Consider the following 55,801-nt stretch of genomic DNA (forward strand, 5'->3'; position numbering starts at 1 on the left):
GAAGTTGCCTCCACGGTCGCCGCCACCGGAGTAACCGCCGCGGTCGCCGCCACGGTTGCCCTGATAGCCGCCACGCTCGCCCCCGCCGGACGGCTTGCGGCCGTTGTCCAGCTCGAGGTGGATCAGCTCGCCGCCGATCCGGGTGCGGGACAGGGCGCGAAGCTGCTCGGGGCTGAGGTCGGCCGGGAGCTCCACGAGGGAGTGGTCAGAGCGGATGTCAATGCCGCCGATCTGGGCCGAGGAGATGCCGCCCTCGTTGGCAATGGCGCCCACGATGGAGCCCGGCATGACGCGCTGGCGGCGTCCGACGGCGATCCGGTAGGTGGCGTTGCCCTCGGTGAGCGTGCGGGTCGGGCCACGGGAGCCGAAGCCGTCCTTGGCGCGTTCGCGCTTCTGGAACTCGGGAGCTGCAGGCAGTTCCTTGACCAGCAGCGGCTGCCCGCCCTGTGCCATGACGGCCAGTGCAGCAGCGATCTCCGACGCCGGAACGTTGTGCTCTTCCTCGTAGGAGGAGATGAGGTCGCGGAACGGGGCCACGTCCTCGGACGCGAGGGTCTCGGTGATGCGCTCGGCGAACTTGCCAAGGCGAAGGGTGTTCACGGTCTCCGCGGTGGGCAAGTGCATCTGCTCCACCGGCTGGCGCGTGGCCTTCTCGATGGAACGCAGCAGGTACTTCTCACGCGGCGTCATGAACAGGATGGCATCGCCGGAACGGCCTGCACGGCCGGTGCGGCCGATGCGGTGGACGTAGGACTCGGTGTCGTGCGGGATGTCGTAGTTGACCACGTGGCTGATGCGCTCCACGTCAAGGCCACGGGCTGCGACGTCCGTGGCCACGAGGATATCGATGCGGCCTTCCTTCAGGGCGTCGACGGTGCGTTCGCGCTGCTGCTGCGGGATGTCGCCGTTGATGGCGGCAGCCTGGAAGCCGCGGGACTTCAGCTTGTCAGCCAGGTCCTCGGTAGCCATCTTGGTGCGCACGAAGGCGATGACGCCGTCGAACTCTTCAACCTCAAGGATGCGGGTCAGGGCGTCCAGCTTGTGCGGGCCCATGACCTGCAGGTACCGCTGGCGGGTGTTGGCGCCGGTGGTGGTCTTGGACTTCACCGAGATCTCGGCCGGGTTGTTCAGGTACTGCTTGGACATCCGGCGGATCTGGCTCGGCATGGTGGCGGAGAACAGTGCAACCTGGCGGTCCGAAGGGGTCTGCTGGAAGATCTGCTCCACGTCTTCGGCGAAGCCCATGCGCAGCATTTCGTCGGCCTCGTCCAGCACCAGGTACTGGAGTTCGGACAGGTCCAGGGAACCCTTGGAGATGTGGTCGATCACGCGGCCGGGAGTACCGACAACCACCTGGGCACCGCGGCGCAGGCCGGCGAGCTGGGGGCCGTAGGCGGAGCCGCCGTAGACGGGGAGGACGGTGAAGTCGTCGATGTGCTTGGCGTACGAGGTGAAGGCCTCGGCAACCTGGAGCGCCAGCTCGCGGGTGGGGGCCAGGACCAGGGCCTGGGTCTTGCGGGAGGGGCCATTGAGGTCGTGGAGTTCGGCCAGGCGGGACAGTGCCGGTACTGCGAATGCTGCAGTCTTACCGGTGCCCGTCTGGGCCAGGCCCACGACGTCGCGGCCTTCAAGCAGCAGCGGGATGGTGGCTGCCTGAATGGGGGAAGGCTTTTCGTAGCCGACATCCTGCAGGGCGGCCAGGACGCGGCCGTCGATGCCGAGATCGGCGAACTTGATGCCCTCTTCTTCCTCGTCCTCAGCTTTGGCGGGCGCGGCGGGCGCTTCCTCGACCTGGGCTGCGGCGGGTGCCTCGACAGTCGCTTCGGCGGCGGGCGCCTCTGCGGCAGGCTCAGCGGCGGTTTCGACGGCGGGCTCGGCTGCGGGAACAGCGGGCTCGGTGAATTCGATGGTGGCGGTTTCGGCGGTCACGGCTTCTGCAGTGACGTCGTTCTGATTTTCGGGCATAGGGAAATTTCCTCATCCATAGGGGGCCAGGCGGCACTACCCGAGGTGAGCGGAGCCGCAGTACATGTGCCGTGGATGCCGGGCAATCGTTGACCGGCCGGTCACGTAGAAGTCCGGCGCTTTCGCAATCCCGTGGCAGGACTTCCCGCTGCATCTCTTGGCTGCTATCCCAGCAGTCTGTACAGCGTTTTCTTTAGCCGGCTCTCCCTATGAAAATGCCCGCTTCACATTCGCGGGCCCCAACACTTGCCAGTCCTGCCTCAAAAATTGGGCAGGAATAAGGGATTTCCGGAGTGGGGGATGTTTCAAGTGTAAGGCACAGATCCGCCCAGGACTAAATTAACGCCCGACGGCGGCGGTGAGCTTGCGCACATTGCCGCCGGTTTGGGCTGGGCTACCGGCCCAGCCGCCGCAGCAGCAGCTCGAATTTGTCGTGGTATTCGGGCTGGAGGCGGATCTCGCCGTCGGCGTCTGCATCCCGCAGGGCCTCCATAACCTCAAGGTCCGGATCGCTGAACCAACGACCGATAGTGACGCCATGCTTCGGGACGTACAGACGGTGGATGTGGTCACCGGCCCGAATGGTGCCGGTCCGGATGACCCGCAAGTACGTGCCCACGCGGCCGGCGTCGGTGAAGCGCTTCACCCATTGCGGCTCCCCCATCCTGCGCTGGAACGCAGCGCAGGGGACCCTGGGCGAGGTGACTTCCAGCTCGACGTCCAGCCCAATTTTCCAACGTTCCCCAATGATTGCCCCGGTGGTTTCGATGCCGGAAACCCGGAGGTTCTCTCCGAACACCCCCGGCGGAAGGTCCCTCTGGAGCTCGTTCGCCCAGTAGTCGGCGTCCGACTGGGAGTAGGCGTAGACGGCCTGGTCTTCGCCGCCGTGGTGGATCCGGCTTGCCTGAACGTCACCGTGAATGCCCAGCTTGTGGACCTTGACAGGACCTTCCACCGGCCGCTTGTCTATGGCCGTGACTCCCACGCTGCCTTCATCGGGAAGGAGCTGGTGGACACGGCAGACTGCGAGCACTGATGCGGTTTCCATGGCTCCAGTGTAGGGTTCCTGGCACGCTGGCGCGGTTGGAACCGGCGATGGGCAGTTCTGTCCCGTTTCCTGCTCGCAGCCGGAGCGGGCAGAGACTACGCTGAATTCAGGTTTGAGATTCCGGCGCACAGGTGCGCCCACATTCAACATGGACTACCGAGGGGGGACGCCGTGGACCCGAATAAGGATCCGGAGCACGATCCACAGCAGGACCTGCCCGGCAACGGTTCGCAGGGCGGCACTGACAGGGGCGGTACTGACAAGGGCAGCACTGACACGGGCGGCACCAACGCGGGCGGCAGCCACGCAGTCGGCGGTTCAACGCCGGCAGGCGCGCCAAAACCCCCGCCATGGCAGGTCCCCAAGCCCGAACTGCGTCCTGATCTCCTGAATGAGCCCACCGCGATGGTAGATCCCTTCGCCAGGGACCGCGAGCGCCAGGAGCACGAGGCCGCGGCGCGCAAAAAGCGTTCCCAGCGGCGCACCGTGGTGGTGGGCCTGGGGGTCACTGCCCTCCTCGCCGGGACCATCACCGCCGTCGTAGCCAGCAACCAGGACGAACCGGAGTACGCGCAGGTCTGTTTCAACGACGAAACCGGCGAGCGCGTGGAGGACACCCAGTGCAACAGCTCTGCCGGACGCGGTGGCGGGCTCTATGCGTGGTACTTCTACTCCCGCGGCGCGAGCGTACCGGGTGTAGGGCAGAACCGTTCCTCGTACCCGAGCTACACCAGCACCATCCCCAGCGGTGCGAAAGCGTCCACGGGGTACAGCACCAAGGGTGGCACCGTCAGCAGGGGCGGCTTCGGCAGCAGCTCCAAGGGCGGAAGCACGGGGGGCTAGGCGTGAAGCGGTTGTTATCGGAGCCCAGGCCCGACTGGAAGCGGAAGATCGAAGAGCAGGGCCTGGTCTTCTCCACCACCACCATGCCCGATGGCCGGAAAATCGAATATTGGCATGAAGCCGCCTACTACGAATTCACCATGGACGAGGTGGAGGCCCTGGAGGTCACGGCCGAGGACATGCACAAGATGTGCCTGGAGGCTGCAAAGTTCCTGGCGACGGGCGCTATGGGCAACATCGGCATCGGTCCGCAGGCCTTGGAGCTCGCGGCTGAGTCGCTGCAGGCCGGGGACATGGACGTCTACGGCCGCTTCGACTTCATCTACGACGGCCAGGGCGGACCGGCCAAGATGCTGGAGTACAACGCCGACACCCCCACGGGCCTGATCGAGGCTGCCGTGGCGCAGTGGTTCTGGCTGCAGGATGTGTTCCCCGAGAAGGACCAGTGGAACGGGATTCACGAGGCACTGATCCGGCAGTGGAAGAAACTGCAGTACCGCACCGGGATGAGCACGCTCCACATCGCGCATTCAGAGGCCGAGGAATCCGGCGAGGACTGGATGACGGCCGCCTACATGCGGGACGTGGCCAGCCAGGCAGGCTGGACCACCATCGGAATCAACATGTCCGACATCGGCTGGGATCCCAACCTGAACCGTTTTGTGGACCTGGACAACTTCATGATCAGCACCATGTTCAAGCTCTACCCGTGGGAATTGATGATGAAGGAGCCGTTTGGGCACCGCCTGCTGCAGCGTGCGCACAACCCGCGCTGGGTTGAGCCGGCATGGAAGATGCTGCTCTCCAACAAGGCGCTGCTCGCCGCGCTCTGGCATCTGTACCCGGACCACCCCAACCTCCTGCCCGCCTACCTCAACGAGCCGGGGCCGTTGAAGGAATGGGTGGCCAAGCCGCTTCACGGACGCGAAGGCGACAACATCAGGATCCATGCCCAGGGCATCAACCTGGAGCAGCCGGGCGGATATGGCCGCGAGGGCTGGTGCTACCAGCAGTTCCATCCACTGCCGGACTTCGACGGCAACCACCCCGTCCTGGGCCTCTGGGTGGTGGACGGCGAGTCCGTAGGGTGCGGGATCCGGGAATCGGATGGCCCCATCACCGATTACTTCTGCCGTTTTGTACCCAACACCATTGATGCCCCGGCTCCGCTTTCCGCGGCAGCCCAATCCAACAAGGCAGGTATCGCCCTATGAGCCCCCTGGCATTTCAGAGCCCGGTGACACCATGAGTACAGAAATAACGACGGCGGGCGGCGGCTCCGGCGGACCGTCCGGCGGTGCCGTTCCCGCCAAAGGCCTTCGGGCGGGCATTCTGGACCTTGGCGACTCGGTCATGCTTGGCCTCGCCTCCACGGCACCGGTGTATTCGCTGGCCGCAACGCTGGGCCTGATCGTGGCCGTCAACGGAAACTACACCCCACTGATCCTGCTCCTTGGCTTCATCCCCGTCCTGTTCATCGCCTATGCCTTCCGCGAATTGAACAGCGCCATGCCGGACTGCGGCACCACGTTCACCTGGTCCCGCCGGGCCTTTGGTCCTTGGGCGGGGTGGCTGGGTGGCTGGGGCGTTGCGCTGGCGGGCGTCGTGGTCCTGGCTAACCTGGCCCAGGTGGCCGGCCAGTACGTGTGGCTGCTCATCGGGGACGGCTCGCTGGCGGAAAACGATCTCGTGGTCACGGCTTCGGGCGTGCTGTTCATTCTTTTCATGACCCTTGTGAACTACCGGGGCATCCGGCTGGGCGAGCACGTCCAGCGTGTCCTGACCTACGTGCAATATGTCTCGCTGGGCATCTTTGCGCTGGCGATCATCATCAGGATCGCGGGCGGCGCCCCCGAAGGCCAGGCGTTCGACATCGAGTGGTTCAATCCGGCCGGGGCTTTCGACGATCCTGGCGCGGTGGTGCATGGCGCCCTCCTCGCCTTGTTCATCTACTGGGGCTGGGACACCTGCCTCGCCGTGAATGAGGAAACCGAAAACCCGTCCACCACGCCCGGACGCGGCGCCGTCATTTCGGCCTTTGTCCTGGTGGCCATCTATGTCTCGATGGCGCTGCTGGTGATGATGTACGCCACGGTGGGCACCGAGGGCATCGGGCTCGGCAACGAAGCGAACCAGGACGACGTCTTCCTCGCCATGAAAGACGTGGTCCTTGGTCCCTGGGGCTGGCTGATTGTGGTGGCCGTCCTGGCTTCCGTGCTGTCCTCCACCCAGACCACCATCCTGCCAACGGCCCGCGGCACCCTGTCCATGGGCGTGCATGGTGCACTGCCGCCGAAGTTTGGCGAAGTCCACCCGCGCAACCAGACCCCGGGGTTCTCCACTCAGGTGATGGGCGCCGCGGCCGTGGTGTACTACGTGGCCATGAGCTTCCTCAGCGAGAACCTGCTCTCCGATTCCATCAGTTCCATCAGCCTGTTCATCGCGTTCTACTATGCGCTCACCGGCTACGCGTGCTTCTGGTACTTCCGCGGAACGCTCCGCGGATCCGCCCGCAACCTCTGGTTCCGGGGCATCCTTCCCCTCATTGGGGCATTGATGCTCACGGCCGCCTTCTTCGTTTCCGCCGTCCAGATGTGGGACCCGGCTTACGGCGACACCGAGATCCTGGGTGTGGGAGGGGCTTTCGTCAGCGGCGTTGTGCTCCTCGCCCTCGGCGTTGTGCTGGCCGTCGTCTGCCGGTTCCTGCCGTCAACGCGCGGATACTTCATGGGCAAGCCCGCCCCCGCAGCCACCACTTCGAATCCGGCCTAGGGACCTGCGATGACCGAAGCCCCAGGTGTCCCCGACGAATTCCCAGAAGTTCCCGCCCCAACCGATCCCTCGGACGTCCTCGCTCTTGACTCGCTCCTGAGCGCGGAGGAACTGCAGGTCCGCCAGAAAATCCGCGACTTCACCGACCAGCGGATTAAACCCGACATCGCCCGCTGGTATGACAGCGCCGTTTTTCCGCTGGAGCTCGCTCCCGAACTCGGCGAGCTGGGCGTCCTGGGCATGCATCTGGAGGGCTATGGCTGCCCTGGACGGTCCGCCGTCGAATACGGCCTGGCCGCGATGGAGTTGGAGGCCGGTGACTCCGGGATCCGCACGTTTGTGTCGGTCCAGGGGTCCCTGGCGATGACGGCCATCCACAGGTGGGGTTCCGAGGACCAGAAACAGGAATGGCTCCCCCGGATGGCTGCCGGGGAGATAATCGGCTGCTTCGCCTTGACCGAACCCACCGCCGGCTCGGACCCTTCCTCGATGACCACGTTTGCCCGGCGCGACGGTTCCGGGGACGGCGCGGGCTGGGTGCTGGACGGCGCGAAGCGGTGGATTGGCCTGGCGTCGGTGGCCGGAGTGATGGTGGTGTGGGCCATGACGGACGACGGCGTCCACGGTTTCCTGGTGCCGACGGGAACGCCGGGGGTCAGCGCCATCCCGATCACGCAGAAGCTGTCCATGCGCGCCTCCATCCAGTGCGATGTGGTGTTCGACGACGTCAGGCTGGGTCCGGAGGCACTGCTCCCCGCTGCCCGGGGCCTGCGCGGACCGTTCAGCTGCCTGAACGAGGCCCGGTACGGCATCGCCTGGGGCGCCATGGGCGCCGCCCGTGATTCCTATCAGGCTGCCTTGGCGTATTCGCAGGAGCGGCTCCAGTTCGGCAAGCCGCTGGCCGCGTACCAGCTAACGCAGGAGAAGCTGGTGAACATGCTGGTGGAGATCCAGAAGGGCACCCTGTTGGCCCTGCATCTTGGCCGGCTGAAGGACTCCGGGACCCTGAAACCGGAGCAGATTTCGCTGGGCAAGCTGAACAACGTCCGGGAAGCTCTGGCGATCGCCCGCCAGGCCCGGTCCATCCTGGGTGGCAACGGCATCACGCTGGACTATTCGCCGCTGCGCCATGCCGCCAATCTGGAGTCGGTCCGCACGTACGAGGGCACCGACGAGGTCCACACGCTCATCGTGGGCCAGCACATCACCGGCTTCGGCGCGTTCCGTTAAGCCCCTCCCCGGCCCAACTAAGTAGCAGCAGATGCTGTTTTGAGCCCTCAAAACGACATCTGCTGCTACCTAGTTGGGAAGGGCCGGGCACCAAACCGCGGCAGGGCACCTACGCGGAGAAGCCGCCATCGGACTTGATCAACTGGCCCGAGACCCAGCGGCCTGCCGGGGACAGCAGGAAGGCCACGGTGCCTGCGACGTCGGCCGGAGTGCCGAGGCGTCCGCCGGGCTGCTGGCGCGTCCCCATTTCCCTGATCTCGTCATTCATCCACCCGGTATCAATGGGCCCGGGATTCAGGACGTTCGCCGAAATGCCCAGCGGCCCGAGCTCCCGGGCCGCGGCGATCACGATCCGGTCCAGGGCGCCCTTCGAAGCGCCATAGGGCAGGTTGAAGGCGGTGTGGTCGCTGGTCAGCGCCACAATCGCGCCGCCGTCTTCTGTAACCTGCCGGGCGAACGCGGCGATGAGCTGCCAATTGGCCCGGGTATTCACCGCGAAGTGGCGCTCGAATGCCTCCAGCGTGGTGTCCAGGATGCCGGAATCGACGGACTCGGCATGGCTCAGGACCATGGCCTGCAGCGGTCCGGCGAGCTGGTTGGCTTCGGCCATGAGCCGGTCCGGGGCGGCGGAATCCTGCAGGTCGGCCGGCACTGTGTGGACGCGGGCGCCGATGGCTTCCAGCTCGGCGGTGAGGCGCACGACGTCGTCGGGCTGGCTTCCCCACGGCATCCGGGCATCGTAGTCGTGCCAGTAGCTCAGGACCAGGTCCCAGCCATCGGCTGCCAGTTGCCGGGCGATGCCGGCGCCGATGCTGGCAAGCCTGCCTGCCCCGGTGACCAGTGCTGCTTTCCGGGGAGTGGATTCACGGGGCATGGACTCAAAGGGAGTGGATTCCATCTGGCCAGCCTAGTAGCGGACGGCTGCCGGGGGCGCCGCGGGCGCTGCGGGGGCAGGTTCGGCCACAGGCTCAGCGAGCGCTTCCAGCAAAGCCACGGCCGGAACTTCAGCCAGCGGCTCGGCAGGGGCCAGGGCGCCGCGGCGGAGGACCGCCAGCCAGCACAGCAGGACCGCTCCGGCACAGAACACTCCGGCGCTGGAGGCCATGATCCACGGCCCCGGTGTCTGGATGTCAAGGTTCTCGGCGCCGAACGCCATCCCGATGGATTTCGGCGAGAAGAAGAACACCAGGATCGAGAGCAGCAACACCGATGTCATGCCCGCGCGCAGGCGACGGTAGCGCTCCGGGGTTTCCCGCCGCGTCCAGGCAAAGGCGGGGAGGACGGCAGCGACCCAAACCCAGTGGTGGGACCAGGAGACGGGACTGATCAGGAGCATGGCCAAAGCGGTGGCGGACATGGCCACTACGCGGGCGCCCTGATCGGACGCGAGTTTGATGACTGCGGCGGCCAAAGCCACCACCAGCAGGCTCAGGACCATCCAGGGAACCGTGACCGCGGACGCCGGGACATCGAAGTGCAGCAGCGCCCCCTTGATGGAGAGGTTGTCCACGTAGCCGGCCCCGCCGATCCGGGACGTGTCCGGCAGGATCTCCAGCCAGAACTGCAGGGTCTCGGCGGGGCGGAGGATCCAGCCAAGGAGCACGGTGGCCGCGAAGCCGGCGCCCATGTTGGCCAGGCCGCGCCAGTCCTTGCGCACCAGGTAGTAGAGCCCGAACACCAGGGGCGTCAGCTTGATGCCGGCTGCCACTCCTACCAGGAACCCGCTGCCCGGCATGCTCCGGTTCCAGCGGTGGTTCCGGGACAGCAGGTCCGCGGCCATAAGGCCCATCAGCAAGATGTTGACTTGGCCGAATGCCAGCGTCTCCCGCCAGGGGCCGAGGGTCAGCATCGCCAGGAGGACGGCTGCAGCGATCCAGCGGCTGCGTGGGGTTTCGAAGGTCCGGCGCCAGTCCGCCTTGGCGTTCCAATAACGCACGGCGAGCAGCGACAGCCACGCGGCCACAGCCACACCGGCAGTGTTGAAGAGTTGGAGGGCGACAGGCTCAGGGAGCCGCGCAAGGAGGCTGAAGACGAGTGCCGCGAACGGTGGGTAAGTGAAGGGCAGCCCGGGGCCGCCGGCCCATTCAACATTCGGACCGTACAGGTCTGAGGCAGCCCAGCCGGCGTCGTTCAGGATCTTGCCACCATGCCAGTACACGCTGAAATCGAGGCCTTGTTCGTTCCACCCGGCCAGCAGGAACCAGGCCAGCACCGCGATGACGACGGCGGGCAGCCACAGGGTGGCTGCCCGCCACAACGCCGGTCCCCCACGTCGCGGGCCGGGGGCCTCTGACGGTCTTGCCGTGTTGACTGCCGATAAATGAAGGTCGCGCTGTGCCATCCGTTGTCCCCCAAGGTCGCTCTAGCTGCGGGCGGCCGCGTTCCACCGTCAATTGCATCGTTGGAACGGCGGCTGGCCGTAGCTACATACTACATATGCATCGCGATGATTCCCGGCATGTGTCGGGATGGTGTTCAGGCAGCAGCTACAGGTTCGGGCTCCCGCGCAGCTGCGTCCTTGCGGATCGTGGCGCTGATGACAGCAGCGATGGTGCACATGGCGGCGGCCCCGAACCAGGCGTACGTGTACTGGCCGGTGGCATCGCGGATGGCTCCGGCGCCCAGCGCGGCAGCTGCGGCGCCCAATTGGTGGGCGGCGAAAACCCAGCCGAACACCACGCTGCCGTCCGAGCCGAAGGTCTTGCGGCAAATGGCTGCCGTGGGCGGCACAGTGGCCACCCAGTCCAGGCCATAGATCACCACAAACACGATCATGCTGGGCTGGACTGTGGCACTGAGGAGCAGCGGCAGAACCAGCAGGCCGATGCCGCGGAACTGGTAGTAGACGGCCAGCAGGATCCGGGGATTGAACCGGTCGGTCAGCCAACCCGAGGCGATGGTGCCCACGATGTCGAAGATCCCGACGACGGCAAGCAGCCCGGCGGCCGTGGTTTCAGCCATGCCGTGGTCGTGGGCGGATGGGATGAAGTGGGTGCCGATCAGGCCGTTCGTGGTGGCGCCGCAGATCGCAAAGCCCGCCACGAGCGCCCAGAATGTCCGGACCCGGCTGGCCCGCTTCAGGACCTGGAGTGCCCGGACTGCGGCGTTGCTGCTCCCGCTCTCCGGCCCGGCCGGGGACAGCGATCCGGCCGGGGACAGGGCTGCCGATCCCTCCTCAGGCACCGTTTCGCCGTAGGGCAGCACGCCGACGTCGGCCGGTGAGTTCTTGAGGAACTTCAGCACCAGGGGAACCACCGCCAGCGCACCGGCCGCTATCAGCAGTGAGGCCTGCCGCCAGCCCGGATCCTGGGCCAGCATGGCTATGAAGGGGAGGAAGACCAGCTGGCCCGCTGCGCTTCCGGCGGTGAGGATGCCGATCACCAGGCCGCGGCTTTTGGCGAACCAGGTGTTGGCAATGGTGGCGGCAAAGACCAGCGCCATCGACCCCGTGCCGAGGCCGATGAGCAACCCCCAGGTGAGCAGGATCTGCCAAGACTGGTTGACCAGCACCGTGAGCGCACTGCCGGCGCCGATCAGCACCAGGGCCGTGGCCGTGACGGCACGGATTCCGAACCGCTCCATGAGGGCGGCGGCAAAGGGAGCAGTGAGGCCGAACAGCACCAGGTTGATGCTGACCGCCGCCGAGAGGACCGTCGTGGACCAGCCGAACTCCTGCTGCAGGGGCACCATCAGGACCCCCGGCGCAGCCCGGAATCCGGCGGCGCCGACGAGGGCCAGGAAGGCGACGGCGGCCACGATCCATGCCGGATGCAGCCGGCGACGGCTGGCCGTTTCGGTGGGGATCATGCGGCTGCCCCGTTCTGTGTGGTGGCCTGCCCGGCCGCCGTGGCCAGCCGCACGGGAGCCCCGGACCGGGTAAGGCTGTGCCAGCTGGTGTTGGCGGCGGTGAGCCGCTCGCCGCACGCGGTACACGTGTCCGCCGAACTGGTCCGCTGCCCGCAGCCGGCGTGGATCACGAACATATGGGCTTGCTCGGAGGGGGCGGGCAGGTGCTTTTCCGCCCACAACACCACCGCATTCAGGACGGGGAGCGCGTCTTCACCTTTGGCTGTCAGGACGTACTCCTGGCGCGTGCGCCCGCCGCCGTCGTACGCCCTTTTACTGAGCAGGCCGGCCTCCACCAGGCCCGACAGGCGCTTGGTGAGCACGGAATCGGCCACCGCCAGGCGGGACTTCATGGAATCGAAGCGCCCGTTGCCGAAGAAGACTTCGCGGAGCACCAAAATGGACCAGGGGTCGCCCAGGATGTCCAGGCCCCGGGCCATGCTGCAGTTGCGCGCGGACCAGTCAGATCGGAGTGCCATAGAGGCACCCTAGCTAACTTTCTTGAAGAAAGCCAGGCTTCCGCCGTGGCGGGCTATACGCCACCGCCCAGTACGCCAACAGCGCCACGCCGCAGAGAACGCCGAGGCTAGTGACGGCCAACTGCAACTGGGTCTGCGGATCCTTGCCCCATTCGTTGGCACCGGCCATCATGGCAAGGTACTTGGGCGTGAGGTAGAACGCGACAGCCGAAAAACCCACCACGATCCAGCCGTACAGCCGCATTTTCCCGCTGCGGGATGGCACGCGGTGCATCGCGAAAGCCATGGACGGCAGCGCCACGGCCATCCAGACCCAGTGGTGGGACCAGGAGACGGGGCTGATCAGGAGCATCAGCACGGCGGTGGCGGAGACGGCCACAAAGTTCTCGTCGGCAGCCACGGCCCATTTGATCACCAGGGCCGCCAACGCGGCGAGACCCAGCGAGAGCACCAGCCAGAGCATGCTGGTGGAGCCGGAGTCGGGCAGGCCAACGTGGAGCAGGAGCCCTTTGACGGAGAGGTTGTCCAGGTATGCCGGCCCGCCGATCCGGCCGGTGTCCGGCAAGATCTTGGTCCAGAACGTCAATGAGGCGTTGGGCAGCACCGCCCAAGCAAAGGCGATGGAGCCGAAGAACCCGGCCGCCATCCAGCCGAGGGCCTTGAAGTCGCGCCGCACCAGGAAGTACAGGCCGAACGCCAACGGCGTGAGTTTGATGCCGGCCGCGATGCCAATCAACAGCCCGGCGGGCCACCTCAGCTCCCCCGCCCGGTCTTTCCCGTACAGCGCGAAATCGGCGAGGATCAGGCCCATCAGGATGATGTTGATCTGGCCGAAATCGAAAGTGTCCCGCCATGGTCCCAGCAGGAGGATGGCCGCGGTACCCGCCAAAGCAACCGAACGGAACCGCCAGTCGGCGAAGGACGTGCGCCAACTGCGGAGCCCGAAGTAGTGCCGCGCCAGCCAGGCGGCCACGACCCCGGCCCCCACCAGCGCCGTCGTGCTGAACACCAGGCTGCTGGTGCCCATGGGCAGGAGCGCGAGCCCGGCGAACAGCAGCGCCGCGAACGGCGGGTAGGTGAACGGGAGGCCGTCACGGGGTGCGTAGAGCTCGTGGGCGCCGGACTCACCGGTCTGCAGCACGCGGCTGCCGCCGTAGTAGTACACCTCGAAGTCGTTCATCAGCGGAATGTACGCGGAATACAGCACCACCAAGGCCAGGACGACGGCGGCAGCACCGCCCGCCGTCGCGATCCAGCCGCGGGTGGTGCGGGATGCCAGTGCCGGGGAAGTTGCGGTCACCGGATGAACGTGAAGGCGTGCTCGAGGTCCGCGATGAGGTCCTCAAGGTCCTCGATGCCGCAGGACAGCCGGATCAGGTTGACGGGAACGGCCAGTTCGGTGCCCTTGACCGAGGCGTGCGTCATTTCTGCGGGGTAGTTCATCAGCGATTCGATGCCGCCCAGGGACTCGGCGAGGGTGAACACGGACGTGTTTTCCGCGACGGTGCGGGCCGCCGCCTCACCGCCCTTGAACTGCACGGACACCATGCCGCCGAACTTCTTCATCTGCTTCCTGGCCAGTTCGTGGCCGGGGTGCGAGGGCAGGCCCGGGTAGAGGACGGCTTCCACCTCAGGGCGCTCCAGCAGCCATTCGGCCACGGCCTGGCCGTTGTCGCTGTGCCGGTCCATGCGCACGCCAAGCGTCTTCAGGCCACGGGTGGTGAGGAACGCATCCATCGGGCCGGACACCGCTCCTACGGCGAACTGGACAAAGCCGATCTTCTCCGCGAGTTCGGCGTCGTTGACCACAATGGCGCCGCCAACAACGTCCGAATGGCCGCCGATGTACTTGGTGGTGGAGTGGACCACCACGTCCGCTCCCAGGGCGAGCGGGGTCTGCAGGTAGGGGGACGCGAAGGTGTTGTCCACTACCAGGAGGGCACCGGCGTCGTGCGCCACCTTGGCGAGTGCCTCGATGTCCGTGATCTTCATCAGCGGATTGGAGGGGGTTTCGACCCAGACGAAGCGGGTCTTGTTGGCCGCCACTGCTTTGCTGACCGAGTCCAGGTCTGCCATGTCCACGGGCGTGTTGCCAATGCCCCAGTCGCCGAGCACGCCGCTGATGAGCCGGTACGTCCCGCCGTAGGCGTCGTTGCCCAGCACAATGTGGTCCCCGGGCCGGGTCAGGGCGCGGATCAGGGAGTCCTCCGCCGCCAGGCCGGAACTGAAGGAGAACGCGTGGCTGCCGCCCTCGAGCGCGGCAAGCTGTTCCTGCAGGGCGTCGCGGGTGGGGTTCCCGCCGCGGCCGTACTCGTAGCCGTCGCGCAGTCCGCCGATGCCATCCTGCGCATAGGTGGAGCTGAAGTGCAGCGGAGGGACGACGGCGCCGGTGCGGGGTTCGAAGGCCTGGCCGGCGTGCACGGCGCGGGTGTTGAAGCCCTGGTTTTCAGAAACAGGCATGATGCTCCTTTGGAGTTAGTTGCTGAGGTACGCGAGGAGGTCGTGCCGGGTCAGGATGCCCACGGGCGCCCCGACGAACGTCACCATCACCGTGTCCACATCGGACAGCAGCGCGCGGGCCGCAGAGATGGTTTCCAGCGAGCCGATGATGGGAAGTTTCGGGCCCATGTGTTCGGAGATCTTATCCGTCAGCTTTGCCTCGCCGCGGAACAGCTTGGAGGTCAGGGTCCGTTCGTCCACGGCGCCCAGGACTTCGCCCATCACCACGGGAGGCTCCTGGGAGAGGACCGGGATGTGGCTGACGCCGAACTCGTTCATGATGGTGATGACGTCGCGGACGGTCTCGTTCGGGTGGATGTGCACCAGGTCCGGAAGTTCACCGGTCTTGGACTTGATCACCTCGCCCACCGACGCTTCCTCGCCGCCCGAGAGGAAGCCGTAGGACCGCATCCACTGGTCGTTGAAGATCTTGGCGAGGTAGCCGCGGCCGGAGTCGGGCAGGATGACCACCACAACGGCACTTTCCGGAAGGTCCCTGGCGGTCTTCAGCGCAGCCACCACGGCCATCCCTGACGAGCCGCCCACCAGCAGGCCTTCCTCACGGGCCAGCCTGCGCGTCATGGCGAAGGAGTCGGCGTCGCTCACGGCGATGACCTCATCCGGCACGGACTTGTCATAGTTCGCCGGCCACATGTCCTCGCCCACGCCCTCAACGAAGTACGGCCGACCGGTCCCGCCGGAGTAGACCGAACCTTCGGGGTCCGCCCCGATGATCCTGACCCGGCCGCCGTCGGACTCCGCGCGCTCCGCAGAGACCTCCTTGAGGTACCGTCCGGTGCCGGTGATGGTGCCGCCGGTGCCGGCGCCGATCACGCAGTGCGTGACCTTTCCGTCGGTGTCCTGCCAGATCTCCGGGCCGGTGGTCTCATAGTGGCTGCCGGGGGCCGCCGGGTTGGAGAACTGGTCCGGCTTGTAGGCGCCAGGGGTCTCCGAGACGATCCTGTCCGAGACGCTGTAATAGCTCTGCGGGCTGTCAGGGGCGACGGCGGTGGGGGTCACTACCACCTCGGCGCCGTAGGCCTGAAGGACGGCCCGTTTGTCCTCGCCCACCTTGTCCGGCACCACAAAAATGCACTTGTAGCCCTTTTGCTGGGCAACCAGGGCCAGGCCCACCCCTGTGTTGCCGGACGTCGGTTCTACAATCGTCCCTCCCGGGAGCAGTTTGCCTTCCCGCTCGGCCTCCTCGATCATCTTGGCCGCGATGCGGTCCTTGATGGATCCGCCGGGGTTCAGGTACTCCAGCTTGACCAGGACTGTGGCTTGGATGCCGTCAGTGACGTGGTTGAGCTTGATGAGGGGGGTCTTGCCGATGAGGTCCAGGATGGACTGGGCGTACTTCATAGGTACAAAGTTACCGTCTCCCGTGACGGGCCTTGCTCCGCGGTCAGCTCCCTGCCGAGGAATCTGTCTGCCAAAGGCCCATGATGTTGCCTTCGGTGTCCTTGAAGTAGGCGTAATAACCCATTCCGGGAACGGCGTCCTTGGCCTGGGTCACCGAACCACCGGCGGATTCGACCTGTGCCAGTGCGGCGTCAACGTCTTCCACATCGATGGTAAGGACGGGCGTCCTGAGGTTGTCCGTGCGGGGGAACAGGGCTCCGTTGATGGCCCCGGGCGCGCTTGGCATGCCTGTCTGTTCGTCCGACGGCGTGGTGATGGCGATGGTGTAATCCATCTCCTGCATGGGGGTCAGGTTCCAACCGAACGCGCTTTGGTAGAAGGTGTTGGCGCGTTCCTTGTCATCGGTCGGGATCTCGAAATGCACAACTCCAGCCATTGCATGCTCCTTTGGATGCCAGGGGAAGGCGCGGACGCTCCGCGCCACACGATGGAGTCTAGTCCCGGCATCCGTGGCCCGTAAGGGGGCTCCGGAACCGGCATTGTCAGCCAGCCGTGGGACGATGAAACCATGACCATCGCAGATGCCCCCGCCCGGCTGGCCGCCGCCGCGGACTCTTCCCTGCGGTGGCATCCGGACAGGCCATACAGCCTGCTGCAGACGCTCGGCATCCTCCTGCGCGGCACCGGGGATCCGTCGTTTTCCTCCCGGCCGGACGGGTTCTGGACGGCGTTTACGACGCCGGACGGCCCAGTCACGCTGCGTCTCAGCACTGCGGCGGACGGCGCTGTCGATGCCTTGGCATGGGGGCCGGGTTCTGCGGCCGGACTCGCCGGGGTGCCCCGCCTCCTGGGCTCCGGGGATGACTGGTCGGCCTTTGACGAGCCTGCCTTCCACGCATCGCTCCCTCGGATGGTCCGCGAGGCCCGCCGTCGGAACCTTGCTGTCCGGCTGCCCTCCACCGGCCGGATGATGGATGCCCTGGTGCCCACGATCCTTGAACAGAAGGTCACCGTCATAGAGGCCCGCCGCGGCTACCGGTACCTGATGTACCGCTTCGGGTCGGCGGCACCGGCTGCCGGAATGGCCGCCCCGGAAGGGCTTCGTGTCCAGCCCACCGCGGAACAGTGGCTGCGCATCCCGTCCTGGGAGTGGCACAATGCCGGCGTTGGACCACAGCGTTCCGCAACCGTGATGCGTGCGCTGCGCTCCGCCGTCGCACTTGAACGGCTTGCAGCGCTGCCGGCCACGGAAGCGGCGGCAAAGATGCAGGTCATACCCGGCATCGGGGTCTGGACCGCGGCCGAGGTGGTGCAGCGGACCCACGGCTGCCCGGACTCGATCGCCGTGGGCGACTACCACCTCGCGGCCTACGTGGGCGCCGCGCTCACCGGCCGCCGGACCGATGATGCGGGCATGCTGGCGCTGCTTGAGCCGTGGAAGGGGCACCGCCAGCGGGTGGTGAGGATGATCGGGCTGAGCGGCTTCCGCAAACCCACGTTCGGGCCGCGGATGACCATCCAGGACCACCGCGGGCACTGAGCCTTTTTCCGTGGACGCTCGCGGGCCCTTGGGTATAGCGTGGCGCCATGGAGCCCGCACCAGAGCCCTGGAATCCCGCATTCTCTGGAGTCACCCATGATCCACACTGACAAACTGACAAAGACTTTCACCGTCAAAAAGGAGACCGTGGAAGCAGTCAAGGGCGTCGACATCGACGTTGCGCCCGGCGAACTCGTCGCGTTCCTCGGCCCGAACGGCGCCGGCAAGTCCACTACCCTGCGGATGCTGACCACACTGCTGCGGCCCACGTCCGGGACGGCAACCGTGGCAGGGGTGGACGTCGCCGAGGACCCTGCCGGAGTGCGGTCCAGGATTGGTTACATCGGCCAGGGCAACGGCGGTGGCCACAGCTTCCGGGTGATCGACGAAATGGTGATGCAGGGCCGCTTCTACGGCATGAACACCACAGACGCCAACGCCCGGGCGCAGGAACTGCTGAAGTCCCTGGACCTCACCGATCTCGCCAAGCGTACGGTCATCAAGCTGTCCGGCGGCCAGCGGCGGCGGATGGACGTGGCGCTGGGCCTGATGCATTCGCCGAGGCTGCTCTTCCTGGACGAACCGTCCACCGGTATGGATCCGCAGAACCGGGCCAACCTGTGGGAGCACATCATGCGGATGCGCGCCGAACACGGCACCACCATCGTGCTGACCACCCACTACATGGACGAAGCCGATTTGATGTCCGAGCGCGTAATCGTGATCGACCACGGCCGGATCATCGCCGATGACACGGCGGCCCGGCTAAAGGCCAATCTCGCCGGTGACCTGCTGGCTGTGGAAGTGGCGGCGGAAGCGGCTCCCGGAGTGCGCGGGCTGCTGGGCCGGGCCGCTGCGGGCGGGGAGGTCAATGAAAACACGTACGACGGCGTTGTCCGCTTCCGCCTCCGGCTCACCGAAGGCGCGCGGCTGGCGCCCGCGTTGCTGAAGGAGATGAACGACGCCGGCGCTCCCGCCCAGTCGCTGGAGCTGAAGCCGCCGACGCTGGATGACGTGTTCCTGGAACTGACCGGGCGCAACCTGCGGGAAGGAGCCAACCGCTGATGAGTGCGCAAACCACTCCGGAAGTCCTGAGGAAGCCCAGCCTCAGCCAGGTTCTGAGGGATACGAAGTACGTTTTCTGGCGCGAGATGCTGCTGCCGCTGCGGGACCCGTTCTCGCTGATCTTTTCGCTGATCCAGCCGCTCGTGTTCCTGGGCCTTTTCGGCCCGCTGCTCGGCGCTGCCGTGGGCGCGCCGGCGTTCGGCGGGCAGTCCACGCTTCAGTGGTTCCTGCCCGGGGTGGTGGTGATGATTGCCCTGTTCGGCACATCCATGACCGGTTCGAACCTGCAGTACGAGCTCATGACCGGTTCGTACGAGCGGATCCTGGCAACGCCGCTGTCCCGTTCCTCGCTGATGATCGGGCGTGCCCTGAAAGAGTGGGCGCCGCTGGTGGTGCAGGGGCTGCTCATCGCCCTGGTCTGCATCCCGTTCGGCTTCGTCTTCTACCCGGTGCATGTGCTGGCAGGACTGGTCATCCTGGGGATCTTCGGCATCGGGCTCGGCGCGCTCTCCTACGCCTTGGCGCTCGTGTCCCAGAACAAGGAGTGGATCTTCTGGGGCGTGCAGCAGACGTTGCTGTTCCCGCTGATGATCCTCTCCGGCATCATGCTGCCCATTGAGGCCGGACCGGGGTGGATGCAGACTGCGAGCCTGTTCAACCCGCTGACCTACCTGGTCAACGCTGAGCGGGAGCTGTTCGCCGGCAACGTCGGGACCAACACGCTCCTGGGCTTGCTCGCCGCATCGGTGACGGCCGCCGTCGGGCTGGTGGTTGGTGTCCGGGCCATCAACCGCAACATCAGCTGAGCGGGTGGTTCTGTCCGTCTTCTTCGGCCGATGCCTCGTTGCCGTTGCGCTGGAGGAAGGCGAGCACTGCTGCCACGCGACGGTGCACGCCAGTTGCAGGAAGGCGCAGCTTGGTAAAGATCGAATTGACATGCTTCTCGACCGTGGAGGAGGACAGGTACAGCGACTGTTCGATACCCGCGTTTGTCCTGCCTTGTGCCATCTCCCGCAGGACGTCCAGTTCCCGGGGCGACAGGTCCGAAAGCGGGTTGGCTGCACCGGCGCTGCGGCGGCGCACCAGCGTATCGACGATCTGCGGATCGATGACCGAACCACCCGCCCGCACTTCGCGGAGCGCGTGCACGAGGTCCTCCAGGTCGCCGATGCGGTCCTTGAGCAAGTAGCCGAGGCCTGCCGAACCGTCAGCGAACAGCGCCAGCGCGTAGCTCTGGTCGGCGTGCTGTGACAGCACCACCACGCCCGTCTCCGGGTGCGCGGCGCGTATGGCGCGGGCAGCCTCAATGCCCTCCATGTGATGGCCGGGCGGCATCCGGATGTCGGTGAGCACCGCATCGGGCGAGAACCGGCGCACAGCGTCGATCAACTCCGTTGCGTTGCCCGTACAGGCCACAACGTCTATTTCGCCGGAGTCCTCGAGCAAACGGCGCAGCCCCTCGCGGACGAGGTAGTTGTCCTCGGCGATGACCACCCGCAGCACCCCGGGGTCATCCAATGTTCTCCCCTTTGCGCTCCACAGGGAGGTCAACCAGCACGGTGGTGCCCGACGGGTCGCGGCCCGAGACGTCCACCGTTCCCCGCAGCGCCGCCACGCGGTCACGGATATTGGCCAGGCCGCCGCGGGACCCGGGCACGAGGGCGCCTATGCCGCAGCCGTTGTCGGTGATCGCAATCCGCAGGTGCCCGTCCTTCCGGGCGAGGCCCACGGAGGCATGGCTCGCCTGCGCGTGCTTTGCGGTGTTGGCCAGCGCCTCCCGGACCACGTAGTACGCCGTCGTTTCCACTTCCTCAGGGAACCGCTCGGCACGGATGCCCTCGTCAGCGTCGACCGTCAGCGGGATGGGGAACCTGGCCGCGCTGGACTCGATGGCCGCTACGAGGCCGTTATCGCTCAAGACGGGCGGGTGGATCCCATGGGCGAGTTCGCGCAGGTCGGTGAGCGTCTCCCGGGCCTGGTCCTGGAGGTCAGCGAGTTCGACGGCGGTAAGCTCACCGCGCTGCAACCGGTTCCGGGCGAGGCGAAGCCCGGCGATCTGTGCGACCACGTTCTGCTGGATCCCGTCGTGCAGGTCCCGTTCGAGGCGCTTGCGTTCGTCATCCTGCGCGGCGACGAGCCGCTCCCTCGACGCACTCAGCTCCTGAAGCTGCTCAGCGAGCTGGGCGCTCAGGCGCACGTTCGCCACTGACTCCGCAGCCTGGCCGGCGACCGTACGGAGCAAGGCCCGTTCGGCGTCGCTGTAGTCACCGCGCCGGCGCGGCCCCAGCTCGATCCGGCCCAGTGCCTCATTCGCCCGCTCAAGGTCGCAGGAGGCAACAGCTTCCCCCTTCACATCACCGGCCACACCCGTGGGCGATGCCACGAACCTGCCGTCAGGACCTGCGAGGAAAATGCGGACCCAGGATGCATCGAGGCCATCACGCACGGCCACCGCCAGGCGGGCCATCAGCTCACCGGGCTCCACGGACTGCTCCAAGCGGGAACCGAGCTCGCTGAGCAGCATCAGCTGCCTGTCCCGGTCCCCAAAGACAGAGCGGTGGATCCACCGCTGCAGCCATCCCCGGACCGGCAAGAGGCACACGGCGTGAACCGTTGTCAGGAGAGCGGCGCCGATAATCGTGAGGCGGTCGGCCAGCAGTACGGCCGGTGTTGCGACGCCGATCGCGTACAGGACCGTGATGAGCAGGCCGGAGGACCGGGCCGCGAGGCGCCCGCGGTCACCGGGGGCAATATCGAAGGCGCCATGGCGGAGGATGCCGTGGATGGCCGCCAGCGGGACCGCGGTGAGCGAAGCGAACACGGCGGCCGTAACGATGGCGTTGGGCGGCCCGTGCAGCCACAGCCCGTAGCTGATGACCGTGGCGATCACCACCCAGGTCATCACCCGGGTGCGTGCCCGGACTTCCTTGTCCCCGAACACTGCCCGGCTCAGGAGCACGCCCACGCCCAGTGGCATCCACGGCCACTGGTAGATGGCCCAGTAGACCGCCGGCGCCGCCCAACCCAGCCAAGGCACCGCGAACGCGTTCGGTATGCCATCGCTGAGGTCCAGAAACTGCGGCACCAGTACCTGCGGGCTGGTGAACAAAGAGAGCGGGGCGGCCACCACGGGAACCCACAGGAGGCCGACGGCGATGCGTTGCCACCGATGCTCGGGCACCCCGGTCGGGAAGCTCGCGAACATGCTGACGAAGCCTGCCGCCGCCACCGCATCGGCGGTCAGGCCGACCAGGTTCACGAGCGGGAACCACGGCTGGCCAGTCAGCCCCGGATCCTGGACCGCGAACGTCTCGTACGCCGAGCCGACAGCCATGGCCGTGGCGGCGGCCGCGATGAACACGGCGGCCCGGGATGACGAAACGGTGAGCAGCCACATGCCGAAGACGAACGTCGGCAGCACGCCAAGCAACGGCCAGCTGAGTCCGTGGTTCTCCGGTGCGACGAACCCGCGAATGATCACGACGTAGATGAGCGACGCCACTCCGAACGGAGCCAACGCTGCGAGCAATCCCCATCTTCGGAGCACAGTCCTATGATCCGCCTGTGTGGCCATTCCCGGGAGGGGGTACCCACCCAACTCCCATGGTGGCTGGCCTCCATCTACCCTGCGGCCACCCACGTTCCGGGCACGTCAGCTGCGCGCCTACGGTGGGCTCGAGTGGATGCCGCGGAATGGCACCCGCACGAACAGGAGGACATCATGCGCAGGATTTACGCAGCCATCGCCTGGATCATCGCCGGCGGCGTTGTTGTGCAGGCAGCGTCGATCGCCTTCGCCCTCGGAGGCATCGGCCGGTACGTCCAGGATGGTGGTGTCATCGACAAGGCCCTCGTCGAGAGCCGGCAGGCCACGTTCATCGGCGATCTCGGCTTCCCCATCCACGGCATCGTTGGCGGGATGGTCATACCGCTGGCCGCCGTCGCGCTGCTCATCGTGGCGTTCTTCGTGAAGGCCGACGGCGCACGGCTGCGTGGCGCACGCCTGTGGGCAGCCGTTGTGCTCGCCCTGGTGGCGCTGCAGATCACGCTCGGCTACTCCATCGTTGACATGCCTTACCTCGGCCTGGTCCACGGTGCGAACGCGCTGGCCGTGCTGCTCACCGCCGTCTACGCGGGGATGCGGGCCAGGCGCTCGGCGGCAGCCGGTGCTGAGGAACGCGCCTCCCATGCCATCGCGACCTGACCTCGTCCGGCGCGTTTCCGCCGGCGTTGCGGTGGCCGGTGCGCTTGGCCTCGGTGCGCTCGGGTGGAGCTCCACCCTGCTGGGCGAATACTCGGTGATCGATATGGGTGGCGGGCACGCCTCCCACATCCATGGCTCTGGTTCCGTCGCTGCCGGCCCGGCCGGTGAGGTCAGTGTGTCGGAGCTGATCGCGGACCCGCTCCGGCCACCTGACGTCCGCGTCGAGCTCGTCGCCCGCCGCCAGACAGTGGACATCCCCGGCGGACGTCCGGTGGAGGGATATACCGTGAACGGCACATCCCCGGGGCCTACGATCCGCGCCACGAAGGGTGATCTCGTCGAAGTGATGTTGGTCAACGAGTCGGTCCGGGCAGGGGCCACCCTGCACTGGCACGGCGTGGACGTGCCGAACGCGGCTGACGGCGTTGCCGGGATCACGCAGGACGCTGTTCCTGTCGGCGGCCGCCATGTCTACCGTTTCACCGCGGACGACGCCGGCACGTATTGGTACCACTCGCACCAGGTCTCACATGAGCAGGTCGAGGGCGGGCTCCTGGGCGCGGTCGTCATCGAACCGGCCTTGCCAGCGGCCGACCCGCCGGCCAAGCAGTTCCGGGCCGACGCCGTCGCGCTGCTGCACGTCTACGGCGGCCAGCACACCCTCAACGGGCGCGTGCAGGACGAGCACGTGCCGGCCGAGCCCGGCAGTACCGTTAGGATCCGGGTCATCAACACCGACCAGGGAACTGCCGCTGTCTGGTCAGCCGCACCCTTCCGGGTCATCGCGACTGATGGGCACGAGGTCAACGGCGCCGCCGCCGTCGACGGCCGAAAGGTACTGATTCCGGCAGGCGGCCGGGTGGACGTCGCCGTGCAGGCCCCAGCTAACGGCACTGCCCGCCTGCACGTCGGCGGGGCCCGGAGCATCTCCATCGGCGATCCCGCCTCCGGAGATGCAGGCGCCGCGCCACCTGCCCGGCAACCCTCCGAAACCCTGGACCTGCTGGCGTACGGCGACCCTGCCCCGCCCGACTTCGATCCGCGCTCGCCGGACCGCACGTTCGACTACACGATCGGACGCCGCCTCGGCCTGATCGACGGCCGGCCCGGAAACTTCTGGACAATCAACGGGCAGCTCTTTCCGGACGTGCCGATGTTCCACGTGCGCGAGGATGACGTCGTCGTCATGCGGATCGCCAATGAGTCGGGCGAGGTGCATCCGATGCACCTGCACGGCCACCATGTCCTGGTGCTCTCACGTGACGGCAAGCCGGCGTCGGGAAGCCCCTGGTGGGTCGATTCGCTCGATGTCCACCCCGGCGAGGCGTATGAGATTGCCTTCGTTGCCGACAACCCTGGTATTTGGAGCGACCACTGCCATACGCTTCCCCACGCCGTCGACGGCCTCGTTGCCCACGTGATGTACGACGGGGTCACGACGCCGTTCACCATCAACGGCGGCGCCGGCAACCAGCCCGAGTAGCGGGCCCAGCACAAACCGGTGAAGGCGGGGCAATCAAGGCCCGGTCAGGCGGAGTCCAGGCGGGCGGCGTAGGCTGCGGCTTCAGCACGGTTGCGTAGGCCCAGCTTCTCCAGCACGTTGCTCACGTGGTGTGCCACGGTCTTGCTGCTGATGAACAGCTGCCCGGCAATTTCGGGATTCGAATAGCCCTCGACCAGCAGGCGCAGGATCTCCTGCTCCCGGCGGGTGAGGATGCCTGCCTCGCGGGGAACGGACCGGCCCCCGGCACCCCAGGACCGCAGGAGGGCCGCGGCCACGTCTGCATCATGGGATGCTCCCAGCTTGTCCAGCGCTGACAGGGCTGCGCGGGCTTCCGAGACTGCGAGCGCGGGCTGGCCTTGGGCCAATGCCCGCGCAAGCTCCAGCCTGGTGCGTGCCGCCTCCAGCGGAAGCTCGAGCCGCCCGAACCAGGTGAGGGCGTCCTCAAAGTAGACCGTTGCGGCCTCCTGCCGGCCTTCGGCGGCGGCCACCCGCCCCTTCGCCAGCGCGGCATGGGCGGATAGCAACCGCACTTCCCCTGCCCCGCCGTCGAGCTCGGCAAGGTACTCAGCCGCCGCAGCGGCAGCAGGGGCATTTCCGGCTGCCAGGTGTGCTTCCACCAGGAGGCTGCGTGCGCCCGCCGTCTCCAGTGACGTCCGCTGCCCGCCCGCGTGCAGCGGCGGAGCCACGGCGTCGCTGTTGATGCTTTCCGACCGAAGCCACCGTTCTGCCAGGGCAACGGCCACCGCCGGTTCGTTGTTTCGGAGGGCCAGGCCCGCTGCCACCAGGCTGGCCTCGACCGGGGTACCGATGCCCTCTATCAATGCCCGGGCCTCGTCGAAGCGTCCCTGGCGCAGGCGAAGCTCGGCAAGGCTCGCGATGGCCTGGTGGAACATGCCGGGGAAAACGCCCCTTGTGCCTGCGGCGGCACGCCGCAGTTCCTCGTCTGCTTCGGCCCAGTGGCCCGTCAGCAGGAGCACGCGCCCGTGGACCAGCCGGCACTGGGCATAAAGGTAGGGGCATCCGTACGCCCTCATGTAGTCATCTGCAGCCTGCGACCATTGGGTTGCCCGCCCGAGGTCGCTCAGGAGATCGCAGACCGTCAGCATCGAACAGCTCGCCATGACCACGGTGTAGAACGTGGTCCCATCGCCGCCCAAAGCGCTGGCCATTGCCTCATCCACGCACCGCAACCCAGCTTGGACTTCACCGTCCTTGACCAGGAGGACTCCGCGCTCGGCAAGGGCGCAGACTGCGAGGTCCGGGTCGCCCAGCTCCTGCGAGGTGGCCAGCGCGCGCTCGATCAGGTCCCGGCATGAGTGCGCATCCGTGGCCAGGAGGGCGGCACAATAATCGACCCAGGCCTGGGTCAGTCCGTCGTCCGGGTCGGCCATGCTTTCGGCGCGGGCGAGCCAGCCCCGCGCCGCTGCCTCATTGCCCAGGGACATCCCGTAGACGAGGCACAGCCACACTGCGGAGTCGACCGCCTCAGGAACGTTGCCGGCGCGGCGGCTGGCAGCATAGGCGCGCTCACGGCAGCGGACGCTTTCACCAACTTCGCCGAGGAAAAACAGGGCGTCACCCAGGCCCGCCAGCGCGTCAGCCGAACCGGTGCCCACAAGCGCTTCCTCAAACGCGGCCCGGGCCTGCGCCCACTGCCCCGCTTCCAGTGCCTCGTGGCCTCTCGCTGTTACTTCCTCCAGCGTCACGCTTCAATTACAACACTTCGGCATGGGCCACAAAATGGGTCAGCTGACCGATCCCCGCTGCCCCCAATCGGGGGAGCCTGAAGGTGTCCCGGAAAGCGGACTACAGGAACCACAACGAGGAGCAAACCATGAACGCAAGCCCATTGACCAGTGCATTTACCGCGGCTGTCGAGGCCGTTAACGCCCACGATGCGAAGACCTTCGCCGCAACCTACGCCGCGGACGCGGTGGTTCACGACCCGCTCTATCCGCAGCCGTTGAAGGGCCGGGACGCCATCGAGCAGGACATGGTGGAACTCTTGCGGGCCTTCCCGGACGCACGATTCACGGTGGGTCCCCTTCTTCAGGACGGCGAGACGGTAGCGGGCGAGTACACCTTGCGCGGGACGCATCTGGGCCCGCTGGCTTCCCCCGAGGGCGAGATTGCCGCCACAGGAAATTCCATCGACAACAGTGGGGCCGTCTTCTCGAAGTTCAACGCTGACGGAGAAGTGATCGAGGAACGCCGCTACTACGATGCTGCCGGTCTGCTCGCGCAGATCGGGCCAGTCGCGGCAACCTGAGCCTGGGGCCCGCCTGTCAGAGCCCCAGCCTGGCCACAGCCTCCTCGCGCATTTCCACTTTGCGGACTTTCCCGGAGACGGTCATGGGGAAGCTTTCGCGGACGTCCACGTAGCGCGGGACCTTGTAGTGGGCCAGCTTCCCCCGGCAGAAATCGGCCACGGCGGCCGCGTCCAGCGCCTCCGCACCGGGCTTCAGGATGATGCAGGCCATCAGTTCCTCGCCGTATTTGGCGTCCGGCACCCCGATGACCTGCACGTCCTGGATGGAGGGGTGGCTGTAGAGGAACTCCTCGATCTCGCGCGGGTAGATGTTTTCGCCGCCGCGGATCACCATGTCCTTGATCCGGCCCTCGATCACCACGTAGCCGTCGTCGTCCATCCGGGCGAGGTCGCCGGTGTGCATCCAGCCGTCGGCGTCGATGGCTTCCGCTGTCTTGTCCGGCTGGTTCCAATATCCCTGCATCACCGCATAGCCGCGGGTGCACAGTTCGCCGATCCTTCCCCGTTCCAGCACGTCGCCGGAGCCGGGGTCGATGATCTGGCTTTCCAGCCTGGGCATAGTGCGGCCCACGGTCTCGGTGCGCTGCTGCAGGGTGTCACCGTTCCGGGTCATGGTGGACACCGGCGAGGTCTCGGTCATGCCGTAGCAGATGGCCACGTCCACCATGTGCATCTCGGAGATCACCCGGTTCATCACGTCGATGGGGCACACTGATCCCGCCATGACGCCCGTGCGAAGGGTGGCGAGGTCGTAGGAAGCGAAGTCCGGAAGCGCCAGTTCGGCGATGAACATGGTGGGCACGCCGTAGAGCGATGTCCCGCCGAAGTCCTGTACCGCCTCCAGCGCCGCCGCGGGGCTGAACCCGCGGCCGGGAATGATGGTGGCCGCGCCATGGCTGAGCGCCGCGAGGTTGCCGATCACCATGCCGAAGCAGTGGTAGAACGGCACCGGAATCACTACGCGGTCATGTTCGGTGTAACCCAGCAGCTCCCCGATGGAGTAGCCGTTGTTCAGGATGTTGTGGTGCGTCAGGGTGGCGCCCTTGGGGAAGCCCGTGGTCCCGGAGGTGTATTGCAGGTTGACGGGGTCGTGCGGGTCCAGTTCTGCCATCCGCGCCCTCAGTGCGGAATGCCCGACGACGTCCGCCCGCTTGAGCAGCTCTGCGTACGTCAGCTCTGCGTCGCTTTGGGGGATGCCGGCGTCGAGCCCGTCCACGCCCGGATCCGGCAGGAAGACCAGTTCCCGCAGGTCCGGGCAGACGGCCAGGGCCTGGCGGGCCATCCCCACATAGTCGCTGGTCCGGTCCGACGGCGCCGCGACCAGCATGCGCATGCCGTTCTGTTTCACCACGAACTCCAGCTCGTGGCTGCGGTAGGCGGGGTTGACGTTCACCAGGATCGCGCCGGACTTCGCCGTAGCGTACTGCAGGAGGGTCCACTCGGCGCAGTTCGGACTCCAGATGCCCACCCGGTCTCCCTTGGCAATGCCCAAGGCGAGGAGCGCACGCGCGAGGCGGTCGACGTCGTCGTTCATCTTGGTGTAGCTCCACCGCCGGGCGTCGGCTCCGGGAACGGCCGCGGCCTCTATCAGCGCGTCGTGGAAGGGAAACTGGGCCACCACCCGCTCAAAGTTCGTGCCGATGGTCTCCTCGAGCAGCGGGACGTCAGTGTCCCCGGCTGTATAAGCGCGCATGCTGGCACGCTACCAACTGGCCCCCGGCAATGAAAGCACATGGGAAGCGCAACAGGCTGGTGTCTGCGCGTAAACAGGAACGGCCGGCAGCCTGCGGCCCGGTATTGTGAAATCCATGAGTGCACCCATCGACCTGCAGGCAACGTTCATCCCCAACGAGGGCGAGTTCTTCCGTGTGAAGCTCGCCCTGGAAATCGCCATCGACGAGGTGGTGAATGAGCCCGGCTGCATCCGCTACGAGCTGACCGAGGCCACCGAAGAGAAGCTGGTCCTGACGGAGCAGTGGGCGTCCGAAGAGGATCTGGAGAAGCACTCCAAGGGCACCGCTGTCCAGGACCTCAACGAATCCCTGAGCGCCCTGCTGGCCGAGCCCGTGAAGCTGGAACGCCTGTAGCCCCCCGCCACTTAAGCATCGACTGCTCCGTAAGGGCCCTTTTGGACGTTCTAAAGGGCGAGGGCCCACACCGGCAGGGTTCCCTGGCCGAGCTTGCGAGGCTGGGGGGCCGGTGGGGATCAGTCGATGCGTTTTAAGGGCTAGGAGTTGTCCTTGGCCTCGCCGGCCGCGGCCTCTGCCTTCGAGCGCGCCACGTGGGCGTGCACCTCGTCCATGTCCAGGGCCTTGACGGCGTCAACCACTTGCTCCAGCTGCTGGGCGTTCAGGGCGCCGGGCTGCGAGAAGACCAGGACTTTTTCGCGGAACGCCATCAGCGTGGGGATGGACGTGATTCCGGCCTCGGCAGCGAGCTGCTGCTCGGCCTCGGTGTCCACCTTCGTGAACAGGACGTCGGAGTGCTTCTCCGACACGGCGCTGTACGTGGGCCCGAACTGCTTGCAGGGACCGCACCATTCAGCCCAGAAGTCGACCAGGACAATGTCATTGCCTTCGATGGTCGATGCGAACTGTTCACCTGTGATGTCAACGGTAGCCATGGTTTCAACGGTACGCGAGCAGGCCATGGAATGTCGCGGCGTGGGGGCCCTGTTCGCTTCGCGCGTCATTGGGAATAACTGCGGCACCCCATATACAGGGCGGGCCGCCAAGCCTACCCTTGGGGTGATCAGCCGCTGAACGCCGCACACGGGAGGGTGCATGCCGCACGCCATCTCCACGAAGTCCCTCACCAAGAAATTCGGCCGCCGGGAGGTGCTCCACGGCGTGGACTTCGCGGTCGAGGCCGGCTCGGTGTTCGGCGTCATCGGCCCCAACGGTGCGGGCAAAACCACCACCATGCGCTGCCTGCTGGACATCATCCGACCCACTTCCGGGGAGGTCAGGGTCCTCGGGAAGGACCCGCGGGCGGCCGGTCCCGAACTCCGCCGGCGGATCGGCTACCTTCCGGGAGAGCTGTTCCTCGAGGGCCGGGTCACCGGCCGGAAACTCCTGGCCCATTATCAGGCCATCAGCGGTCCGGTAGCACCGGGCCGGATAGATGCGCTGGCCGAACGGCTGGGGTTGGACCTGGACCGCCATACGCGCAAGCTGTCCAAGGGCAACAAGCAAAAACTGGGCCTGGTCCAGGCATTTATGCACGATCCGGAACTGCTGGTTCTTGACGAGCCCACCAGCGGCCTGGATCCGCTGATCCAGCAGGAGTTCCATGCCATGGTGCGGGAAGCGCAGCACAATGGCCAGACCATTTTCCTTAGCTCCCACGTCCTGAGCGAAGTACAGCAGACGGCCGATACGGTTGCCATCCTGCGGGACGGCCGGATCATCGCTGTTGAGTCGGTGAGCGGACTTCGGGCAGGTGCCGTGCGGCACGTCCGGCTTTCCGCTCACGGAATTAACGCGCACGACGCCGGCGCGCTGCTGGGTGCGGTGCCCGGCGTCGGACGCGTGGAGGTGCTTGAGTCCGGCAGCACCGTCACCGTGTCAGCCACGCTGGAAGGTGACATCCAGCCCTTGGTCCAGGTGCTCGCGTCCCTGCAGCTGACCGACCTTGTCCTGGAGGAGCCTGATCTGGAGGAATCGGTACTGAAGATGTATTCAAGCCAGCAGGAGGCAGCAACGTGAGCACCAAGCTTCCGCTGTTCCGCCGGGCGTTTTTTGATTCCTGGCGCTCCACCCTCGGGTGGGGAGCCGGGCTGTCCGGCGCCACGTTCCTGTACCTGCCGCTGTACCCGTCAATCGGCGGGAGTGCGCAAATGCAGGACATGATCGATGCCCTCCCGGCCGAGATGACCAAGGCGCTGAACTACGACCAGATCGCCACCGGCCCCGGCTACACCCAGGCCACGCTCTTCGGCCTGATCGGGTTCCTGCTGATGACCATCGCCTCCGTGGGATGGGGTGCCGCCGCGGTGGGTGGTGACGAGGAGTCCGGCCAGCTGGAGTTGACGCTCGCCCACGGCGTGACCCGGGTCCAGGTGGTGCTCGAACGCGCGCTCTCCCTGGTCCTGCGTGTGGTGCTGCTCGCGGCCCTGGTCTTTGTACTGGTCCGGCTGCTGAATGACCCGGCCAAGCTGGACATCCTTCCGGAGAACCTGTTCGGCGCGGCGGTGCTGTTCGCCGGCCTGGCGCTCCTGAGCGGAACCGCGGCGCTTTGCGCGGGAGCGGTGACCGGCCGCCGGACGTACGGGCTCGCCGCCGGTGCCGCGGTGGGGCTGCTGGGGTATGTTTTCAACGCCGTCGGCCGGCAGAGCGATGATGTGCAATGGTTGCTGAATTTGAGCCCTTACCACTGGGCGTATGGAAATTCCCCTGTGGCCAACGGTGCGGACTGGGCCTCGGCGGGGTGGCTGTGGACTATCTCGGCGGCCCTGGTGGCGCTGGCTGCTTTCGCGGTGGAAAGGCGCGACGTCGGCGCATAGCCGGGTGCCGTCGTCGGCCGTTTTGTTCGCTTGGCCTGCGGTCAGGCCCTGGCTTCCCAGAGATGCGGGGCAGGTGTCCGGCTGCCCGGCAGTGCGTTGGCCTCACGCCACTCGTGAATCCATTCGGGCAGAATGCAGTCCGCCGGGGGCTGGCCGAACTCCCGCAGGATCTCTTGCTGGCTGACGGGTTTGCCGTTGCTGACCAGGCGGGTGGCGATGTAGGCACGGGCGTAAATCTCGCCGTCGGCCACCATGCGCTGCTCAAAGTAGATGGCTTTGGCATCCAGGCCGATGATCTTCGTTTCGATGGTGTACTGCTGCCACAGCTGCAGGGACTTCCGGAAGGCGATGGTCTCCCCCGCTGCCACCGGGTTCCAGCCGCGCCGGCGCATCCTCTTCCAGACGCCGCTGCGGACCATGAGGTCGAACCGGCCCAGGTCCATGAGGGAGAAATACATGCCGTTGTTGACGTGCATGGCGATGTCGATGTCGGTGGGCAGGACGCGCAGCGGTAAGGACGAGGTGTCCCAGATGGTGAGCGCGGAGCGGCGGGCGGACGTGAACAGCATCAGGAGGGTACGAAGAAGCAGGTGCATCCCCCAATGTTACCCGTCAGTAACTTGAGGGGCCAGCCTGACTTTCAAGAGCTCCCGCGTAGGATGTGGCGCATGACGCAACAACGCTACCGGGACCTCGCCGAGTGGCCGCTGATGGGAACTGCACTGGTGTTCCTGGCCGCCTATGCGTGGCAGGTGATTGGCCGCGTCGAAGGAAGCGCCGCCGAGTGGCTGGAGGCCGTCCTGTGGCTGACCTGGGGGATATTCGCCCTCGACTACGCAGCCAACCTGTGGCTCGCCAAGGACCGGCGTCGCTGGTTCCTCTGGAACCTGCACGAACTCCTGATAGTTGCCCTGCCCTTCTTCCGGCCGCTCAGGCTGCTCCGGCTGGTGACGCTGCTCTCGGTACTGCACCGGACCGTCGGTGAAACCCTCCGTGGCCGCGTTGTCACGTATGTGGCCGGCTCAGCGGCCCTGCTCGTCTTTGTGGGTGCCTTGGCAGTGCTGGATGTTGAACAGTCCGCTCCAGATGCCAAGATCCTGACCTTCGGCGACGCCGTCTGGTGGGCCATCACCACTATCACCACTGTGGGATACGGCGACATGTATCCCGTGACTCCGATCGGCCGGATGGTTGCCGCGGCGCTCATGATGAGCGGCATCGCCGTGCTCGGCGTGGTCACCGCTTCCATCGCCTCCTGGCTTGTCCAGCGCGTTGAGGAATCCACCGAAGCCGCCGCGGAGTCGGCGGAGGAACCCGTCCGGGCCGAGCTGGCCGACCTGGTGGAGGAGATCGCATCGCTGCGGCGCGAGGTCGCCGACCTGAGGGACCGGCGCACGCCCTGAAGTTCGCGTAGCCGCGGCGAGTACTACTGAGTAGAAAAAACGCCCGCCACTGGCCTTGTTGCGAAAAATTCGAGTAACCCCTACTGGTGCCGCCTGGCGCAACGGCTTCCTAGACTCGGAATTCCTAGGGCCGAATACGTTGCCGGCGCATCCTCCAAGCTGGGGTGGATGATGCCGCTTCATGGTGGAGCTCCCGTATCTTCTGGGTATGCGGGCGGCTCCCATCACGCGCATCCCTGCGCGGCGCCGGTTACTGACCGGAACCGCATAGCGCATCACACCTCGATCCGTCCTGCAAGGGGAACCGGCGGCATCCACCGCTGCTTTTCCTTGACTGGGCCGACCTGCGATGGGCCACCCATGCATCAGTTGACCGCAAAACCTTCCGAACCTCCCAGCCGGAACTTCGAAACAGACGTTCCCCGGGCAGAACTGAACCAGACCCGCAATCCTGTCAGCAACCGGCTCTGGGCAGGCATGGCCGCCGCTGCCGTGGTCTCCGCCGTTGGCGTTGGATCCTTGGCAGGGCCCGTCCGCACTGCAGAGGTTCCGCTTCCACCGGAGGTAAGCACGACGGCGGCCGCACAGGCCGAGGGTCCCGCACAGGCCGAGGGTCCTGCACCGGTCCCGGCTCCCCCGGCGCCAGCTCCGGCGCCTGCTCCCGCGCCTGCTCCCTCGGGCGACTCCAACCGCTACACCGTTGTTCCCGGCGACACTGTGGGTGGGATCGCCGCACGGTATGGCGTGGACCTGAATGCGATGCTGGCCGCCAACGGGCTGGGTGCCTACAGCATCATCGTCCCCGGCCAGTCCTTGGTGCTGACCGGTCCCGCTGTCGCTGCCCCAACGACTCCGGGCCAGGCTGCGCCTGCGGTCCGGACGATCTATGTAGCGGGCGTCGGCGGACAGGCAATGGTGGACGCCTGCATCGGCCCCATCCACTTCACCCCCAACGATGGCTACTCGCTGTTCATCACCGAACATGACTTCTGCGGCGGCTGGGCGCGCTTCTCCGGCATTGCTGTGGGCGAAACCATCAGCATCCCGGGCTACGGAACCTACACGGCCACCGCCCGTGGGCAGGTTCCCAACCCCGGCACCACCAACGACGTCAAGGCCGTTTTCGGTGGTTTCCCCAGGGCTATCCTGCAGACCTGCATCCCGGGGACCAGCCAGATGCTCCTGATCGCGCTGAACTGACTTTCCAAAGCTTGTCCGTGGTTCCTAACCTTCAAGGCGGGGAACCGCGGACAAGGCCATGACGGCCCACAAAGTAACGCCACGGAGAGGACTCCGTGGCGTTCTGCTTCAGTTGCTGACTACACCTGCATTCGGCTGCGTTCCGAAATGTGTTCCACCAGCTCGCCCACACGCTGCTCGGAGTAGTTGCGGGCGATGTCGCCCTGGCTGATGATGCCCACCAACTTGTGGTCGGCAATGACCGGGAGACGCCGGACCTGGTGCCTCTCCATCAGTTCGATGGCGGCGTCGACATTCGCATCGGCGTCAACCCAGTAAGGCTTGCCGGTAGCGAGGTCCTTGGCCATCATTTCGCGGGGATCGCGGCCGGCGGCGATGCATTTGAGCACGATGTCACGATCGGTGATCATGCCCTTCAACTTTCCGTCGTCACCGCAGATCGGCAACGAGCCACAGTCCAGATCCTGCATCATCCGGGCAGCATCCGTGAGGGACTGGGTCTCCTTAATACACTTTGCATCTGTAGTCATGAATTCACGTACAGCACTCATTGGTACTCCTTCATCGATTGATGCATCGACGCAGGGCATCGGGTTCATGCGCCGATGCTGCCAGCCTACGCCGGGGCCATAAAGCTGTCGACGGCCCAGATTTCCCCTTTGCGTGGTCAATTCCCCCTGTAACGCAGGGGGGAAAAGACCACGAGGAGGGGAATACCCTGCAGCAGGGCAGGACAGGCGGCCGGGGGTCGCTTCAGGCACGAAAAAGCCTCCGGAACCTGATGGTTCCGGAGGCTTTCCTTGGGTGGCAGATGAGGGATTCGAACCCCCGTAGGCGTTGCCAGCTGATTTACAGTCAGCCCCCTTTGGCCGCTCGGGTAATCTGCCGAACTTCAAAAGAAGATCACCCCCGGCTGCAGTGTTCGGAACGTCCGTTTCCGGGCCGTTCCGCTTCCAGTAACCGCGGGCAAGACAACTTTACAGAACTTCTGCCGAAGAATCGAATCGAGCCCCCGGCCCTGGGGAACGCGCGCGAAAAACCCCGAAACCGCGCGGAAAATCGGCCCGAATCAGGCCTCGCCGAGAATGCGTCCGGCGAGGCGGGCCTCGAACTTCACGGCCTGCTCCTCGGTGATCTGGTTCAGTTCGACCGCACGCAGCAGGTCCTCACTGACGCCGTCCATCCGGGCAGAAGCATCCGCCACCGGGCTGAAGATGATGGAGGCCGCCACGGCGGCAGCCGCGACGGAGGTGGCTGCGGTAGCCACGGCTCCGGCGGCTGCAGTGGTGGTTCGGTTGACGTAACGGACGGCTTTGCGGTGCATGGTCTTTCCCTTCGCGCTCTTTCCAACAACTCCAACTCTCTGGCGCGGGGCTTCGTTCCCGCCCGGTGTCCGCTGAGAGGGAACCGTGAAAAGCGGCAACGACCAACAGGGGCATCCGTATTAGGCTGGAATGCAGACATCAGGCGCCTCCCGGGCGCAACCAGCCGCACTACCGGCACAACACCACCAGCACAAGGAGAATCATGGCAGGCGAGTCAACGTTCGACGTCGTAAGCAAAGTGGACAAGCAGGAAGTGGCCAACGCCCTGAATCAGGCCCAGAAGGAACTGGCCCAGCGCTACGACTTCAAGGGCGTCGGCGCCGAGGTCGACTTCAGCGGCGAGAAGATCCTGATGAAGGCGAACTCGGAGGAACGCGTCCTGGCCGTCCTGGACGTGCTCCAGTCCAAGCTGATCCGCCGCGGCATCTCGCTGAAGTCCCTGGACACGGGTGAGCCCTACGCGTCCGGCAAGGAGTTCCGTCTGGAGGCCTCCATCAAGGAAGGCATCGCGCAGGACCTGGCCAAAAAGATCAACAAGCTCATCCGCGACGAAGCGCCCAAGGGGGTCAAGTCCCAGATCCAGGGCGACGAACTCCGCGTCACGTCCAAGTCACGCGATGACCTGCAGGCCACTATGGCGCTGCTGAAGGACTTTGACGAGGCGGACCTGCAGTTCGTCAACTTCCGTAGCTAGCAGCAGCGAAGAGAGCACGACGGCGGCATCCAGCTTTGCTGATCAACCCCGGGTCAGCGCCGGCCCGCCATCCGTTCCAGCCGGGCAATCCGGTCCTTCATGGGCGGGTGCGTGGCGAACAGTTTGGTCATCGCCCCGCCGCGGAACGGGTTGGCAATCATCAGGTGCGAGGTGTTGACCAGCTTCTGGTCCTGCGGCAGCGGCGCGATCCGCACGCCCTGCTCAATCCGGCCCAGGGCTGAGGCGAGCGCCAGCGGATCGCCGGTCAGCTGCGCACCGTCCTCGTCGGCGTCGTACTCCCTGGTCCGGGAGATGGCCAGCTGGATCAGGGACGCCGCAAACGGCGCCAACAGGGCCATGGCCAGCATGGCCAGCGGATTGGAGTTGCGCCTGTCACCGCCGAAGAACAACAGCATCTGGCCCACCGAGGTGATCACGCCGGCGACGGCGGCAGCCACCGAGGAGGTGAGGATGTCGCGGTTGTACACGTGCATGAGTTCGTGCCCCAGGACGGCGCGGAGCTCCCTTGCGTCCAACAGCTGGAGGATGCCTTCGGTGACACAAACGGCGGCGTTGCGCGGATTGCGCCCCGTCGCGAAGGCATTCGGGTTCATCGTGGGCGAGACATAGATGCGTGGCATCGGCTGGTTGGCGCGGACTGACAGCTCGCGGACGATCTGGTACAGCTGCGGCGCCTGGGTTTCGGCGACCGGGTAGGCCTGCATGGAGCGTATGGCGATCTTGTCGCTGTTCCAGTAGCCATAGGCCGTGGTGGCCACGCCGATGAGTGCCATGATCCAGATGGGCGCCGAGCTGCGCATGTTGAGGCCGATCAGGGCGCCCAGTCCCAGCAGGACGGCCCAGAGGACGCCGAAGAGCGCCGCAGTTTTCAGGCCGTTGTAATGCTTGTGCACGTCCACTCCTCCACGTCTGCCCGCACGCCTTCAGGGGACCGGGCAGCAGGACCCGGCCCTCAGTCAGAATTTTAGTACCGCTGTGGGCCAGTCGAGGTGCTGGTCCCCACCGAAGCCACCTGCAAACCTGGTCACGCCTGCGTGTCGTGTTGTGCCATCGGCTTGGTATCCTCAGGCGGGGGAAGGAGTTGGCGCATGAATCTATCCAGGCGGCTGCTTTTTGCATCGGCGTTCTGGGAGGTGGCCCGTCCCCGGACCGCGCTGAACGCCGGCCACCTCCTCATCCGGCTCACGAATCCAGCCGTTGCCTTCGATCTCCGCTCCGCCGCCGACTGGCTTTGGTGCCACAATGCTGCCCGACAGGCGCTCGCCGAGGTCCTCGGCGCCAGTCGCTGCACCGTGGTTTTCGCCCACCAGTGGCACCCCATCGGCGCGGCAATCGGCGAACCGGAAGTCGAATCCTCCACGCCCACGTTCCACCTGTTCGGCCGCTGGGCCACCGAGCCGGTCACCCCGGGCGAACAGCTCCGCCTCCCCGCGCAGCGCCGGGTACCGGCCGCAGCCGAGGAACTCCAGGAGTACGACGGCGGCCTCCGCACTGCGCTGCGCCGTTTGGCTTTGGAGCGCCAGGCTGATCCGAGTTGGCAGTTCGAGACAATGTTGCCCGGCGACACTGCCGCGAACTCCCATCTCGGGGAACTCGTCGTGGCGCCACCCCGGCTTAAGGCCGGCGCGCACCACACTGTGTTGTCCACGGCGTTGGCGTCGTCGTCGGTCGAGCCGGGGCTCAGGCCCGGGCACTTGCTGGCGCTGGCCGCGTCTCTCCAAAGCATGACGGAACGCCCCGGCGTGAGCGGGTTGAGCTGTGTGGTTCCGGAGCCGGGCGATGGGCCATTGGAGGTCCACGCCATGGGACGTTCGGCTGGGGAATCAGTCAATCCGATGCAGGAGTTCCTGGCTCTTCCGGAGGTTAGCCAAGCCTTATTGTGATGAACTCATAATAAGTGCTTCAATAGAGGCATGACGGAACACTTTGGCGGCCACGAAGCCTGGGCTGCTGCCCTGCGCGCCCACGGCCGCCGGGTGACCAAGCAGCGGCTGGCGGTGCTGGCCGCCGTCGAGCATCACCCCCACTCCCCCGCGGAGAGCATCCTCGCCGCCGCGCGCAAGGAGCTCCCGGAGCTCACTGCGCAGTCCGTCTACGTGGTCCTGGGCGACCTCACCGACCTGCACATGCTGCGCCGCTTTGAGCCGCCGCACTCCCCCGCACTGTACGAGACCCGCGTGGGCGATAACCACCACCACGCGATCTGCATCAGCTGCGGGCGCGTCGAGGACGTAGAGTGCGCCGTCGGGCATGCGCCTTGCCTTACCCCGCATTGGGATAAGGACGCCAAGCCCATGACCATCCAGATCGCCGATGTCATGTACCAGGGCATCTGCCAGGACTGCCAGCAGTCCCAACAACTTCCTTCTGAACGTCCCTCGCAAGTAATAGAGAAATAGGAGAATAATGACTGCCATTTCAACGACCCAGTCAGGTGCGCCGGTTACGTCCGACGCGCATTCGAAGTCAGTTGGTGCCGACGGTGCCATCATCCTGACTGACCACTACCTGGTCGAAAAGCTCGCCCAGTTCAACCGCGAGCGGGTGCCCGAGCGCGTAGTACACGCCAAGGGCGGCGGCGCGTTCGGTACGTTCACGGCCACCGAGGACATCTCTGCCTACACCAAGGCCGCGTTCCTGCAGCCCGGCGCCGAGACCGAGATGCTGATCCGGTTCTCCTCCGTCGCAGGCGAGAACGGCTCCCCGGACACCTGGCGGGACCCCCGCGGCTTCGCCGTGAAGTTCTACACCTCCGAGGGCAACTACGACCTCGTGGGCAACAACACCCCGGTCTTCTTCATCCGCGACGGCATCAAGTTCCCGGACTTCATCCACTCCCAGAAGCGCCTCCCGGGCACCCACCTGCGCGACGCCGACATGCAGTGGGACTTCTGGACCCTGTCCCCCGAATCCGCGCACCAGGTCACCTGGCTCATGGGCGACCGCGGCCTGCCGGCCTCCTGGCGCGAAATGCAGGGCTACGGCTCACACACCTACCAGTGGATCAACGCCGCGGGCGAACGCTTCTGGGTCAAGTACCACTTCAAGTCCAACCAGGGCGTCAAGACCATCACCGGCGAGCAGGCCGAAGAACTGGCCGGCTCCGACGCGGACTTCTACATCCGCGACCTCGCCGAAAACATCGACGCCGGCAACTTCCCGTCCTGGGACCTGCACGTCCAGGTCATGCCCTACGAGGACGCCAAGACCTACCGCTTCAACCCCTTCGACCTCACCAAGGTCTGGCCGCACGCGGACTACCCGCTGATCAAGGTCGACACCATGGAACTGAACAAGAAACCCGAGAACTACTTCGCGCAGATCGAACAGGCCACCTTCGCGCCCTCGAACTTCGTGCCCGGCATCGCCGCGTCCCCGGACAAAATGCTCCAGGCCCGCATCTTCTCCTACGCCGACGCACACCGCTACCGCGTGGGCACCAACCACGCCCAGATCCCGGTGAACCAGCCCAAAAACCAGGTCAACAACTACAGCCAGGACGGCGCCGGACGCTACCTGTTCAACGCCCCCACCACCCCGGTCTACGCCCCCAACTCCGTGGGCGGCCCGGCAGCCGTGGAGCCGCAGAACCCCGCCGGCGGCTGGGAGAACGACGGCGAGCTGACCCTCTCCGCGCACACCCTGCACGCCGAGGACAGCGACTTCGGCCAGGCCGGCACGCTCTACCGCGAGGTCTACGACGACGCCGCCAAAGCCCGCTTCCTCGACACCATCACCGGTGCCGTGGGCGGCGTGAAGAGCCCCGGCATCAAGGAACGCGCCATCCAATACTGGACCAACGTCGACGCCGAACTCGGCGCCAAACTCCGCGCCAACCTCGGCACAGCACCGCTCTCCGACGCCGAAGCAGCCAACAAAATCGGCTAACCCGCCCTCCGGTTCTGTGCCACCGGCTGGCTTATGCCACTGGTTGGCCCGGCACCTGAGAACACCCCGCTGCGGATTTTCCGCGGCGGGGTGTTTTGCGTTGCTGCGATTTCCACATAGGGAATGCCGGCTCTGGCTGGAGGCACCCTACCGTCCTTAGGATCACTGCATGAGCACATTCCAAGGCATCCCCGCAGGGGCATTCGAGTTCTACGCTGAACTTGAGGACAACAACAACCGGGAGTGGTGGCTGGACCACAAGGACCGCTACAACACCTTGGTCAGGGATCCGGTCACGGCCCTGCTGGCCGAACTGGAACCGCGGTTCGGCCCGGGCAAAGTCTTCCGGCCCAACCGGGATATCAGGTTCTCCCAGGACAAATCGCCCTACAAAACCGCCCAGGGCGCCTTTGCGGCCACTCAGGAGGGCGTCGGTTACTACGTGCAGGTGAGCGCCGACGGGCTCTTGGTGGGCGGCGGATGCCATACCAGCACACCGGCCCAGCTGGTCCGGTTCCGGAATTCCGTCGATGCCTCGGGCACCGGCGAAGCGCTCCGGCAGATCGTTGAATCAGCGGCTGCCGCCGGTTTTGTGGTGGAAGGCGAAAAACTCAAGACCGTGCCGCGCGGCTTCGACAAGGACCACCCCCGGGCGGAGTTGCTGAAGCACAAGTCCCTGTCCGCGCGTGTTGAGCTTGGCCAGCCGGACTGGGTGCATGGACCGGAAGCGGCCGAGAGGATATCCGCGATGTGGGACCAGCTGCGACCGCTCGTGGAGTGGGTGGGCCGGCACGCAGCCCCCTAAGACGTTCGCTGGAAAGTCAGGCTCCCTGGGACGCCGCAGCCAGGCGGGCCTCCAGGTTGTTGAAAAAGACAGTCAGCATCAGCTCAAAGGCGCGGGTGGCGGCTTCGGGCTGGTTCATCACCACAAAATCGAACTGCAGGCCGTAGAAGGTGGACGTGAACAGCCGGGCGTCCGTATCCGCAAAGTCCTCCGGGATGCCCTGAACCATGAGCCAGTCCCTGGTTTTGTGGTGCAGCATGCGGAAGTTCTCCTGCGAGGTCCCGCGCGGTTCGGCGGCCACAATGTCCTGTGCCGTGGCCTCGAACTCAAGGCGTGCCAGATGCCGGTTCCGCTGTGCCATGGTCCACTGCCAGGACTCCAGCAGGTAGGTCCTCCAGGCATCCCGGTCGATGTCGTGCACGTCCGTGGTGCGCATGCTGTCCAGCCGTGACTCGATGGACCCGATGATCTCGTTGACCAACTGCTCCCGGCTGCCGAAGTGGTACACCAGCACGTAGGCGCTGATGCCCAAGCCTTCGGCCAGGCTGCGGAAGGTCAGTTCAGCAAGCGTCTTGTCCATCAGGTAGTCCAGGATCGCGGAGAGCAGCTCTGCCTTGCGTTCAGGTTTTGCGGGGCGGGCCATAAATCCATCTTAGGTAACAGGGCCGGGCAACCCTGCCGTGGGAGCCTTGCGCCCAGGGCCGGTCACAATGCAGCGGCGCTGCCCCGCACGGACGGCGCTGCCCCGCACCGCGTGAGCGGGGCAGGGCAGCTAGTGCGGGACAGGCCGGTCTCTTGCCTCCGGCCCACGGTGGCCGCTAGGCGCGGCTGAACTCGTCCTCATCGTCGGCTGACTTGGGGGCGGCTTGCCCGGCGGGGCCGTTGACAGCTTCCTTGGCCTCGGTGAAACGCTCGTTGAGGCGGGAGTGCCGCTGTCCGTACGAGAAGTAGATGACGATGCCGATCACAAGCCAGATCGCGAAGAAGATCCAGGTCTCCACCGCCAGGTTGGTCATCAGGTAAAGGCACAGCAGGGCCGAAACCACCGGCAGGACCTTGCCGAACGGCACACGGAAGGAGGGCTTGAGGTCCGGGCGTTTCTTCCGCAGCACCAGGATGCCCAGGCTCACCATCACGAACGCGGACAGCGTCCCGATGTTGATCATCTCTTCGAGCAGGTCAACGTTGGTGAGGCCGGCGACGAGTGCCACGGCGGCGCCGCAGATCACCTGGAGGCGTGCCGGCGTCGAACGCTTTTCACTGGTCTTGGACAGGGCCCGGGGCAGCAGGCCGTCGCGGCTCATGGCCAGGACCACGCGGGACAGGCCCATGAGGAGCACCATGATCACGGTGGTCAGGCCGATCAGCGAGCCGAAGGCGATGACCTTGGCGGCAGTGGTGTCGCCCACCGCCTCGAAGGCAGTGGTCAGAGTGGGGTTCTTGGCTTCCGCGAGGTCGGTATAGGACACCATTCCGGTCAGTGCAAGGGACACCAGGATGTAGAGGAGTGTGACGACGGCGAGGCCGCCGAAGATGCCGCGTGGCAGGGTCTTCTGCGGGTTTTTGACTTCCTCTGCCGAAGTGGCCACCACGTCGAAGCCGATGAAGGCGAAGAACACCAGGGCAGCGCCGGCGAAGATGCCCAGTGTGCCGTACTGTGCAGGGGCGGCTCCGGTGAGGAAGCCGAAGAAGGACTGCTTGAGCACATCAGCGGTGCCGCTGACGCCCGTGGGTTCAGCTGCAGGGACGAAGGGGCTGTAGTTCTCGAATTTGACGTAGGTGAAGCCCACCACAATGACAAAGAGCACCACGGCGATCTTGATCAGCGTGAAGATGTTGCCTACCCGGGCAGAGAGCTTAGTGCCCAGCACCAGCAGGACGGTGAAGACAGCAACGATCAGGAAGGCTCCCCAATAGAGGTCAACGCCGCCAATGGACAGTGCTGCCGGGACGTCGGCGCCCATCAGGGCGAAGACCTTGCTGAGGTAGATGCCCCAGTACTTGGCGATCACCGCGGCGGCAGTGAAGAGCTCCAGGATCAGGTTCCAGCCGATGATCCAGGCCAGCAGTTCGCCCATGGTGGCGTACGTGAAGACGTAGGCCGACCCGGCGACAGGGATGGCGGTGGCAAACTCGGCGTAGCACATGATGGCCAGCGCGCAGGTGACGGCGGCGATGGCGAAGGAGACGGTCACGGCGGGTCCGGCGAAGTTGGCCGCTGCCTTGGCTCCGACCGAGAAGATGCCGGCGCCGACGGCGACAGCCACACCCATGATCATCAGATCCCAGGTACTCAGTGACCGCTTAAGCTTGCGTCCGGGTTCATCGGCGTCGGCCATTGACTGCTCGATTGTTTTGGTCCGGAGGAGGTTCATAAGGAGATCCACAATCCTGATAGGGGATGGAAACAGACTTATCAACTTTACTGTCCATCCACTGGACGGTTCCAGTTGTCCCGTATCGTGAGACGCGCCGTATGCCGAAGTTAATTGCGGAAAACACCTTGAGGCCCTCCTTTTGGAGGGCCTCTAGGCTAAAGCATCGAACTGCCTAGGCGGGCCAGTCCATCAGCGTGGAACGGATGAGGAAGCGCTTGCCCTCCGGTGATTCCACCGAGAATCCGCTACCCCGGCCCGGGACCACGTCCACTGTCAGGTGGGTGTGGCTCCAGTAGCCGAACTGTTCCCGCGACATCCAGAACTCCAGCGGCTGCCCTTTCCCGGGGCCGCCGGGCGGGTCGGACGTGACGCCGCCGCCGGTCCCGGCTCCGGATAAGTCGAACAGGCCCAGCAGCACATCCGAGTCGCCGGTAATGAACTCCCCGGCGGGATAGCACATGGGCGAGGAGCCGTCGCAGCAGCCGCCGGACTGATGGAACATCAGCGGCCCGTGCTGCAGCCACAGTTTCCGCAGCAACTCCACGGCTGCGGCGGTGAGCGCTACCCGGGAAAAGTCCTCCCCGGGCAGCGTCACTGCAGCGTCGAGCTTCGCCTCCGGCATCAGAACGCGTCCTTCATCAGAACTTGATGACGACGCGGCCGTCGATCTTGGCGTGCTTCATTTCGTCAAGGACAGCGTTGACCTCGAAGAGTTCCCTGGTGGACACCGTGGGGTGGATCTTGCCCTGGGCGTAGAAGTCAAGTGCTTCCTCCAGGTCCTGCCGGGTTCCCACAATCGAACCGCGCACGGTCAGTCCCTTGAGCACAATCTCGAAAATGGGCGCCGGAAAGTCGCCCGGCGGCAGCCCGTTGAACACAATCGTCCCGCCGCGGCGTGCCATGCCGATCGCCTGTCCAAAAGCGGACGGGTGCACTGCGGTAACGAGGACTCCATGGCAACCTCCGGTTTCACGCTGGATGACTTCTGCTGGATCTTCGTGCAGGGCGTTGACGGTCAGTTCGGCTCCGTGGGCCTTGGCCAGGGCGAGCTTGTCGTCCGCGATATCCACGGCCGCAACGCGCAGGCCCATAGCAACCGCGTACTGGACGGCGATGTGCCCCAGGCCCCCGATGCCGGAGATGGTGACCCACTGGCCCGGCTTGGCTTCGGTCATTTTCAGGCCCTTGTAGACGGTGACTCCGGCGCAGAGCACGGGGGCCACTTCAACGGGATCCGTGCCAGCCGGGATCCTGGCGGCGAAGCGGCTGTCCACCAGCATGTACTCGCCGAAGGAGCCGTCCACGCTGTAGCCGGCGTTCTTCTGCACCTCACAGAGTGTTTCCCAGCCCGTGCGGCAGTACTGGCAGTCGCCGCAGGCGGACCAGAGCCAGGCGTTGCCCACAAGATCGCCGATGGCGAGGTCCGTGACGCCCTCGCCGAGGGCTACTACTTCGCCCACGCCCTCATGGCCGGGGATGAACGGCGGAGTCGGCTTGACCGGCCAGTCGCCCTCCGCTGCGTGGAGGTCGGTGTGGCAGACACCGGTGGTGAGTACCTTGACGAGGGCCTCCCCCGGCCCGGGGGTTGGAATGGCGAGCTCCTGGATCTGGAGGTCCTTGCCGAATTCAGTTACTACTGCTGCGTGCATTGTCGTCGTCATTGGCGAAATCCTTGCGTTGTTAGCGTTGGTCGGGGTGGTAGGGAACGCAGACTGGACTCTAGAAGAAGCCCAGCTTGTTCTCGTTGTAGCTGACCAGGAGGTTCTTGGTCTGCTGGTAGTGGTCCAGCATCATGGAGTGGTTTTCACGTCCGATGCCTGAGGACTTGTAGCCGCCGAACGCGGCGCCAGCCGGGTAGGCATGGTAGTTGTTGACCCAGACACGGCCTGCCTGGATTTCTCGTCCGGCACGGTACGCAACGTTGCCGTTGCGGGACCACACGCCTGCGCCGAGGCCGTAGAGGGTGTCGTTGGCGATTTCCATCGCGTCGTCATAGTCGCTGAAGCGGGAGACGGAAACCACCGGGCCGAAAATCTCCTCCTGGAAGATCCGCATCTTATTGTGGCCTTCGAAGACGGTGGGCTGGACGTAGTAGCCGCCGGCAAGGTCGCCGGGCAGCTCGGCACGGGCACCGCCGGTGAGCACCTTAGCGCCCTCCTGCTTTCCGATGTCGATGTAGGAGAGGATCTTCTCGAGCTGGTCATTGGAGGCCTGGGCGCCCACCTGGGTCTCGGTGTCCAGCGGGTTGCCCTGGATCATCTTTTCCACCCGGGCCACGGCGTCGGCCATAAAGGACTCGTAGATGTCCTCCTGGACCAGGGCGCGGGACGGGCAGGTGCAAACTTCGCCCTGGTTGAAGGCGAACAGTGCGAAGCCTTCCTGGGCCTTGTCGTAGAACGCGTCATTGTTTTCGGCGACGTCGTTGAAGAAGATGTTGGGGCTCTTGCCGCCGAGCTCCAGGGTGACCGGGATCAGGTTCTGGCTGGCGTACTGGCTGATCAGCCGGCCAGTAGTGGTCTCGCCAGTGAAAGCGATCTTGCGGATCCTCGGGCTCGAGGCGAGCGGTTTGCCGGCCTCGACGCCGAACCCGTTGACGATGTTGAGGACACCGGCAGGGAGCAGGTCACCGATGAGTTCGATCAGGACCAGGATGGACGACGGCGTCTGCTCGGCCGGCTTGAGGACCACGGCGTTGCCTGCAGCGAGGGCGGGAGCGAGCTTCCAGACGGCCATCAGGATGGGGAAGTTCCACGGGATGATCTGGCCGACCACGCCGAGCGGCTCGTGGTAGTGGTAAGCGGTGGTGTCGTCGTCCAGCTGGGACAGCCGGCCCTCCTGGGCGCGGACGGCGGAGGCGAAGTAGCGGAAGTGGTCCGCGGCGAGCGGGATGTCCGCGTTCAGGGTTTCACGGATGGGCTTGCCGTTGTCCCAGGATTCGGCCACGGCCAGCATTTCAAGGTTTTCGTCGATCCGGTCGGCGATCTTGTTCAGGATGGCCGCGCGTTCGGCCACCGAGGTCTTGCCCCAGGACGGCGCGACCTTGTGGGCGGCGTCGAGTGCCAGCTCAATATCCTCTGCTGTGCCCCGGGCCACCTCGCAGAAGACCTTGCCGGTGACGGGGGTGATGTTTTCGAAGTACTGGCCCTTGACGGGGGCAACCCATTCGCCGCCGATCCAGTTCTCGTAGCGGTCCTTGAAGGTGACCTTCGAACCGTCGGTACCGGGCTGTGCGTAAACAGTCATTGCTAGCTCCTTTGCTGTGCATGGGGCGGGCCTTGATGCTGGGGCCGCCGTTGGTTTCAGCGTAGGAGTGTGAAGGTTGCAGCCAGGTTGCACAGCCGTGAGCCAGCTCACAGCAAAGGTTGCACAGACAGTTAAGCGCTCAGCTCGGCTTCCAGCCGTTCAAGGTCGGCGACGACGGCGGCCCGCTTGGGCGAGCGCGCGGGCAGCAGCTTCAGGGCAGCAAGCCGCACGCCGACGTCGTCCCTCGCCTCGGGCAGGGCCGCATACTTGAGCAGCGTCTCGGCGCTGCCGTCCGTGAGTACAGCCTCGCGCATCAGCGAGGAGACCCTGTCGCGGAGGTCGATGACGCCTGGTGCTTCGGACTTCGGCAGCACCGCTCCGCGGTAGATCTCCAAGGCAATCCGGTGGGCACCGCGTTGCAGGCAGCTCAGGACCTGGCCGCTGTCCGGCACGAGGTCCATGCTGAGCTTGTACGGCCGGGATTCGGGCACCGCAGCGGGGTTTAGCTGCTGGAGGATTTTGCGCAGCCGGACCATTTCGGCGCGGAGGGTCATCGTAGAGCCGTCGCCCGGGTAGAGCAGGACGGACAGCTCCTCGGCGTTCAGACCGTCAGGGTGGGTGCTAAGCAGGGCCAGGATCTCACTGTGCCGGGCGGAGAGCGCCACGGTTTTGCCTTCGATGCTCAGCAAGGCCTGGTCGCGGCCCAAAAGCTGCAAGCTGTTGCGGTAGAGGCTGCCTTCCTTTGCACCGGAGGCTCCCGTTCCCCCGGCCGAACCTTCCCTGGCCGCGGAACTGTTGCTCCGCCGTCGTGCAGGCCTGCTTGCCAGGGCGGCAGCGAGCTGGAGCCGCTCAACGCGGAGCTGTGCCTGGGCGGCGGCAACGGTGGCTTCGACAAGCGAGAGGGTATGCGGGGCCACCGCGGTGGCCTTGCCCGTGATATCCACAACGCCCAGTAATGCGCCGGAGTCGGGGTCGTGGAACGGCACTGCGGTGCAACTCCACGGGTGAACCGACCGCTGGTAGTGCTCGGCTCCGGAAATCTGGATCCCGCGGCCCAGGGCCAGGGCAGTCCCCGGTGCGCTGGTGCCTACGGTGGCTTCGGACCAGTCCGCCCCGGGCACGAACATCATGCCTTCCGCTCGCCGTTGCAGGACCGGGTCGCCTTCCACCCAGAGGAGGCGGCCCACTTCGTCGCCCACGGCCACCAGGAGGCCGCTGTCGTGACTGGGCTGGACCAGCAGCTTGTGGATCACGGGCATGATGCTGGCGAGCGGGTGCTGGCGGCGGTATTCCTCCAACTCGTCCGTGTCCAGGGCGAGCGGCGCTTCGGGGTTGTCCGGGTTGGCCAACAGCTGTGCGGACCGCCGCCAGGACTCCCGGATCAGCTTGCGCAGGCCCGGGATTTCCTCAGCGCCGGGGAAATCTGCGCTGGCGTCGGCGAGGCGTGCCACGCCGTCGAGCTTTTCATGGCCCGCCAAGGCACTCCGCTGGATCAGCCCCTCGGAGTCGTTATCGGGAGCTGCCGGGTGGATCAGGTTCCTCATCGAACTCCCACTTGCGCTCGGCCTGCAGGCACGGGGCATCGCTTCCAGCCTGCGTGTGGCCACCAGTGTAGCCCCGCGGCCGCGGACCCGCCTAGCAACTCGTGAGCGGCGGACTGGAAGTCAGCCGCGGGAGATGCTGATCATTTCCTCGCGTGGGACCACCTTGATGCGTTCGCGGACGATGCCGTCGGTGGCTTCAGAGCCGGTCCAGGCCGCGCCGAGGGCTGCCTCGTGGGCGTCCAGCTTGTTCCAGCCCTCCCACGTGGTGTACTCGATGCCGCGCTCCTCCAGGAGGTGGATGATCGCCTGCGGATCCGGGTTCTGGGCAGGGGGGAGCGTGAGCCGGTCCTCCAGCAGGAAGCCGATGGTCTCCAGCGCGTCGCCCTTGGTGTGCCCGATCAGGCCTACAGGGCCCCGCTTGATCCACCCGGTGGTGTAGATGCCCGGCACAGGGTTGCCCTCAGCGTCCAGCACGCGGCCGCCCTCATTGGGGACCACACCGCGTTTGGCGTCGTACTCGAGCTCGTCCAGCGCGGAGCCGTGGTACCCGATGGCGCGATAGACGGCCTGCACGGGGTAGTCCACCATCTCGCCGGTGCCTTTGACGTTGCCGGTGCCATCGAGCTGCATCCGCTCAAACTTGATGCCTGCCACTTTTCCGGCACCGCCGTTGTCGGGGTCGTCATAGATCTCCACCGGGCTGTGCAGGAAGTGCAGGTGCAGGCGGCGGGAGGAGGGCTGCTCCGATTCCGCGTGCTCCTCGACCAGCCAGTTGGTGAGCGTGTTCACCATGGTCTTGATTTGGTTGTTGCTGCGGATCGCCTCGTCGGAGGCTTCGTCGAACTCGAAGTCCTCCGGGTAGAGGACGATATCCACGTCCTTCATGTGGCTCAGTTCGCGCAGCTCCAGCGGGGTGAACTTGACCTGGGCGGGACCGCGGCGGCCAAAGACGTGGACGTCGGTAACCGGGGAGTTTTTCAGGCCCTGGTAGACGTTGTCCGGGATTTCGGTGCTGAGCAGTTCATCGGCGTGCTTGACCAGCATCCGGGCCACATCCAGGGCCACATTGCCGTTGCCGATCACGGCGATTTCCTTGGCGTCCAGCGGCCATTCGCGGGGAACGTCCGGGTGGCCGTCATACCAGGAGACGAAGTCGGCGCCGCCGAATGAGCCGTCGAGGTCGATGCCGGGGATGTCCAGCTGGGCGTCCTTGATGGCGCCGGTGGAGAAGATCACGGCATCATAGAAGGCGCGGAAATCGTGCAGCGTCAGGTCCCGCCCGTACGTGACGTTGCCCAGGAAGCGGATGTCGCCCCTGTCCAGGACCTTATGCAGGGCGTTAACGATGCCCTTGATGCGGGGGTGGTCCGGGGCCACCCCATAGCGGATCAGGCCGTACGGCGCGGGGTAGGCCTCGAACAGGTCGATACTGACCTCGAAGTCGCCACCTTTGACCTCGTTGGACTTGGTGAGGATGTCCGCCGCGTAAACCCCCGCCGGTCCGGCGCCCACAATGGCGACGCGGAGGGGACGTTTGGAGCTGGATTCGCCTGGGTTGGACACCGGGAGCCCTTCTGGAACGAGGAGGATGCGAGTTGGTGGCTCACAATGCAGGTAGCGCACGCGCGATTAGCGCACAATGCCCCATTCTAAATGTCTACGGGGCCGGACGGGGTAACCCGTGACGCAGGCCTCAGCCGCTTTTCTGCAGCGGCACTACATCCCCTTCGCGGTACAGCAGCGCCCGCAACTCCGCCTCGGCGGAGTCCACGCGTTTGGGGTCGATGGTCTCCCCCGCAGCGAAATGGTCCAGCAGCCGCGGATCGACGTAGCTTTTGCGCGCAATCGACGGCGTGTTCCCAAGCACCTCAGCCGCCTCCATCATGGCCACGCTGATGGCCCGCTTCCGGGCCGCCACGGTCTTTTGCGGACCGCTGCGGGCAAGGCTCACTGCAGCTGCAACCGTGCCGCGCAAGGTACGGAAGTCCTTGGCGGTAAAGTCCGATCCTGTTCGTTCCTTGACGTAGCCGTTGATGTCGGCGCTGGTGACCGGATGCCAGCTGCGGCCATTCTTGTAGGCAAGCAGCCGGGCGTTGCCGCCCCGCCGCTTGAGCGTGCGCACCAGGGCGGCGAGGTCGGCGTCGTGGATTTCCGATTCCCAGTCCTTGCCGCTCTTGGCGGGAAACTTCAGCTCCAGGCACTCCTTGCGGACGTGCACGTGGGCACACAGGAGGGTGGCCAGGCCGTGGCTGCCGTTCTCATTCGTGTACCGCTCCGAGCCCACCCGCAGGGATCCGCTGTCCAGCATCCGGAAGGCTGCGGCCAGGACGCGCTCGCGGCTATGCCCCTCGCTGCGCAGGTCCAGGGTAACCAGGCGCCGGGCTGTGGGGAGTGACTCCGCCAACTGGAGGGCACGGTCGAACTTCACCCGGTCTTTCCGCTCGCGCCACTCTGGGTGGTAAATGTACTGCCGCCGGCCCACGGCGTCCAGGCCCGTCGCCTGGATGTGCCCGTTGTCGAAGGGCGCGATCCATACGTCAGTCCAGGCCGGCGGGATGCCGATGCTTTCGAGCCTGTCCCGTACGGGCCCGGGCGGCACCGTGGAGCCGTCCAAATCGCGGTAGCTGAAGCCTTTTCCTGCGGCAACCCGGCGGTAGCCGCGTCCGGAGGCGTTGCTGCGGCGGAGCCTCACGCCGAGGCCTCCTGGGGATTCGTCCTTCTCATAAAAGCAAGCATACTGACCAGTTCTTGGAATACCTGTCCACCGACTGGTGTTATCGGTTAGGTGCCTACTCCCGACGGATCCGTCTCCTCCCCCACCCCCAGCGCCCGGGTGAATTCAACCCGGCCAACCGCGTCCCGGCAGGGCATGCCGGCTCCCGGGCTCAAGGCCGTGGACAAGGAGACGACGGCGGGGATCGCCTTCGGCATCGGCGCTTACGGCCTGTGGGGACTGCTCCCCGTGTACTTCTTTGTGCTGCAGCCGGCGGGCGCAGTGGAAATCGTGGCCAACCGGGTGGTCTGGTCGCTGATCTTCTGCGCGCTCCTCATTACCGTCACCCGCTCGTGGAGGGCGCTCACCGGAGCGTTCCGCGACCGTTCGGTCTTCGGTACCCTCACCATTGCGGCCGTCCTCATCGCCGTGAACTGGCTGACCTACACCTACGGCGTGACCACCGGCCAGGCGGTGGAAGCCTCCCTGGGCTACTTCATCAACCCGCTGGTGTCCGTGCTGCTCGGCGTGTTCGTCCTGAAGGAAAAGCTGCGTCCCCTGCAGTGGGCCGCCGTCGGAATCGGGTTTATTGCCGTGGGTGTGCTGACAGTGTCCTACGGCAAGCTCCCATGGATAGCACTGACGCTGGCAGTGAGCTTCGGCCTGTACGGTTTTGTGAAGAAACGCGTGGGGCCAAAGGTCGACGCCGTGACTTCCCTCAGCGTGGAGACCATGGTCCTTACCCCGCTGGCCGCCGCCACCATGGTGTGGCTGGGCGTCAGCGGCACGGCCACGCTGACCAGCTACGGTCCCGGGCACTTCTGGCTCCTGCTGGCCTCCGGCGTCATCACCGCCGTGCCGTTGCTGTTTTTCGGCGCCTCCGCACGGCGGCTGCCGATGACCACCATTGGGCTGCTGCAGTACTTCGCGCCCATCCTCCAGTTCATTGTGGCGCTTGTGGTGTTCCGGGAGGCCATGACGCTGGAGCGCTGGATCGGCTTCGGCGTGGTGTGGCTCGCGCTGCTGGTCCTCACCGTGGACATGCTCCGCGCCACCCGCAAGAACTCCGTGGCGAGGAAGCTGGCCCGCACCTCAACCCCCTGAAGCGCGGACACGTGAGGCCCTGGAACATCAGTTTCCAGGGCCTCACGTGCTTGTTCGCGCCGTTGCGAGGGGGCGCTAACTCTGTAGCGGTGCGTCCTAGGCGTTGGCCTTGATGGCGGCGGCCAGGACGTCCAGGCCATCGTTCAGCAGCTCGTCGGTGATGACCAGCGGAGGCAGCAGGCGGATGACGTTGCCGTACGTGCCGCAGGTGAGGATGATGACACCCTCCTTGAGGCAGGCAGCAGCCACGGCCTTGGTCAGCTCCGGGTTGGGTTCCTTGGAGCCGGCCTGGACCAGTTCGATGGCCAGCATGGCGCCGCGGCCGCGGATGTCCCCGATCACGGCGTTGCCGGCGCCGGCCAGCTCGGACTGGAGTGCTTGCAGGCGCCCGGTTGCGAGGGCCTCGATGTGGCGGGCCCGGCCGGCGAGGTTGTACTCCTCCATGGAGCCGATGGCAGCGAGTGCGGCGGCACAGGCCACCGGGTTTCCGCCGTAGGTCCCGCCCAGGCCGCCGGGGTGGACGGCGTCGAGCAGGTCGGCGCGGCCGGTGATGGCGGACAGCGGCATGCCGCCGGCAATGCCCTTGGCCATGGTCATGATGTCCGGGACAACGCCCTCGTGGTTAACGGCGAACCATTCGCCGGTGCGGCAGAAGCCGGACTGGACCTCGTCGGCGATGAAGACGATGCCCTTCTCCTTGGCCCAGTCGGCCAGCGCCGGCAGGAAGCCGTCCGCCGGAACGATGAAGCCGCCTTCGCCCTGGATGGGCTCGATGATGATGGCGGCCACCTGGTCGCCGCCGATCTGCTTCTCGATCATGGTGATGGCACGCTTGGCAGCCTCGGCACCGGTGATCGAGGGGTTTTCCTCGCGGTACGGGTAGCTCATGGGCATGCGGTAGACCTCGGGCGCGAACGGGCCGAAGTTGGTTTTGTACGGCATGGCCTTGGCCGTCAGCGCCATGGTCAGGTTGGTGCGGCCGTGGTAGGCGTGGTCAAAGGCGACGACGGCGTCACGCCCGGTCGCGAGGCGGGCCACCTTGACGGCGTTCTCCACTGCCTCGGCACCGGAGTTGAACAGCACGGTGCGCTTCTCGTGCTCGCCCGGGGTCAGGCGGTTGAGCTGCTCGGCGAGGGCAACGTAGCTTTCGTACGGGGTGACCATGAAGCACGTGTGGGTGAAGTGCTCCACGGCTTCCTTCACGGCACCGACGACGGCGGGATCGGACGCGCCGACGCTCGTCACCGCGATGCCCGAGCCGAGGTCGATGAAGGAGTTGCCGTCGACGTCGTGGATGATGCCGCCGTCGGCGTCCGCAACGTAGACGGGAACGCTGGAGGCAACTCCGGCGGCGACCACTGCCTTGCGGCGTTCGGTCAGGGCCACGGACTTGGGACCCGGGAAGTCCGCCTGGACGCGGCGCTTCTGCTCCAGGCGGAAGGTGATTTCACTTGCGGTGGTGGTCATGGCGAAGCCTTTCTTCAAAGCTGGGGTGAGGCGAAAAGGTTGGGGGGCCAGTGGGGACTAGGCGGCTGGGTTATGCATCAAGCGCACTCATCACGTGCTTGATGCGCGTGTAGTCCTCAACGCCGTACATGGAAAGGTCCTTGCCGTAGCCGGACTGTTTGAAGCCGCCGTGCGGCATCTCGGCGGTGAGGAGGATGTGGGTGTTGATCCACACTGCACCGAAGTCCAGGTCGCGGCTCAGGCGCATGGCCGTGCCATGGTCGGACGTCCAGACGCTGGAGGCCAGGGCGTAGTCGACGTCGTTCGCCAGCTCCACCGCTTCTTCCTCGGTGCTGAACTTCTGCACCGTGATGACCGGGCCGAACGTTTCCTTCTGGACGATGTCGTCCGTCTGCTTCGCGCCGGTGACGATGGTGGGTTCGAAGAAGAAACCCTTCTCCCCCGCACGGTGGCCGCCGGTGACAATTTTGCAGTTCTCCGGGAGGTGCTCCACCACGGACGTGACGGCGTTGAAGTGGTTCACGTTGTTCAGCGGGCCGAAGTAGTTCTCTTCATCGTTCTGCGAGCCCGTGTGCAGGGTCTTGGTGTGTTCCACCATGGCCGCCACGACGTCGTCGTGGACTGAGTCCTCCACCAGCACGCGGGTGATGGCGGTGCAGTCCTGGCCGGCGTTGAAGAAGGCGAATTCCGCGATGGCCGCCGCGCTCTTCTTGATGTCGGCGTCCTTGAAGACGATGGCCGGGGCCTTGCCGCCGAGCTCCAGGTGGGCGCGCTTGAGGCCCTTCGCAGCGCCGGATGCCACGGCGATGCCGGCGCGGACCGAGCCCGTGATGGAGACCAGCCCGGGGACTTTGTGGTCCACCATCATCGCGCCGGTTTCACCGGTTCCGAGCACCACGTTCAGCACGCCGGCTGGGAGGATGTCCCCTGCGAGGCGGGCCAGCACGAGGGTGGATTCCGGCGTGGTGTCCGAAGGCTTGAGGACCACGGTGTTGCCGGCGGCCAGGGCGGGGCCGATCTTCCAGATGGCCATCAGGAAGGGGTAATTCCAGGGCGCGACCTGGGCCACGACGCCGATGGGCTCGCGGCGCACGTAGGACGTGTGGCCTTCGAAGTACTCGCCGGCGGACTTGCCTTCAAGGATGCGGGCGGCGCCGGCGAAGAAGCGGAGCTGGTCGGCGCCGGCGGCGATTTCCTCGGAGGCGATGAGTGAGCGGACCTGGCCGGTGTTGCGGTGCTGCGCTTCGACGAGTTCGTCGCTGTTGGCTTCGATGGCGTCGGCGAGCTTGAGCAGCATGAGCTGGCGCTGGCCGGGGGTGACGTGCTTCCAGCTCTTGAACGCATCCTTGGCGGCTGTCATGGCCGCATCAACGTCCGCCTGGATGGAGACGGGCGACTGCGCCACGACCTCGCCGTTGGTGGGATTGACGATGTCCAGCAGGCTGGTGCCGGCGGGCGTGACGAACTCACCGTTGATGAAGTTCTGCAAGGTTTGAACCACGGTGTGCAACCTCTTTCATAGGAATCATCAGCTGCGAAGCGGATGGATGCGACTGCTTTGAGCCTATGCCAGCGCCCTTGGCCAGGGAATAGCCACCTGCACACCCTTGAGGGAAATGTTTAGTGCGGTTGACCAGCGTCCGGTTATCCTTGGAACCATGGCCATTTCCCTCGCTGCTCTCCTTGGCGTGAGCTCCCTAAACCTGTCCAAGGCAGGCCTCGCCGAGACCACCTGGCACCAGGACATCAACTGGGTGGCCGTGACCGAACTTGAGGATCCGCAGCGGTTCATCAACGGCGGTGAACTGGTGCTCACCACGGGGCTGCGCCTGAAGTCAGCGCCGGAGCAGCGCAGGTTTGTCCGGCAGGTCCAGCGCGCCGGGGCAGTGGGGATCGGATTCGGTATCGGCCTCTCGCACGACGTCGTCCCGCCAGCGATGATTGCCGAGGCAAACCGCTGGGGCCTGCCGATGGTGGAAGTCCCCTATGAGACCCCGTTCATTGCCATCGGCAAGCTCGTGGCGGATGCCCAGTCCGCGGACCACTACTCCAAACTGGAGCGGCTGATCGCCGGGCACCAGGTCCTGGCCCGTGCGCTCCTGACCGGCGGCGGCCTGGCGGAGCTCCTGAAGCACCTGGGCAGCATGCTCCGGACCGACATCGCACTCACCCAGTTCACGGCGCAGCTCTACAACAGCAGCAAGGAGCACCCCTCCGCGGACACGTGGGCCTCCTACCCGATCCCTACTGGCCGGCGGGATGCCTGCACGCTGTGGGTACGCCAGCCGTTCGAGGACTCAGGCATCATCGGTTACGCCCAGAACCTGATCAGCGTGGAGCTGAACAACATGGTCAAGCAGCGCCAGGCCCAACGCGCACTGTGCGGCCAGGTACTGGAGGACGTCATCCACGGCGCCCTCGAAACCAGCGAGGCCCAGCGCCGTCTTGCCGGCGTGGGGCTGAACAGCACGCGCAAGAACGTGGTGCTCCTGGCTGTCTCCGCCGCCCACCACAAGGCCTTGGTGAGCACCTCGGTGCCGCAGCCCCTGGAGAACGCGGTGGCCGCCGTCGTCGGGAAGGACCTGGCAGTGGTGATTAACGACGACGGCGGCGCGGCACCTGCGCTGGCCCGCAAACTCAGCGATCACCTGGCTGAGGCGGGCATCCATGCGACGATCGGCATCGGCGGCGCGTACACCAAGCCCAACGGCCTGCGCTGGAGCTACTTTGAGGCCCGCGACGCGGCCAGCCACGGCCTGCCGGTGAACGAGCCCGAACGCCTCAGCCTGACCTCGCTGCTGCTGGCCAGCGAGGACGTCCCGCTGGCGGATATGGCCAACGAGTCCCTCAATCCGCTGCGGGCCTTCGACTCCGCCCACGGCGCGGAACTGATGACCACGCTGGAGA

The 55,801-nt window shown here is 66.0% G+C and carries 51 protein-coding genes and 1 tRNA gene (2 of these 52 running past the window's edge); 22 read left to right on the plus strand and 30 right to left on the minus strand.

Features of this window, described 5'->3' with window-relative positions:
* Positions 1 to 1,965, minus strand: partial view of a DEAD/DEAH box helicase gene (locus ACLKOZ_RS17205; RefSeq protein ID WP_337350808.1) — the 5' portion only. 228 nt of this gene lie to the left of the window's left edge; only the first 1,965 of its 2,193 coding nucleotides appear in the window; the start codon lies at positions 1,963 to 1,965; its stop codon lies beyond the left edge, outside the window.
* 394 nt (positions 1,966 to 2,359) lie between these two features.
* Complete coding sequence (locus ACLKOZ_RS17210; protein WP_337350807.1) at positions 2,360 to 3,013, minus strand: MOSC domain-containing protein; 654 nt, start codon at positions 3,011 to 3,013, stop codon at positions 2,360 to 2,362.
* 171 nt (positions 3,014 to 3,184) lie between these two features.
* On the opposite strand from ACLKOZ_RS17210, the gene ACLKOZ_RS17215 reads away from it, so the two are divergent.
* The 4 genes from ACLKOZ_RS17215 to ACLKOZ_RS17230 are packed head-to-tail and all read left to right on the plus strand — an operon-like array spanning position 3,185 to position 7,858.
* Positions 3,185 to 3,856 (plus strand): Tat pathway signal protein, encoded by a 672-nt coding sequence (locus ACLKOZ_RS17215; protein ID WP_436476842.1) that lies wholly within the window; start codon positions 3,185 to 3,187, stop codon positions 3,854 to 3,856.
* Between the two features lie 2 nt (positions 3,857 to 3,858).
* Positions 3,859 to 5,070, plus strand: a complete 1,212-nt coding sequence (locus tag ACLKOZ_RS17220; RefSeq protein ID WP_376043326.1) for a glutathionylspermidine synthase family protein — start codon at positions 3,859 to 3,861, stop codon at positions 5,068 to 5,070.
* A gap of 31 nt (positions 5,071 to 5,101) precedes the next feature.
* Positions 5,102 to 6,628 carry an APC family permease gene (locus tag ACLKOZ_RS17225; RefSeq protein ID WP_436476844.1) on the plus strand — a complete coding sequence of 509 codons (1,527 nt, stop codon included), beginning with the start codon at positions 5,102 to 5,104 and terminating at the stop codon, positions 6,626 to 6,628.
* 9 nt (positions 6,629 to 6,637) lie between these two features.
* Entirely contained in the window at positions 6,638 to 7,858 is a 1,221-nt protein-coding gene (locus ACLKOZ_RS17230) for an acyl-CoA dehydrogenase family protein (RefSeq protein ID WP_436476846.1), read from the plus strand.
* A gap of 109 nt (positions 7,859 to 7,967) precedes the next feature.
* On the opposite strand, the gene ACLKOZ_RS17235 is transcribed toward ACLKOZ_RS17230, so the two are convergent.
* From ACLKOZ_RS17235 to ACLKOZ_RS17270, 8 genes are all read right to left on the minus strand, one after another.
* Positions 7,968 to 8,756, minus strand: a complete 789-nt coding sequence (locus tag ACLKOZ_RS17235) for an SDR family oxidoreductase (protein ID WP_436476848.1) — start codon at positions 8,754 to 8,756, stop codon at positions 7,968 to 7,970.
* Positions 8,757 to 8,765: 9 nt separating this feature from the next.
* The gene (locus ACLKOZ_RS17240) at positions 8,766 to 10,199 is read right to left on the minus strand and encodes a glycosyltransferase 87 family protein (RefSeq protein WP_436476850.1); all 1,434 of its coding nucleotides are present in this window, start codon (positions 10,197 to 10,199) and stop codon (positions 8,766 to 8,768) included.
* Positions 10,200 to 10,333: 134 nt separating this feature from the next.
* On the minus strand, positions 10,334 to 11,665 hold the full coding sequence (locus tag ACLKOZ_RS17245; RefSeq protein WP_436476852.1) for an MFS transporter: 1,332 nt from the start codon (positions 11,663 to 11,665) through the stop codon (positions 10,334 to 10,336).
* Positions 11,662 to 12,183: a winged helix-turn-helix transcriptional regulator gene (locus tag ACLKOZ_RS17250; protein ID WP_436476854.1), complete on the minus strand. Its 522-nt coding sequence runs from the start codon at positions 12,181 to 12,183 to the stop codon at positions 11,662 to 11,664. Before ACLKOZ_RS17250 ends, ACLKOZ_RS17245 begins: the two co-directional genes overlap by 4 nt.
* Positions 12,184 to 12,196: 13 nt before the next feature.
* The gene (locus tag ACLKOZ_RS17255; RefSeq protein ID WP_436476855.1) at positions 12,197 to 13,483 is read right to left on the minus strand and encodes a glycosyltransferase family 87 protein; all 1,287 of its coding nucleotides are present in this window, start codon (positions 13,481 to 13,483) and stop codon (positions 12,197 to 12,199) included.
* A complete protein-coding gene (locus ACLKOZ_RS17260; RefSeq protein WP_436476857.1) occupies positions 13,480 to 14,643 on the minus strand; it encodes a cystathionine gamma-synthase in 1,164 nt (387 codons plus the stop codon). Before ACLKOZ_RS17260 ends, ACLKOZ_RS17255 begins: the two co-directional genes overlap by 4 nt.
* Before the next feature lie 15 nt (positions 14,644 to 14,658).
* The gene (locus ACLKOZ_RS17265; protein WP_436476859.1) at positions 14,659 to 16,044 is read right to left on the minus strand and encodes a cystathionine beta-synthase; all 1,386 of its coding nucleotides are present in this window, start codon (positions 16,042 to 16,044) and stop codon (positions 14,659 to 14,661) included.
* A gap of 43 nt (positions 16,045 to 16,087) precedes the next feature.
* On the minus strand, positions 16,088 to 16,480 hold the full coding sequence (locus ACLKOZ_RS17270) for a VOC family protein (RefSeq protein ID WP_337350798.1): 393 nt from the start codon (positions 16,478 to 16,480) through the stop codon (positions 16,088 to 16,090).
* A gap of 132 nt (positions 16,481 to 16,612) precedes the next feature.
* Between ACLKOZ_RS17270 and ACLKOZ_RS17275 the strand changes: the two genes are divergently transcribed.
* The 3 genes from ACLKOZ_RS17275 (at position 16,613) to ACLKOZ_RS17285 (ending at position 19,455) form a co-directional block, all read left to right on the plus strand.
* Complete coding sequence (locus ACLKOZ_RS17275; RefSeq protein ID WP_436476861.1) at positions 16,613 to 17,584, plus strand: DNA-3-methyladenine glycosylase family protein; 972 nt, start codon at positions 16,613 to 16,615, stop codon at positions 17,582 to 17,584.
* Between the two features lie 96 nt (positions 17,585 to 17,680).
* Positions 17,681 to 18,649, plus strand: coding sequence for an ATP-binding cassette domain-containing protein (locus tag ACLKOZ_RS17280; protein ID WP_436476863.1), 969 nt, complete (start codon positions 17,681 to 17,683; stop codon positions 18,647 to 18,649).
* A complete protein-coding gene (locus ACLKOZ_RS17285) occupies positions 18,649 to 19,455 on the plus strand; it encodes an ABC transporter permease (protein WP_436476864.1) in 807 nt (268 codons plus the stop codon). Before ACLKOZ_RS17280 ends, ACLKOZ_RS17285 begins: the two co-directional genes overlap by 1 nt.
* Here ACLKOZ_RS17285 and ACLKOZ_RS17290 read toward each other — a convergent pair.
* Together ACLKOZ_RS17290 and ACLKOZ_RS17295 are read right to left on the minus strand one after the other, a co-directional pair.
* Positions 19,448 to 20,167 carry a response regulator gene (locus ACLKOZ_RS17290; protein ID WP_436476866.1) on the minus strand — a complete coding sequence of 240 codons (720 nt, stop codon included), beginning with the start codon at positions 20,165 to 20,167 and terminating at the stop codon, positions 19,448 to 19,450. The genes ACLKOZ_RS17285 and ACLKOZ_RS17290 overlap by 8 nt on opposite strands.
* On the minus strand, positions 20,160 to 22,178 hold the full coding sequence (locus tag ACLKOZ_RS17295) for an ATP-binding protein (RefSeq protein WP_436476868.1): 2,019 nt from the start codon (positions 22,176 to 22,178) through the stop codon (positions 20,160 to 20,162). The genes ACLKOZ_RS17290 and ACLKOZ_RS17295 overlap by 8 nt, the downstream gene beginning before the upstream one ends.
* Positions 22,179 to 22,370: 192 nt before the next feature.
* Here ACLKOZ_RS17295 and ACLKOZ_RS17300 point away from each other — a divergent pair, with 192 nt between their 5' ends.
* On the plus strand, positions 22,371 to 22,853 hold the full coding sequence (locus ACLKOZ_RS17300; RefSeq protein WP_337350792.1) for a hypothetical protein: 483 nt from the start codon (positions 22,371 to 22,373) through the stop codon (positions 22,851 to 22,853).
* Positions 22,837 to 24,336, plus strand: coding sequence for a multicopper oxidase family protein (locus tag ACLKOZ_RS17305; protein ID WP_436476870.1), 1,500 nt, complete (start codon positions 22,837 to 22,839; stop codon positions 24,334 to 24,336). The genes ACLKOZ_RS17300 and ACLKOZ_RS17305 overlap by 17 nt, the downstream gene beginning before the upstream one ends.
* A 44-nt stretch (positions 24,337 to 24,380) precedes the next feature.
* On the opposite strand, the gene ACLKOZ_RS17310 is transcribed toward ACLKOZ_RS17305, so the two are convergent.
* Complete coding sequence (locus ACLKOZ_RS17310) at positions 24,381 to 26,063, minus strand: LuxR C-terminal-related transcriptional regulator (RefSeq protein WP_436476872.1); 1,683 nt, start codon at positions 26,061 to 26,063, stop codon at positions 24,381 to 24,383.
* A 128-nt stretch (positions 26,064 to 26,191) separates the two neighbouring features.
* Between ACLKOZ_RS17310 and ACLKOZ_RS17315 the strand changes: the two genes are divergently transcribed.
* A complete protein-coding gene (locus tag ACLKOZ_RS17315) occupies positions 26,192 to 26,626 on the plus strand; it encodes an ester cyclase (protein WP_436476874.1) in 435 nt (144 codons plus the stop codon).
* Positions 26,627 to 26,642: 16 nt separating this feature from the next.
* Here the strand turns inward: ACLKOZ_RS17315 and ACLKOZ_RS17320 are convergent, their stop codons facing one another.
* Positions 26,643 to 28,319 carry an AMP-binding protein gene (locus ACLKOZ_RS17320; protein ID WP_436476876.1) on the minus strand — a complete coding sequence of 559 codons (1,677 nt, stop codon included), beginning with the start codon at positions 28,317 to 28,319 and terminating at the stop codon, positions 26,643 to 26,645.
* A 115-nt stretch (positions 28,320 to 28,434) separates the two neighbouring features.
* On the opposite strand from ACLKOZ_RS17320, the gene ACLKOZ_RS17325 reads away from it, so the two are divergent.
* Complete coding sequence (locus ACLKOZ_RS17325; RefSeq protein ID WP_337346768.1) at positions 28,435 to 28,713, plus strand: putative quinol monooxygenase; 279 nt, start codon at positions 28,435 to 28,437, stop codon at positions 28,711 to 28,713.
* Positions 28,714 to 28,853: 140 nt separating this feature from the next.
* Here the strand turns inward: ACLKOZ_RS17325 and trxA are convergent, their stop codons facing one another.
* Positions 28,854 to 29,249 (minus strand): thioredoxin, encoded by a 396-nt coding sequence (gene trxA, locus ACLKOZ_RS17330; protein WP_337346767.1) that lies wholly within the window; start codon positions 29,247 to 29,249, stop codon positions 28,854 to 28,856.
* Between the two features lie 160 nt (positions 29,250 to 29,409).
* On the opposite strand from trxA, the gene ACLKOZ_RS17335 reads away from it, so the two are divergent.
* A complete protein-coding gene (locus tag ACLKOZ_RS17335) occupies positions 29,410 to 30,333 on the plus strand; it encodes an ATP-binding cassette domain-containing protein (protein ID WP_436476879.1) in 924 nt (307 codons plus the stop codon).
* Positions 30,330 to 31,130: an ABC transporter permease subunit gene (locus ACLKOZ_RS17340; protein WP_436476881.1), complete on the plus strand. Its 801-nt coding sequence runs from the start codon at positions 30,330 to 30,332 to the stop codon at positions 31,128 to 31,130. Before ACLKOZ_RS17335 ends, ACLKOZ_RS17340 begins: the two co-directional genes overlap by 4 nt.
* Positions 31,131 to 31,171: 41 nt before the next feature.
* Here ACLKOZ_RS17340 and ACLKOZ_RS17345 read toward each other — a convergent pair whose 3' ends face one another.
* A complete protein-coding gene (locus ACLKOZ_RS17345) occupies positions 31,172 to 31,726 on the minus strand; it encodes an acyl-CoA thioesterase (RefSeq protein WP_436476882.1) in 555 nt (184 codons plus the stop codon).
* Positions 31,727 to 31,798: 72 nt separating this feature from the next.
* Between ACLKOZ_RS17345 and ACLKOZ_RS17350 the strand changes: the two genes are divergently transcribed.
* Both ACLKOZ_RS17350 and ACLKOZ_RS17355 read left to right on the plus strand, forming a co-directional pair.
* Positions 31,799 to 32,533, plus strand: a complete 735-nt coding sequence (locus tag ACLKOZ_RS17350; protein ID WP_436476884.1) for a potassium channel family protein — start codon at positions 31,799 to 31,801, stop codon at positions 32,531 to 32,533.
* A 360-nt stretch (positions 32,534 to 32,893) separates the two neighbouring features.
* On the plus strand, positions 32,894 to 33,733 hold the full coding sequence (locus tag ACLKOZ_RS17355; RefSeq protein ID WP_436476886.1) for a LysM peptidoglycan-binding domain-containing protein: 840 nt from the start codon (positions 32,894 to 32,896) through the stop codon (positions 33,731 to 33,733).
* 119 nt (positions 33,734 to 33,852) lie between these two features.
* Here the strand turns inward: ACLKOZ_RS17355 and ACLKOZ_RS17360 are convergent, their stop codons facing one another.
* The 3 genes from ACLKOZ_RS17360 to ACLKOZ_RS17370 all read right to left on the minus strand — a co-directional run bounded on the left by ACLKOZ_RS17360 (position 33,853) and on the right by ACLKOZ_RS17370 (position 35,057).
* Complete coding sequence (locus ACLKOZ_RS17360) at positions 33,853 to 34,284, minus strand: CBS domain-containing protein (RefSeq protein ID WP_337346761.1); 432 nt, start codon at positions 34,282 to 34,284, stop codon at positions 33,853 to 33,855.
* Positions 34,285 to 34,538: 254 nt separating this feature from the next.
* Positions 34,539 to 34,620: transfer RNA gene (locus tag ACLKOZ_RS17365), tRNA-Tyr, on the minus strand.
* 182 nt (positions 34,621 to 34,802) lie between these two features.
* Positions 34,803 to 35,057 carry a hypothetical protein gene (locus ACLKOZ_RS17370; protein ID WP_337346760.1) on the minus strand — a complete coding sequence of 85 codons (255 nt, stop codon included), beginning with the start codon at positions 35,055 to 35,057 and terminating at the stop codon, positions 34,803 to 34,805.
* Positions 35,058 to 35,260: 203 nt separating this feature from the next.
* Between ACLKOZ_RS17370 and ACLKOZ_RS17375 the strand changes: the two genes are divergently transcribed.
* A complete protein-coding gene (locus ACLKOZ_RS17375; protein ID WP_066293529.1) occupies positions 35,261 to 35,752 on the plus strand; it encodes a YajQ family cyclic di-GMP-binding protein in 492 nt (163 codons plus the stop codon).
* Positions 35,753 to 35,805: 53 nt separating this feature from the next.
* On the opposite strand, the gene htpX is transcribed toward ACLKOZ_RS17375, so the two are convergent.
* A complete protein-coding gene (gene htpX, locus ACLKOZ_RS17380) occupies positions 35,806 to 36,666 on the minus strand; it encodes a zinc metalloprotease HtpX (RefSeq protein ID WP_376043394.1) in 861 nt (286 codons plus the stop codon).
* A gap of 195 nt (positions 36,667 to 36,861) precedes the next feature.
* Here htpX and ACLKOZ_RS17385 point away from each other — a divergent pair, with 195 nt between their 5' ends.
* The 4 genes from ACLKOZ_RS17385 to ACLKOZ_RS17400 all read left to right on the plus strand — a co-directional run bounded on the left by ACLKOZ_RS17385 (position 36,862) and on the right by ACLKOZ_RS17400 (position 40,466).
* A complete protein-coding gene (locus ACLKOZ_RS17385; RefSeq protein ID WP_436476889.1) occupies positions 36,862 to 37,656 on the plus strand; it encodes a hypothetical protein in 795 nt (264 codons plus the stop codon).
* Between the two features lie 30 nt (positions 37,657 to 37,686).
* Positions 37,687 to 38,172 (plus strand): Fur family transcriptional regulator, encoded by a 486-nt coding sequence (locus ACLKOZ_RS17390; RefSeq protein ID WP_337346756.1) that lies wholly within the window; start codon positions 37,687 to 37,689, stop codon positions 38,170 to 38,172.
* Positions 38,173 to 38,179: 7 nt separating this feature from the next.
* Positions 38,180 to 39,661: a catalase gene (locus tag ACLKOZ_RS17395; protein ID WP_436476891.1), complete on the plus strand. Its 1,482-nt coding sequence runs from the start codon at positions 38,180 to 38,182 to the stop codon at positions 39,659 to 39,661.
* A 169-nt stretch (positions 39,662 to 39,830) separates the two neighbouring features.
* A complete protein-coding gene (locus ACLKOZ_RS17400) occupies positions 39,831 to 40,466 on the plus strand; it encodes a DUF2461 domain-containing protein (RefSeq protein WP_337351764.1) in 636 nt (211 codons plus the stop codon).
* A gap of 16 nt (positions 40,467 to 40,482) precedes the next feature.
* Here the strand turns inward: ACLKOZ_RS17400 and ACLKOZ_RS17405 are convergent, their stop codons facing one another.
* The 8 genes from ACLKOZ_RS17405 to ACLKOZ_RS17440 form a co-directional block, all read right to left on the minus strand.
* A complete protein-coding gene (locus ACLKOZ_RS17405; RefSeq protein ID WP_436476893.1) occupies positions 40,483 to 41,088 on the minus strand; it encodes a TetR/AcrR family transcriptional regulator in 606 nt (201 codons plus the stop codon).
* A gap of 175 nt (positions 41,089 to 41,263) precedes the next feature.
* On the minus strand, positions 41,264 to 42,820 hold the full coding sequence (locus tag ACLKOZ_RS17410; protein ID WP_337346270.1) for an amino acid permease: 1,557 nt from the start codon (positions 42,818 to 42,820) through the stop codon (positions 41,264 to 41,266).
* Between the two features lie 175 nt (positions 42,821 to 42,995).
* Positions 42,996 to 43,445, minus strand: a complete 450-nt coding sequence (locus tag ACLKOZ_RS17415) for a DUF779 domain-containing protein (RefSeq protein ID WP_337346269.1) — start codon at positions 43,443 to 43,445, stop codon at positions 42,996 to 42,998.
* 16 nt (positions 43,446 to 43,461) lie between these two features.
* Positions 43,462 to 44,484 carry an alcohol dehydrogenase AdhP gene (gene adhP / locus ACLKOZ_RS17420; protein WP_337346268.1) on the minus strand — a complete coding sequence of 341 codons (1,023 nt, stop codon included), beginning with the start codon at positions 44,482 to 44,484 and terminating at the stop codon, positions 43,462 to 43,464.
* 58 nt (positions 44,485 to 44,542) lie between these two features.
* Complete coding sequence (gene exaC, locus ACLKOZ_RS17425) at positions 44,543 to 46,066, minus strand: acetaldehyde dehydrogenase ExaC (protein WP_337351761.1); 1,524 nt, start codon at positions 46,064 to 46,066, stop codon at positions 44,543 to 44,545.
* Between the two features lie 131 nt (positions 46,067 to 46,197).
* A complete protein-coding gene (locus ACLKOZ_RS17430) occupies positions 46,198 to 47,610 on the minus strand; it encodes a GAF domain-containing protein (RefSeq protein ID WP_436476897.1) in 1,413 nt (470 codons plus the stop codon).
* A 120-nt stretch (positions 47,611 to 47,730) separates the two neighbouring features.
* Positions 47,731 to 49,173: an FAD-dependent oxidoreductase gene (locus ACLKOZ_RS17435; RefSeq protein WP_337351759.1), complete on the minus strand. Its 1,443-nt coding sequence runs from the start codon at positions 49,171 to 49,173 to the stop codon at positions 47,731 to 47,733.
* Between the two features lie 130 nt (positions 49,174 to 49,303).
* Positions 49,304 to 50,302: a DNA topoisomerase IB gene (locus tag ACLKOZ_RS17440; RefSeq protein WP_376043426.1), complete on the minus strand. Its 999-nt coding sequence runs from the start codon at positions 50,300 to 50,302 to the stop codon at positions 49,304 to 49,306.
* Between the two features lie 177 nt (positions 50,303 to 50,479).
* Between ACLKOZ_RS17440 and rarD the strand changes: the two genes are divergently transcribed.
* Positions 50,480 to 51,427, plus strand: coding sequence for an EamA family transporter RarD (rarD, locus tag ACLKOZ_RS17445; protein ID WP_337346293.1), 948 nt, complete (start codon positions 50,480 to 50,482; stop codon positions 51,425 to 51,427).
* A 96-nt stretch (positions 51,428 to 51,523) separates the two neighbouring features.
* On the opposite strand, the gene gabT is transcribed toward rarD, so the two are convergent.
* Entirely contained in the window at positions 51,524 to 52,894 is a 1,371-nt protein-coding gene (gabT, locus tag ACLKOZ_RS17450) for a 4-aminobutyrate--2-oxoglutarate transaminase (protein ID WP_436476900.1), read from the minus strand.
* 70 nt (positions 52,895 to 52,964) lie between these two features.
* A complete protein-coding gene (locus ACLKOZ_RS17455) occupies positions 52,965 to 54,395 on the minus strand; it encodes a gamma-aminobutyraldehyde dehydrogenase (RefSeq protein WP_436476902.1) in 1,431 nt (476 codons plus the stop codon).
* Positions 54,396 to 54,552: 157 nt separating this feature from the next.
* Between ACLKOZ_RS17455 and ACLKOZ_RS17460 the strand changes: the two genes are divergently transcribed.
* Positions 54,553 to 55,801 carry the 5' portion of a PucR family transcriptional regulator gene (locus ACLKOZ_RS17460; RefSeq protein WP_337346261.1) on the plus strand. Its footprint extends 188 nt past the window's final position, so 1,249 of the gene's 1,437 nt are visible here — the first part of the coding sequence; its start codon is at positions 54,553 to 54,555; its stop codon lies off the right edge, out of view.

The organism is Arthrobacter sp. R4 (assembly GCF_051365025.1).
Classification (GTDB): Bacteria; Actinomycetota; Actinomycetes; order Actinomycetales; family Micrococcaceae; genus Arthrobacter.

What these genes read in the sequence shown, in the direction of transcription:
- ACLKOZ_RS17285 (WP_436476864.1), top strand. Translation starts at nt 18,649, where the DNA reads ATGAGTGCGCAAACCACTCCGGAAGTCCTGAGGAAGCCCAGCCTCAGC.
- ACLKOZ_RS17360 (WP_337346761.1), bottom strand. Translation starts at nt 34,284, where the DNA reads ATGAGTGCTGTACGTGAATTCATGACTACAGATGCAAAGTGTATTAAG.
- ACLKOZ_RS17335 (WP_436476879.1), top strand. Translation starts at nt 29,410, where the DNA reads ATGCCGCACGCCATCTCCACGAAGTCCCTCACCAAGAAATTCGGCCGC.
- exaC (WP_337351761.1), bottom strand. Translation starts at nt 46,066, where the DNA reads ATGACTGTTTACGCACAGCCCGGTACCGACGGTTCGAAGGTCACCTTC.
- ACLKOZ_RS17250 (WP_436476854.1), bottom strand. Translation starts at nt 12,183, where the DNA reads ATGGCACTCCGATCTGACTGGTCCGCGCGCAACTGCAGCATGGCCCGG.
- trxA (WP_337346767.1), bottom strand. Translation starts at nt 29,249, where the DNA reads ATGGCTACCGTTGACATCACAGGTGAACAGTTCGCATCGACCATCGAA.
- ACLKOZ_RS17275 (WP_436476861.1), top strand. Translation starts at nt 16,613, where the DNA reads ATGACCATCGCAGATGCCCCCGCCCGGCTGGCCGCCGCCGCGGACTCT.
- ACLKOZ_RS17345 (WP_436476882.1), bottom strand. Translation starts at nt 31,726, where the DNA reads ATGCACCTGCTTCTTCGTACCCTCCTGATGCTGTTCACGTCCGCCCGC.
- rarD (WP_337346293.1), top strand. Translation starts at nt 50,480, where the DNA reads ATGCCGGCTCCCGGGCTCAAGGCCGTGGACAAGGAGACGACGGCGGGG.
- ACLKOZ_RS17400 (WP_337351764.1), top strand. Translation starts at nt 39,831, where the DNA reads ATGAGCACATTCCAAGGCATCCCCGCAGGGGCATTCGAGTTCTACGCT.
- ACLKOZ_RS17235 (WP_436476848.1), bottom strand. Translation starts at nt 8,756, where the DNA reads ATGGAATCCACTCCCTTTGAGTCCATGCCCCGTGAATCCACTCCCCGG.
- ACLKOZ_RS17230 (WP_436476846.1), top strand. Translation starts at nt 6,638, where the DNA reads ATGACCGAAGCCCCAGGTGTCCCCGACGAATTCCCAGAAGTTCCCGCC.
- ACLKOZ_RS17375 (WP_066293529.1), top strand. Translation starts at nt 35,261, where the DNA reads ATGGCAGGCGAGTCAACGTTCGACGTCGTAAGCAAAGTGGACAAGCAG.
- ACLKOZ_RS17355 (WP_436476886.1), top strand. Translation starts at nt 32,894, where the DNA reads ATGCATCAGTTGACCGCAAAACCTTCCGAACCTCCCAGCCGGAACTTC.
- ACLKOZ_RS17385 (WP_436476889.1), top strand. Translation starts at nt 36,862, where the DNA reads ATGAATCTATCCAGGCGGCTGCTTTTTGCATCGGCGTTCTGGGAGGTG.
- ACLKOZ_RS17265 (WP_436476859.1), bottom strand. Translation starts at nt 16,044, where the DNA reads ATGAAGTACGCCCAGTCCATCCTGGACCTCATCGGCAAGACCCCCCTC.
- ACLKOZ_RS17225 (WP_436476844.1), top strand. Translation starts at nt 5,102, where the DNA reads ATGAGTACAGAAATAACGACGGCGGGCGGCGGCTCCGGCGGACCGTCC.
- ACLKOZ_RS17315 (WP_436476874.1), top strand. Translation starts at nt 26,192, where the DNA reads ATGAACGCAAGCCCATTGACCAGTGCATTTACCGCGGCTGTCGAGGCC.
- ACLKOZ_RS17245 (WP_436476852.1), bottom strand. Translation starts at nt 11,665, where the DNA reads ATGATCCCCACCGAAACGGCCAGCCGTCGCCGGCTGCATCCGGCATGG.
- ACLKOZ_RS17270 (WP_337350798.1), bottom strand. Translation starts at nt 16,480, where the DNA reads ATGGCTGGAGTTGTGCATTTCGAGATCCCGACCGATGACAAGGAACGC.
- ACLKOZ_RS17370 (WP_337346760.1), bottom strand. Translation starts at nt 35,057, where the DNA reads ATGCACCGCAAAGCCGTCCGTTACGTCAACCGAACCACCACTGCAGCC.
- ACLKOZ_RS17210 (WP_337350807.1), bottom strand. Translation starts at nt 3,013, where the DNA reads ATGGAAACCGCATCAGTGCTCGCAGTCTGCCGTGTCCACCAGCTCCTT.
- ACLKOZ_RS17260 (WP_436476857.1), bottom strand. Translation starts at nt 14,643, where the DNA reads ATGCCTGTTTCTGAAAACCAGGGCTTCAACACCCGCGCCGTGCACGCC.
- ACLKOZ_RS17415 (WP_337346269.1), bottom strand. Translation starts at nt 43,445, where the DNA reads ATGCCGGAGGCGAAGCTCGACGCTGCAGTGACGCTGCCCGGGGAGGAC.
- ACLKOZ_RS17300 (WP_337350792.1), top strand. Translation starts at nt 22,371, where the DNA reads ATGCGCAGGATTTACGCAGCCATCGCCTGGATCATCGCCGGCGGCGTT.
- ACLKOZ_RS17280 (WP_436476863.1), top strand. Translation starts at nt 17,681, where the DNA reads ATGATCCACACTGACAAACTGACAAAGACTTTCACCGTCAAAAAGGAG.
- ACLKOZ_RS17405 (WP_436476893.1), bottom strand. Translation starts at nt 41,088, where the DNA reads ATGGCCCGCCCCGCAAAACCTGAACGCAAGGCAGAGCTGCTCTCCGCG.
- adhP (WP_337346268.1), bottom strand. Translation starts at nt 44,484, where the DNA reads ATGACGACGACAATGCACGCAGCAGTAGTAACTGAATTCGGCAAGGAC.
- ACLKOZ_RS17305 (WP_436476870.1), top strand. Translation starts at nt 22,837, where the DNA reads ATGCCATCGCGACCTGACCTCGTCCGGCGCGTTTCCGCCGGCGTTGCG.
- ACLKOZ_RS17430 (WP_436476897.1), bottom strand. Translation starts at nt 47,610, where the DNA reads ATGAGGAACCTGATCCACCCGGCAGCTCCCGATAACGACTCCGAGGGG.
- ACLKOZ_RS17390 (WP_337346756.1), top strand. Translation starts at nt 37,687, where the DNA reads ATGACGGAACACTTTGGCGGCCACGAAGCCTGGGCTGCTGCCCTGCGC.
- gabT (WP_436476900.1), bottom strand. Translation starts at nt 52,894, where the DNA reads ATGACCACCACCGCAAGTGAAATCACCTTCCGCCTGGAGCAGAAGCGC.
- ACLKOZ_RS17240 (WP_436476850.1), bottom strand. Translation starts at nt 10,199, where the DNA reads ATGGCACAGCGCGACCTTCATTTATCGGCAGTCAACACGGCAAGACCG.
- ACLKOZ_RS17350 (WP_436476884.1), top strand. Translation starts at nt 31,799, where the DNA reads ATGACGCAACAACGCTACCGGGACCTCGCCGAGTGGCCGCTGATGGGA.
- ACLKOZ_RS17395 (WP_436476891.1), top strand. Translation starts at nt 38,180, where the DNA reads ATGACTGCCATTTCAACGACCCAGTCAGGTGCGCCGGTTACGTCCGAC.
- ACLKOZ_RS17410 (WP_337346270.1), bottom strand. Translation starts at nt 42,820, where the DNA reads ATGAACCTCCTCCGGACCAAAACAATCGAGCAGTCAATGGCCGACGCC.
- ACLKOZ_RS17320 (WP_436476876.1), bottom strand. Translation starts at nt 28,319, where the DNA reads ATGCGCGCTTATACAGCCGGGGACACTGACGTCCCGCTGCTCGAGGAG.
- ACLKOZ_RS17325 (WP_337346768.1), top strand. Translation starts at nt 28,435, where the DNA reads ATGAGTGCACCCATCGACCTGCAGGCAACGTTCATCCCCAACGAGGGC.